Annotated in this window: 44 protein-coding genes and 1 pseudogene (1 of these 45 cut by a window edge); 19 read left to right on the top strand and 26 right to left on the bottom strand. The window is 61.8% G+C overall.

Translation table 11 applies throughout. The features are described from left to right. Positions 1–341: 341 nt before the first annotated feature. The 4 genes and pseudogenes from ACKJSM_RS02555 to ACKJSM_RS02540 form a co-directional block, all read right to left on the bottom strand. Entirely contained in the window at positions 342–1205 is an 864-nt protein-coding gene (locus tag ACKJSM_RS02555) for a methyl-accepting chemotaxis protein (RefSeq protein ID WP_373874287.1), read from the bottom strand. After that, positions 1203–1427, bottom strand: a pseudogene (locus ACKJSM_RS02550) (HAMP domain-containing protein); the annotation flags it as partial. The gene ACKJSM_RS02555 and the pseudogene ACKJSM_RS02550, both read right to left, overlap by 3 nt. Before the next feature lie 987 nt (positions 1428–2414). After that, the gene (locus ACKJSM_RS02545) at positions 2415–3815 is read right to left on the bottom strand and encodes a PLP-dependent aminotransferase family protein (protein ID WP_410236545.1); all 1401 of its coding nucleotides are present in this window, start codon (positions 3813–3815) and stop codon (positions 2415–2417) included. Positions 3816–4010: 195 nt separating this feature from the next. Further along, complete coding sequence (locus ACKJSM_RS02540) at positions 4011–4772, bottom strand: SDR family oxidoreductase (protein WP_007917441.1); 762 nt, start codon at positions 4770–4772, stop codon at positions 4011–4013. 228 nt (positions 4773–5000) lie between these two features. Between ACKJSM_RS02540 and ACKJSM_RS02535 the strand changes: the two genes are divergently transcribed. Continuing rightward, positions 5001–6005, top strand: coding sequence for an NADP-dependent oxidoreductase (locus tag ACKJSM_RS02535; RefSeq protein WP_236177930.1), 1005 nt, complete (start codon positions 5001–5003; stop codon positions 6003–6005). Between the two features lie 52 nt (positions 6006–6057). On the opposite strand, the gene pyrF is transcribed toward ACKJSM_RS02535, so the two are convergent. Beyond that, a complete protein-coding gene (gene pyrF, locus ACKJSM_RS02530) occupies positions 6058–6756 on the bottom strand; it encodes an orotidine-5'-phosphate decarboxylase (protein WP_207983661.1) in 699 nt (232 codons plus the stop codon). A gap of 295 nt (positions 6757–7051) precedes the next feature. Here pyrF and ACKJSM_RS02525 point away from each other — a divergent pair, with 295 nt between their 5' ends. The 3 genes from ACKJSM_RS02525 (at position 7052) to xopAW (ending at position 9590) form a co-directional block, all read left to right on the top strand. Further along, positions 7052–7801: a response regulator gene (locus ACKJSM_RS02525; protein ID WP_039772900.1), complete on the top strand. Its 750-nt coding sequence runs from the start codon at positions 7052–7054 to the stop codon at positions 7799–7801. Further along, complete coding sequence (locus ACKJSM_RS02520; RefSeq protein WP_410236544.1) at positions 7801–8856, top strand: sensor histidine kinase; 1056 nt, start codon at positions 7801–7803, stop codon at positions 8854–8856. Before ACKJSM_RS02525 ends, ACKJSM_RS02520 begins: the two co-directional genes overlap by 1 nt. A gap of 110 nt (positions 8857–8966) precedes the next feature. Continuing rightward, positions 8967–9590: a XopAW family type III secretion system calcium-binding effector gene (gene xopAW / locus ACKJSM_RS02515; RefSeq protein ID WP_410236543.1), complete on the top strand. Its 624-nt coding sequence runs from the start codon at positions 8967–8969 to the stop codon at positions 9588–9590. A 667-nt stretch (positions 9591–10257) separates the two neighbouring features. On the opposite strand, the gene ACKJSM_RS02510 is transcribed toward xopAW, so the two are convergent. From ACKJSM_RS02510 to ACKJSM_RS02470, 9 genes are all read right to left on the bottom strand, one after another. Then, complete coding sequence (locus ACKJSM_RS02510; protein WP_236177927.1) at positions 10258–11298, bottom strand: AI-2E family transporter; 1041 nt, start codon at positions 11296–11298, stop codon at positions 10258–10260. A gap of 70 nt (positions 11299–11368) precedes the next feature. After that, complete coding sequence (locus tag ACKJSM_RS02505; RefSeq protein ID WP_410236542.1) at positions 11369–12175, bottom strand: DUF4892 domain-containing protein; 807 nt, start codon at positions 12173–12175, stop codon at positions 11369–11371. Between the two features lie 127 nt (positions 12176–12302). Beyond that, complete coding sequence (locus ACKJSM_RS02500; RefSeq protein ID WP_410236541.1) at positions 12303–13157, bottom strand: alpha/beta hydrolase; 855 nt, start codon at positions 13155–13157, stop codon at positions 12303–12305. After that, a complete protein-coding gene (locus ACKJSM_RS02495) occupies positions 13154–13960 on the bottom strand; it encodes an alpha/beta fold hydrolase (RefSeq protein WP_410236540.1) in 807 nt (268 codons plus the stop codon). The genes ACKJSM_RS02500 and ACKJSM_RS02495 overlap by 4 nt, the downstream gene beginning before the upstream one ends. A gap of 118 nt (positions 13961–14078) precedes the next feature. Beyond that, positions 14079–14522 carry a hotdog fold thioesterase gene (locus ACKJSM_RS02490; protein WP_410236539.1) on the bottom strand — a complete coding sequence of 148 codons (444 nt, stop codon included), beginning with the start codon at positions 14520–14522 and terminating at the stop codon, positions 14079–14081. Positions 14523–14553: 31 nt separating this feature from the next. Then, entirely contained in the window at positions 14554–16209 is a 1656-nt protein-coding gene (locus ACKJSM_RS02485; RefSeq protein ID WP_410236538.1) for an AMP-binding protein, read from the bottom strand. An 81-nt stretch (positions 16210–16290) separates the two neighbouring features. Beyond that, the gene (gene sixA, locus ACKJSM_RS02480) at positions 16291–16743 is read right to left on the bottom strand and encodes a phosphohistidine phosphatase SixA (protein ID WP_236177923.1); all 453 of its coding nucleotides are present in this window, start codon (positions 16741–16743) and stop codon (positions 16291–16293) included. Then, the gene (locus ACKJSM_RS02475; RefSeq protein ID WP_236177922.1) at positions 16740–17087 is read right to left on the bottom strand and encodes a DUF4389 domain-containing protein; all 348 of its coding nucleotides are present in this window, start codon (positions 17085–17087) and stop codon (positions 16740–16742) included. The genes sixA and ACKJSM_RS02475 overlap by 4 nt, the downstream gene beginning before the upstream one ends. 18 nt (positions 17088–17105) lie before the next feature. Continuing rightward, the gene (locus tag ACKJSM_RS02470) at positions 17106–18131 is read right to left on the bottom strand and encodes an NAD(P)H-dependent glycerol-3-phosphate dehydrogenase (RefSeq protein ID WP_236177921.1); all 1026 of its coding nucleotides are present in this window, start codon (positions 18129–18131) and stop codon (positions 17106–17108) included. Positions 18132–18387: 256 nt separating this feature from the next. Between ACKJSM_RS02470 and ACKJSM_RS02465 the strand changes: the two genes are divergently transcribed. From ACKJSM_RS02465 to ACKJSM_RS02440, 6 genes are all read left to right on the top strand, one after another. Continuing rightward, positions 18388–20451, top strand: a complete 2064-nt coding sequence (locus ACKJSM_RS02465; RefSeq protein WP_373874286.1) for a TonB-dependent receptor plug domain-containing protein — start codon at positions 18388–18390, stop codon at positions 20449–20451. Next, positions 20452–21384: an ABC transporter substrate-binding protein gene (locus ACKJSM_RS02460; protein ID WP_410236537.1), complete on the top strand. Its 933-nt coding sequence runs from the start codon at positions 20452–20454 to the stop codon at positions 21382–21384. Then, positions 21381–23282, top strand: a complete 1902-nt coding sequence (locus tag ACKJSM_RS02455) for an ATP-binding protein (RefSeq protein WP_236177918.1) — start codon at positions 21381–21383, stop codon at positions 23280–23282. Before ACKJSM_RS02460 ends, ACKJSM_RS02455 begins: the two co-directional genes overlap by 4 nt. A 247-nt stretch (positions 23283–23529) precedes the next feature. Then, positions 23530–24045: a 3-hydroxyacyl-[acyl-carrier-protein] dehydratase FabA gene (gene fabA / locus ACKJSM_RS02450; RefSeq protein WP_003227150.1), complete on the top strand. Its 516-nt coding sequence runs from the start codon at positions 23530–23532 to the stop codon at positions 24043–24045. An 11-nt stretch (positions 24046–24056) separates the two neighbouring features. Next, the gene (gene fabB, locus ACKJSM_RS02445; RefSeq protein WP_007957797.1) at positions 24057–25277 is read left to right on the top strand and encodes a beta-ketoacyl-ACP synthase I; all 1221 of its coding nucleotides are present in this window, start codon (positions 24057–24059) and stop codon (positions 25275–25277) included. 278 nt (positions 25278–25555) lie between these two features. Continuing rightward, positions 25556–25744 carry a hypothetical protein gene (locus tag ACKJSM_RS02440; protein WP_039772867.1) on the top strand — a complete coding sequence of 63 codons (189 nt, stop codon included), beginning with the start codon at positions 25556–25558 and terminating at the stop codon, positions 25742–25744. A 99-nt stretch (positions 25745–25843) separates the two neighbouring features. Here ACKJSM_RS02440 and ACKJSM_RS02435 read toward each other — a convergent pair whose 3' ends face one another. The 8 genes from ACKJSM_RS02435 to ACKJSM_RS02400 all read right to left on the bottom strand — a co-directional run bounded on the left by ACKJSM_RS02435 (position 25844) and on the right by ACKJSM_RS02400 (position 35319). Beyond that, the gene (locus tag ACKJSM_RS02435) at positions 25844–26386 is read right to left on the bottom strand and encodes a DUF2058 domain-containing protein (RefSeq protein ID WP_011335479.1); all 543 of its coding nucleotides are present in this window, start codon (positions 26384–26386) and stop codon (positions 25844–25846) included. A 26-nt stretch (positions 26387–26412) separates the two neighbouring features. Beyond that, positions 26413–27255: a nucleoside triphosphate pyrophosphohydrolase gene (mazG, locus tag ACKJSM_RS02430; protein ID WP_236177917.1), complete on the bottom strand. Its 843-nt coding sequence runs from the start codon at positions 27253–27255 to the stop codon at positions 26413–26415. Beyond that, the gene (gene relA, locus ACKJSM_RS02425) at positions 27252–29495 is read right to left on the bottom strand and encodes a GTP diphosphokinase (RefSeq protein WP_410236536.1); all 2244 of its coding nucleotides are present in this window, start codon (positions 29493–29495) and stop codon (positions 27252–27254) included. The genes mazG and relA overlap by 4 nt, the downstream gene beginning before the upstream one ends. Before the next feature lie 88 nt (positions 29496–29583). After that, positions 29584–30969: a 23S rRNA (uracil(1939)-C(5))-methyltransferase RlmD gene (rlmD, locus tag ACKJSM_RS02420; protein WP_410236535.1), complete on the bottom strand. Its 1386-nt coding sequence runs from the start codon at positions 30967–30969 to the stop codon at positions 29584–29586. After that, the gene (cysM, locus tag ACKJSM_RS02415) at positions 30969–31871 is read right to left on the bottom strand and encodes a cysteine synthase CysM (RefSeq protein WP_339487414.1); all 903 of its coding nucleotides are present in this window, start codon (positions 31869–31871) and stop codon (positions 30969–30971) included. Before cysM ends, rlmD begins: the two co-directional genes overlap by 1 nt. A 109-nt stretch (positions 31872–31980) precedes the next feature. After that, on the bottom strand, positions 31981–33003 hold the full coding sequence (locus ACKJSM_RS02410) for a YhcG family protein (RefSeq protein ID WP_410236534.1): 1023 nt from the start codon (positions 33001–33003) through the stop codon (positions 31981–31983). Positions 33004–33185: 182 nt separating this feature from the next. After that, entirely contained in the window at positions 33186–34610 is a 1425-nt protein-coding gene (locus tag ACKJSM_RS02405) for a histidine kinase sensor domain-containing protein (RefSeq protein WP_410236533.1), read from the bottom strand. Beyond that, the gene (locus ACKJSM_RS02400) at positions 34597–35319 is read right to left on the bottom strand and encodes a response regulator transcription factor (RefSeq protein ID WP_339487418.1); all 723 of its coding nucleotides are present in this window, start codon (positions 35317–35319) and stop codon (positions 34597–34599) included. Before ACKJSM_RS02400 ends, ACKJSM_RS02405 begins: the two co-directional genes overlap by 14 nt. A 216-nt stretch (positions 35320–35535) precedes the next feature. Between ACKJSM_RS02400 and ACKJSM_RS02395 the strand changes: the two genes are divergently transcribed. After that, a complete protein-coding gene (locus tag ACKJSM_RS02395) occupies positions 35536–38289 on the top strand; it encodes a response regulator (protein WP_410236532.1) in 2754 nt (917 codons plus the stop codon). 83 nt (positions 38290–38372) lie between these two features. Next, on the top strand, positions 38373–39362 hold the full coding sequence (locus ACKJSM_RS02390) for a 2-hydroxyacid dehydrogenase (protein ID WP_410236531.1): 990 nt from the start codon (positions 38373–38375) through the stop codon (positions 39360–39362). Positions 39363–39372: 10 nt separating this feature from the next. Here ACKJSM_RS02390 and ACKJSM_RS02385 read toward each other — a convergent pair whose 3' ends face one another. Further along, entirely contained in the window at positions 39373–39813 is a 441-nt protein-coding gene (locus tag ACKJSM_RS02385) for a hypothetical protein (RefSeq protein WP_236177911.1), read from the bottom strand. Positions 39814–39946: 133 nt separating this feature from the next. Between ACKJSM_RS02385 and ACKJSM_RS02380 the strand changes: the two genes are divergently transcribed. Continuing rightward, entirely contained in the window at positions 39947–40381 is a 435-nt protein-coding gene (locus tag ACKJSM_RS02380; protein ID WP_236177910.1) for a hypothetical protein, read from the top strand. After that, positions 40381–40785 (top strand): META domain-containing protein, encoded by a 405-nt coding sequence (locus ACKJSM_RS02375; protein WP_236177909.1) that lies wholly within the window; start codon positions 40381–40383, stop codon positions 40783–40785. Before ACKJSM_RS02380 ends, ACKJSM_RS02375 begins: the two co-directional genes overlap by 1 nt. 59 nt (positions 40786–40844) lie before the next feature. On the opposite strand, the gene ACKJSM_RS02370 is transcribed toward ACKJSM_RS02375, so the two are convergent. Next, positions 40845–41312: a TlpA disulfide reductase family protein gene (locus tag ACKJSM_RS02370; RefSeq protein ID WP_236177908.1), complete on the bottom strand. Its 468-nt coding sequence runs from the start codon at positions 41310–41312 to the stop codon at positions 40845–40847. A 114-nt stretch (positions 41313–41426) separates the two neighbouring features. Here ACKJSM_RS02370 and arsC point away from each other — a divergent pair, with 114 nt between their 5' ends. From arsC to ACKJSM_RS02355, 3 genes are read left to right on the top strand one after another with little or no spacing between them, the layout of a single operon-like run. Continuing rightward, positions 41427–41780 (top strand): arsenate reductase (glutaredoxin), encoded by a 354-nt coding sequence (gene arsC, locus ACKJSM_RS02365; RefSeq protein WP_339487425.1) that lies wholly within the window; start codon positions 41427–41429, stop codon positions 41778–41780. Next, on the top strand, positions 41777–42373 hold the full coding sequence (wrbA, locus tag ACKJSM_RS02360; protein ID WP_236177906.1) for an NAD(P)H:quinone oxidoreductase: 597 nt from the start codon (positions 41777–41779) through the stop codon (positions 42371–42373). The genes arsC and wrbA overlap by 4 nt, the downstream gene beginning before the upstream one ends. Position 42374: 1 nt before the next feature. Then, positions 42375–42800, top strand: a complete 426-nt coding sequence (locus ACKJSM_RS02355) for a DUF2069 domain-containing protein (protein WP_236177905.1) — start codon at positions 42375–42377, stop codon at positions 42798–42800. A gap of 62 nt (positions 42801–42862) precedes the next feature. Here the strand turns inward: ACKJSM_RS02355 and ACKJSM_RS02350 are convergent, their stop codons facing one another. Both ACKJSM_RS02350 and ttcA read right to left on the bottom strand, forming a co-directional pair. Beyond that, entirely contained in the window at positions 42863–43537 is a 675-nt protein-coding gene (locus tag ACKJSM_RS02350; protein ID WP_085683575.1) for a DNA-3-methyladenine glycosylase I, read from the bottom strand. A 68-nt stretch (positions 43538–43605) separates the two neighbouring features. Next, the gene (ttcA, locus tag ACKJSM_RS02345) at positions 43606–44430 is read right to left on the bottom strand and encodes a tRNA 2-thiocytidine(32) synthetase TtcA (RefSeq protein WP_011335493.1); all 825 of its coding nucleotides are present in this window, start codon (positions 44428–44430) and stop codon (positions 43606–43608) included. Positions 44431–44719: 289 nt separating this feature from the next. Here ttcA and ACKJSM_RS02340 point away from each other — a divergent pair, with 289 nt between their 5' ends. After that, positions 44720–45322 (top strand): Yip1 family protein, encoded by a 603-nt coding sequence (locus ACKJSM_RS02340; RefSeq protein WP_007957761.1) that lies wholly within the window; start codon positions 44720–44722, stop codon positions 45320–45322. 158 nt (positions 45323–45480) lie between these two features. Next, positions 45481–45706, top strand: partial view of a SprT family zinc-dependent metalloprotease gene (locus ACKJSM_RS02335; protein ID WP_339487429.1) — the 5' portion only. It continues 269 nt past the right edge of the window; only the first 226 of its 495 coding nucleotides appear in the window; it begins with the start codon at positions 45481–45483; its stop codon lies off the right edge, out of view.

Raw genomic sequence — 45706 nt, 5'->3', positions numbered from 1 at the left:
GTTAGCTCGAGTAACGCTTTTGACGTGCCGGCCCCATCGGAAGGCTGAGTGGAGGGATTCATCCGGGGGTAGGCGCGCAGCGCCGTTCGACGAAGTCGAACACATCGAGAGGAGGTGCAGCGAAGCAAACCGGAGGCGATGCCCCCGGATGAATCCCGGAACGAAGGAACCCCGAGCCCCAGCGAGGGGCCGAACGCCGGGGCCCAGCGTTTTGCTTACTTTTGGGCGTCTGCAAAAGTGAGCCGCTGTAAGAGCGGAACCGCCAGCCGCAGCACCCGCAGAAACGGATATGAACGCAATAAAACGGGAACCTGGTCGGCCCAAAGGCCGCCAAGTCCAAATCAAAGCCGAAAATGCCCAACCATGCCCCTGAGCTCACTCCCCAACTGCGCCAGCTCAACACTCGAAGCCGCATTCCCACGCATGGCAATAGAAGACTGATCCGCACTCGCCCGAATACTCGTCACACTGCGATTAATCTCCTCGGCCACCGAACTCTGCTCCTCGGCCGCCGCCGCAATCTGCTGGTTCATCTGCTGAATCAACGAAACCGCCGCCGCAATACTCCCCAGCGCACTTTCGGTCTGCAACGCATCACTCACCGCCAGCTTCACCAGTTCGCCACTGCTCTGAATCTGCTGCACCGACGAATGCGCCGCCGAGCGCAAGGCGCTGACCAGCCGCTCGATTTCTTCGGTTGACTGCTGCGTGCGCCGGGCCAGCGCCCGCACTTCATCGGCGACCACCGCAAAGCCCCTGCCCTGCTCGCCCGCCCGCGCCGCTTCAATCGCCGCGTTGAGCGCCAGCAGGTTGGTCTGCTCGGCGACACTCTTGATCACCTCCAGCACCGTGCCGATGTTCTGGATTTGCGCACTGAGGCTTTCGATGCTCGAACTGGCCGAGGTCGCCGAATCGGCCAGTTGCTCGATCCGCGCCATGCTCTGACGCACCACCTGCTGACCGCTTTCGACCTTGCCATCAGCGGTCTGCGCTGCGAGCGCCGCTTCCTCGGCGTTACGCGCCACATCGTGAACGGTGGCGGTCATCTGGTTCATCGCCGTGGCGACCTGTTCGGTTTCCTCTTTCTGGCTGCTGACCTCAAGGTTGGTCTGCTCGGTCACCGCCGACAGCGATTGCGCCGAACTGGCCAACTGTTCGATACCCGCCTGCAACCCGCTGACAATCGAGCTCAGCCCCGCGCCCATCTGCCGCATGGCCAGCATCAATTGGCCGATTTCGTCACGGCGGGAGACCTCGATCGTTGCACTCAGATCACCGGCCGCAATCTGTTGCGCCACGTGAATCACGCTGCGCAACGGTGCAACGATCAGCCGGGTAATCACCCACGCCGCAATCAGCCCGACCAGCAACGCCAGCGCCGATGAGCCAATGATCAACACCGAATTCTTTTTCAGTTCGCCCTGCATGGCGCCGTCTTGCGCGACATACGCCTGATCGACCCGCGCCACGACTTCGTCGGCCCGCTGGTGCAACTGTTGATAGACAGTCTTTTCCTGGGCCAACAATCCGGTGTACTCGGCCAGCTTGTCGCTGAACCCGGCAATGTGCCCGGACACTTCATTGAGCACCGTCAGGTAACCCTCGTCCTTGACTGTGGATTTGAGCTGTTCGGCCTGAACCTGAGCCTGAGCGGCCTGCTCGATATTGCCCTGGCCTGCGCTGTCATCACCCTTGCGGCTTTGATCCAGGCGTACCCGCGCTTCATTCATCGCCTGCAACATCAAGCGTGAGACCTGGTTGACCTGACCGGCCTGCTCGATGAATTGCGCCCCGTCCTTGCCCTCGCTGTCTTTCAGGGTGTAAGCGCCGTCGTCAGCCAGACCGGCCTGCAATACATCGAGATTGTTGGCAACACTGGACACCGACCAACTGGCCATTTCCAGCGCCAGGTCCTTGGCCTGGGACAACGAGACAAATTCATCGAACGCCTTGCGATAGGCAATCAGTGACTGCTCGACGTCGCTCATCACCGATACATTCGCCGACGATTGCGCCTTGAGCCCATTGGCCATGACGATCAGGCCGTCGACACCTTCATGCAAGGCATCGACGGTTTTCGGGTTGCCGTGCAAGGCGTAGTCCTGCTCCAGCAGACGCACCTTGAGCAAACCGCTGTTGAGCGATGACATCTGCTTGAGGCCGTCGAAGCGCTGACTGATGGTTTGCAGGGACCAGACGCCGATGGCCGCCACCAGTGCGGTCAGCAACAACACCAGCACAAACCCGATACCCAGTTTTTTTGCCATACCGAGGTTGGCAAAACGTCCTTGCACGGCCGAAATCATTGCGCGTAGTCCCCTGCCATAGTCTGTTGCTGAAGATTCGCAACGGCCTTGAAGCAGCACAAGTCTCTGGCGTCGGAATAATGGCAAAAAGCTACGCACGCGTCGTTTTCAGAACGCTGGAGGTCGATCCACGGCCGTGCTGCGAAAAAACTGTCTTGCCCGAGGGTCACAGGCGTAAGCCACGTTGATGCGTTGCCAGTCGCAGGCCTCACCACTGGGGCTGAACGACGTTGCGCAAGACAACTGCACTCCGCAGCGCAAGGCATGCCTGCGCAAATGTGCCTCATCGGCCCAAGGCGCGCGCGTCCAGATGAACAGCCCCCCCGTGGGTTTGCCGAACACTTCCCAGTCTGCATCCTCCAGGACCTGCAAGACTGCCGCACGATCGGTGCTGAGGCGCTGACGCTGACGCTGCACCAGTTTGCGATAGGCACCACTGGCCAGCAGACCGGCCAGCACCGCCTCAGAAAACCTTGAGGTACCCACGCAACTGACCATCTTGACCCGCGCCATCCGCTCGATCAGCGCTCCATCGGCCATCACGAAACCCACCCGCAGCGAGCTGCTCAGGGTCTTGGAAAAACTGCCGACGTAAATCACCCGCCCCTCATCATCCAGTGCTGCCAGTCGAGTGCCGCTGCCGTTGTGCAGATCCGCGTAGACATCGTCTTCGATCAGCCGCAGATCATAGAGCCTGCTCAACTGCAGAATGCGTCGGGCAACTGCCGGCAGCAGGCAACTTCCCGTGGGATTGTGGTGGTGACTGTTGATGAATAACGCGCTGGGCCGAAACTGCTGCAGCAACGACTCAAGCGCCTCGACATCCGGCCCGACCGCCGTGCGGCGAACCTCCAGCATACGCACGCCATGCAAGCGCAGCAGATCGAACAGCGGCGCATAACCCGGGGTTTCTACCACAACCCAATCACCGGCCTTGAACAAGGTCCGCACGATCAGGTCCAGTGCGTGGCTGGCGCCGGCGGTGGTCATCACCTGTTCTTCAGCGGCCTTGATATTCAGCAACCCCAGGCGCCTGACGATCTGTTCGCGCAACGCCTGCAGGCCCAGAGGGGTGCTGTAGTTGAACAGGCTGGCCATGTCGGCGCGTGTCACCTCGCGGATCGCATAGCCGAGATCATCGGGTTCGCGCCAACTCTCCGGCAGGACGCCGCTTCCCAACGTCAAACCGCCGCGCCATCGGGAGACAGGGTCGCCCCCGCTGCGCTCCCCATCGCACCCGGAGCCATCGATCGGCTTGCAGCACGCCGGCAACGAAGCCGCCACGATGAAACCCGAGCCCTGGCGCGAAGCCAGAACCCCTTGCGCCACCAGCCGTTCGCAGGCTTCCATGACGCAGGACTGGCTGAGCAGATTGCACCGTGCGATCTGGCGTACGGAGGGCAGGCGCGTCGTTGGCGGCACCTGGCCTTGCATGATCCACTCGGTCAACCCGTCAACAATCTGCTGTACGACCGGCACCATTGCCTGTCGGTCAATTCTCAATTCCATGAGCACGCAAACTCCTGTCCGTTTTGCTGGCGGCAGTAAATCACAGCCATGCCCTCGAAGCTGTGCGACAAAACCGCCAAAAACCTCCGTTCTCACCATTTGAAACACATTGTTTAGCGGATTCACGGAACCGCCCCCAAGGCGAAAAAAAACCCGCCAGCGGGCGGGCTCCTTCATGCGTCGAGCAATTCCGTTTCAGAAGGCGGTCACGCCACCATCCACGGCCAGCGAATGGCCGGTGGTAAACGCCGCACCATCACTGCACAGATACAGCACGGCGCTGGCAATTTCCTCGACCTTGCCGATGCGGCCGACCGGGTGCATGGCGTTGGCGAATTCGCCTTTTTTCGGGTCTGCCTCATAGGCGCGACGGAACATGTCGGTGTCAATCACCGCCGGGCATACGGCGTTGACGCGGATTTTCTTCTTGGCGTATTCGATCGCAGCCGACTTGGTCAGGCCGATCACCGCATGCTTGGAAGCTGCGTAGATACTCATCTTCGGCGCAGCGCCCAATCCAGCCACCGATGCGGTGTTGACGATCGCCCCGCCGCCCTGAGCCAGCAGCAACGGCAACTGGTATTTCATGCACAGCCAGACGCCCTTGACGTTGACGCCCATGATCGCATCGAACTCGTCCATCGAGCCTTCGGCCAGTTTGCCCTTCTCGATCTCGATCCCGGCGTTGTTGAAGGCATAGTCAAGACGACCGTAGGTATTGATCACCTCGTCCATCAGATTTTTCACTTCGCTTTCGACGGTCACGTTGCAGCGCACGAAGGTCGCTTCGCCACCGGCTGTACGAATCAGCGCCACGGTGCCCTCGCCCCCGGCCGCATCCAGATCGGCCACCACCACTTTCAGACCTTCGGCAGCGAATGCCTGGGCCGTCGCACGGCCAATGCCGTTGGCCGCGCCGGTGACGACGGCTACCTGACCGGAAAACGTCATGCTCATTGTTATGTCCTCGAATGCGGGGGAATGGATGGAGGCAGCATAGCCACAGGGGCCTGAGTGACGTCAGCACTATCAAAAGGCCGGTTAGGCTTTCATGAATCGCAGTGATGAAACCCAGGCCGGCACTATCACCGTACTGGATCAGCCTGCATTCGCCCGGTGAGCCAACCTTGCGACATCGCTCCTGAAGGTCTATCAACAAGGCTTCATTCAATTCGAGTGCCTGTCATGACCAACCAGACCAATCGCCAGTTCCTGCTCGCCAAACGCCCGGTGGGCGCCGCCACCCGCGAGACCTTCACCTATCAGGAAGTCCCGGTCGGCGAACCGGCGGCGGGGCAGATTCTGGTCAAGAACGAATACCTGTCCCTCGACCCGGCCATGCGCGGCTGGATGAACGAAGGCAAATCCTACATCCCGCCGGTGGGTCTGGGCGAAGTCATGCGCGCATTGGGCGTCGGCAAAGTCATCGCGTCGAACAACCCGGAGTTTGCGGTCGGGGACTACGTCAACGGTGCCCTGGGCGTGCAGGATTATTTCCTCGGAGAGCCAAGAGGTTTCTACAAGGTCGATCCGAAACTGGCACCGCTGCCGGTTTACCTGTCCGCACTGGGCATGACCGGCATGACCGCCTACTTCGCGCTGCTCGATGTCGGCGCGCCGAAGGCCGGTGACACCGTGGTGCTGTCCGGCGCAGCAGGTGCGGTAGGCAGCATCGCCGGGCAGATTGCCAAGATCAAAGGCTGTCGGGTGGTCGGCATCGCCGGCGGCGCTGACAAATGCAAGTTCCTGATCGATGAACTGGGCTTTGACGGCGCCATCGACTACAAGAGCGAGGACGTGCTGGCCGGTCTCAAGCGCGAATGCCCGAAAGGCGTGGACGTATATTTCGACAACGTCGGCGGTGACATCCTCGACGCCGTACTCAGCCGTATCAACCTGAAAGCACGCGTGGTGATCTGCGGCGCGATCAGCCAGTACAACAACAAGGAAGCGGTCAAAGGCCCGGCCAATTACCTGTCCCTGCTGGTCAACCGCGCACGGATGGAAGGTTTCGTGGTGATGGATTACGCCGCGCAGTACGCCAGCGCCGCCCAGGAAATGGCTGGCTGGATGGCCAAGGGTCAGCTCAAGAGCAAGGAAGACATCGTCGAAGGCCTGGAAACGTTCCCGGAAACCCTGGGCAAACTGTTCAGCGGCGAGAACTTCGGCAAGCTGGTGTTGAAGGTCTGAAAACAACGAAGGGAGCCATCGGGCTCCCTTCGTTGCATCTTCAGCTGATCGCTCAGGCCAGTTCGGCAACCACCGAGGCCAGTGCCTGGGCCGGATCCGCCGCCTGACTGATCGGACGGCCGATCACCAGATAGTCGGAACCGGCATCCAGCGCCTGACGCGGGGTCAGGATGCGACGCTGGTCGTCCTGGGCGCTGCCCGCCGGACGAATCCCCGGGGTCACCAGTTGCAACGACGGGTGCGCGGTTTTCAGCGCAGTGGCTTCCAGCGCCGAGCACACCAGACCGTCCATCCCGGCCTTTTCGGCCAGCGCCGCCAGACGCAGCACCTGCTCCTGCGGCTCGATGTCCAGGCCGATACCCGCCAGATCCTCACGCTCCATGCTGGTCAGCACGGTCACACCGATCAGCAACGGCTGCGGGCCGCTGCGCTTGTCCAGCTCTTCACGGCAGGCCGCCATCATGCGCAGGCCGCCGGAGCAATGAACGTTGACCATCCACACGCCCATCTCGGCCGCGGCCTTGACCGCCATCGCCGTGGTGTTGGGAATGTCGTGGAATTTAAGGTCCAGGAATACTTCAAAACCCTTGTCACGCAGGGTGCCGACGATTTCCGCGGCGCAACTGGTGAACAGTTCCTTGCCCACTTTGACCCGGCACAGCTTCGGGTCCAACTGGTCGGCCAGCTTCAGTGCGGCGTCACGGGTGGGGAAATCCAGGGCGACGATGATAGGAGTCTGGCAGGCGGACATGGATGGGCTCTCAGGCAAGTCGAAATCGGCGCGCATTGTAGCGGAACCGGCGGCGGCGCGGCACCCGATGATCGGTAAATCGTCGCGCCAACCGTGATCAGCATAGCCTTGCAGGGTATTGTGTCGAACCCGATACACAACCGACACGCCGGCAACATGCGCCCGCGCTAGCCTCGCCAGCCGCAACAAGTCCTTACAGCAGCCCTTCCCGCCTCACGGCCGGACGCCTATGCTGAAACCACAACCTCGCAGCCTATCTTTGTGGTTGGCGGCCTACTGGCAGATGAACAGCCTCATGCACAACTCCCAAGCCTCCGTGAACGATGAGCAGAAAGACGACAAGCGCTGGAGCATCCGCGCCCTGATCGTCGACGATGACGTGCCGATCCGCGAACTGATGATCGACTACCTGGCCCGTTTCAACATTCACGCCAGCGGTGTGACCGACGGCGCGGCGATGCGCCAGGCGATGCAGGCCGAACATTTCGACGTGGTGGTGCTCGACCTGATGCTGCCCGGCGAAGACGGTCTGTCGCTGTGCCGCTGGCTGCGCGCTGAATCGGACATCCCGATCCTGATGCTCACCGCCCGCTGCGAACCCACCGACCGGATCATCGGCCTGGAACTGGGCGCCGATGACTACATGGCCAAACCGTTCGAACCTCGGGAACTGGTGGCGCGGATCCAGACGATTCTGCGTCGGGTGCGCGACGACCGCAGCGAACAGCGTGCGAATATTCGCTTCGACAACTGGCGCCTGAACAGCGTCCTGCGCCAGTTGATCGCCGACGATGGCCTGGTGGTGCCGCTGTCCAACGCCGAATTCCGCCTGCTCTGGGTGTTCATCGAACGCCCGCGCCGGGTACTCAGCCGCGAACAGTTGCTGGACGCCGCCCGAGGTCGCTCGATCGAAGCCTTCGACCGCAGCATCGACCTGCTGGTCTCGCGCCTGCGGCAAAAACTCGGCGACGACCCGAAGGCCCCGCAACTGATCAAGACCGTACGTGGTGAAGGCTACCTGTTCGATGCGCGAGACATCGGCTGATGCGGGCGCGCTTCGACACGCTGTTCGGCCGTCTGTTCGGCGTGCTGTTGGTGGCGATCGTCCTGGCGCATCTGCTGGCCTTTGCCTGGTTCCGCCTCTACGGCCCGCCGCCACCGCCACCGCCACCGCCACCGGAGTTCTCGCAAAACCTCGACGGTAAACAGCCGCCGCAGGATCCGCGCTACCCTCCGCGTCCGCCGCGCCCCTGGTTCGGCGGGCCGATCGTGCCGCTGACCTTCCAGTTCATCTCGCTGATCATCGCTGCCTGGTACGGCGCCAAACTGCTGACCCGGCCGATCCAGCGTCTGAGCGACGCAGCCGCGCGCCTGAGCGAAGACCTCGACAGCCCACCGCTGGACGAAAGCGGTCCGCGGGAAGCACGGCAGGCTGCGCACACCTTCAACCTGATGCAGCAGCGCATCCGCGAACAGGTGCAGCAACGGGCGCGCATGCTCGGCGCCGTCTCCCACGACCTGCGCACTCCGCTGTCGCGGCTGAAACTGCGCCTGGAAAATATCAACGACGACAAATTGCAGGGCCAGATGCGCCAGGACCTGGACGACATGATCGGCATGCTCGACGCCACCCTGACCTACCTGCACGAACAGCGCACCAGCGAAGCCTTGCAGTTGATGGACGTGCAGGCGCTGGTCGAATCACTGTGCGAAAACGCCCAGGATCAAGGCGCCGACGTTCAGGTCAGCGGCCACTGCGCCCCGTTGCAGGTACAGCCGATGGCCCTGCGCTCGTGCATCAACAACCTGATGGACAACGCCCTGCGCTACGCCGGGCAAGCGCACATCGAACTGCAAGACCAGCGCGAACAACTGTTGATCCGCGTCATCGACCACGGCCCGGGCATCGCGGCGGACAAGCGTGAAGCGGTATTCGAGCCGTTCTTCCGCCTCGAAGGCTCACGTAACCGCAACTCCGGCGGTGTCGGCCTGGGCATGACCATCGCCCGGGAAGCGGCACAGCGCCAGGGCGGACAACTGACCCTGGCAGAAACACCCGGCGGCGGCCTGACCGCCGTGATCCAACTGCCTCGCCACTGAGCCCGACTGTGTACCGGCCGGTACAAACCTCACATACCCACGACACCTTGCACCTTGAGGCTGCATAAGCCGGTACACCCACCGGTTTTCCAGTCCAAGGAGTGAGCCCGATGATCGGTAGCGTCAGCAACTACACGAGCTATACCAGCACCAGCAGCACCTCCACCCAAAACGCCCGCAGCCAGCAACTGCAGAAGGAACTGTTCGCCAGGCTCGACAGCAACGGCGACGGCGCGGTGGACCAGGACGAACTCGGCAACGGCCTGACCAGCGCCGGCAGTAGTGCCGACAGCAGCAAAATCTTCTCGGCCCTGGACAAAAACGAAGACGGCGTCGTCAGCCAGGACGAACTCGCCGCCAGCCTCACCCCACCGCCACCCCCACAAGCCTCCAGTGACGAACTCTTCAGCCAACTCGATGCAGACGGAGACGGCACTGTTACCGCCACCGAACTGAACAGCGCGTTGCAGGTCAGCGACAGCACCTCATCGAACAACACCGACACCGCCGCCGCCCTGCTCAAGGTTCTGGACAGCGACAGCAGCGGAGGCGTCAGCAGCGACGAACTGAAAGCTGCATTACAAGCAGGTCGCGAACGTCCAAGCGACGAAGAAACCGCCAGCACCACCCAGACCACCACTGAAGCGTTGAACCGGATGATTGCCAATCTGAGCAAGCAATACTCGCTCGAAAGCACGGCATCGGTGGGCAAGTATTTGAATGTCGCGACTTGAGATGAGGTGAAGAGGATCACTCTCGAGTCAAGACTTGAGGGTCGATTACTCTCGCTGGGTGAGTGGTTTGCTTTGGATCTGCGGTCTGTCATCAAAGCGGCCCTCACCCTAGCCCTCCCGAAACGTCGGACCGCCCAGAGGGAGAGGGACTGACCGAGGTGTTTGGGAGAGATACCCCGACGTGAGATACCGAAGTGAACTCGGTTCTGAAACACATAAGTTCACTACTGCCCCTGCATCGACATTGGCACCAGCACCAGCACCAGCATCTGCTTTCGCTTTGGCTTTGGCTTTGGCTTCCCACCACTCAACACAATGAGCGTTAGCTCGAGTACCGCTTTTGACGTACCGGCCCCGTTGGGAGGCTGAGTGGAGGGATTTATCCGGGGGTGGGAGCGCAGCGACCGTGCGGCGCAGCCGCATGCATCGAGAGGAGGTGCAGCGAAGCAAACCGTAGGCGATGCCCCCGGATGAATCCCGGAACGAAGGAACGCCGAGCCTCAGCGAGGGGCCGAACATTGGGGCAAGCCCTTTTGGTTCCTTTTGGGGCGTTTGCCAAAAGGGACTCGCTGTAAAAGCGAAACCGCCAACGGCAACACCCGAAGAAACGGATATTCACCCAATCCCAAAGAGCCTGGTCGGCCCAAAGGCCGCCAAGTCCAAAGCCTCAAACCCGAGCCTGACTCTTACTCCAATCCGTCAACAAACTATAAGCCACCGCCAAAAGCGTAGGCCCGATAAACAACCCGATAAACCCAAACGCAATCAACCCGCCAAACACCCCGAGCAACACAATCACCAACGGCAGATTCCCGCCCCGGCTGATCAGATACGGCTTGAGCACGTTATCCACGCCACTGATGATGAACGTCCCCCAGATCCCGAGAAACACCGCCATCCCGTACTCGCCCTTCCAGGCCAGCCATGCCGTGGCCGGAATCCACACCAGCGGTGGCCCCATCGGAATCAGACTGAGCAGGAACGTCACGATCCCCAGCACCAGCGCCCCCGGCACCCCGGCGATCAGAAAACCGATCAGCGCCAGCACCGCTTGCGCCGCCGCCGTACCGATCACCCCGTTGACCACCCGTTGCACGGTACCGGCCACCAGATCGATGTAGTACCCGGCCCGGTCACCGATCAGGCGCACCAGCAAACTGTGCACGAATGCCGCCAGCCGCGGCCCGTCGCGGTAGAAAAAGAACACGAAGACAATGCTCAGGGTCAGCTCGAGAATCCCGCTGCCGATCTGCGCACTGCGCGCCAATAACCAGTTGCCGACCTGCCCCAGATAAGGCTTGACCGTCACCATCAGCGCCGCGCCCTGCTGATCGATGCTGTTCCAGATCGCTACCAGCCGTTCGCCCACCAATGGCACGCCACCCAGCCAGCTCGGTGCCTCGGGCAGCCCGTCGACCTGCACATCCTTGATGAAGGCCGTGGCATCACGCACGTGATCGGCCAGGTTAAAGCCGAGCCACACCAGCGGCCCCGCCACCAGCAACATCCAGCCCATGGTCAGCACCAGCGCCGCCAGGGATTCCCGCCCATTGAGCCAGCGGGTCAGCAAACGCATCAGCGGCCAACTGGCGAACGCCAGCACCGCGCCCCAGAACAGCGCCGACCAGAATGGCGCCATTACCCAGAAACTGGCACCAAACAGCACCAGCAACAGGATCTGCACCAGCAGACGATCATTATTGGGCATGTGAAATCTCAAAAAAAATCAGTCAGGCCAAGAGTAGGCGAACACGTCGAGCGTGTCCGCCAAAGACACCTTATCGCAACAGATCGATGCGCAGACTCTCGCCGTCGACACTGCCGGTTTCCATTCGCGCGGCGCGCACGCCCTGCCCAATCAGCGCCTGACGCCAGGCCTCGGCTTTCGGCCCGGACACCGCCACCCGCAAGGTGGTGTCGAGGTTCAGGCCACGGGACAGCAAGCGCAACCAGGTCGCATCCGGATCGCCGGTCAGCTCTGGAAAATCCAGCTCGCCAGTGCTTTTCAGTTCCCGCAGCAGCGTGGCCGAGGTCGGCAGCAACTCACCGAGCGGTGCCAGCGCCTCGAACTGTTCGACATGCAGATAGGCTTTGCGATTGCCACGGGTGATGCTGTACAGCGCCACCAGCGTGTTGTCGCGCGGGGCCGCGAGCCTCAACAGCAGATAGGCCTGCTGCTCGTCGGCACCGTACAGCGTGGCGTTGCCGAACACCTCGTTGGCCCACAGGCTGCTCTCGCCGCAGTCCCGGGCCTGGCACCAGAACAACAACTGGGCATCCTGTTTTTGCAGGGCTTCGCGAGCGAGCGTGAAGGCTTCGGTGGCGGAATGTTCCGGCGGCAACTCATAGGTCACCGAGGTGGTTTGCCCCCGGGCGCTGACCTGACCGTCGAAACGCAACCGCCCGCTGATCTTGCGGATCGAGCCGAGCGGATAGATCCGCTCCAGCTCCACGGCGGGGCGATAGTCGACGATCTGCGCATCGGCCAGACGCGGCACGATAGGCAGATCCTGACTGCCCGGCAGGTCGGCAGCCAATAGAAAGGGGCTGAAACAGCACAGCGCCAGCAGACTGATAGATCGCATGGACAGGCTCATCGCAGGGGCATGGCCTGGGTGCCTTGAGGGCAGTTCGAAGTCGCAGCGGTGTAGAAATCCATCTTGGTTGTCTCCCATTTCAACCTGACCAGCCTCGACAGTTGCCGGGAGCAAGTCAAGGAATGGCGAAGAACCGATTGAAACAGTCTGCGACAAGGTCGGCCCCGGCCTCATCGTTCAGGTGCAGATGGTGCCCGCCCGGCAGCTGTTTCCGGTCAAAGGGTAGACGCTCCAGCAGCTCCGGATGTTTGGCGAGCATGCCGTCGGCGGCGACCACCAATTGCGCGGGACAGGCAATGCGCTGCACGAACGCCATCGCCTGTTCCTGGGTCAGACGCAGCGGCGATGGCAAGGTCAGGCGGTTGTCGGTGCGCCAGGTGTACCCACCGGGCACCGGCATCAGTCCGCGTTGCGCCAGCAGTTCGGCGGCTTCGCGACTGACCGCCACCAGCCCTTTCATGCGCGCCTCGATGGCCCGGTCGAGGGTGTTGTAGACCGGTTTGCGCTTTTCCCGAAGATCGAGCTGCGCCTGTAAGGCCATGCCCATGCGCTCGGCGGCGTTTTCGCCTTTGTCGGTAGGAGGAATCACCCCGTCGATCAACGCCAGATGAGTGATGCGTTCGGGGAGCGAACCGGCCAGCACCAGCGAAACAATGGCGCCCATGGAATGCCCGAGCAGGCCGAAACGTTTCCAGCCCAGTTGCTCGGCGACCTGCAGCACGTCATGGGCGTAATCCCACAGTGCGTAACCGGCGCCGTTTGGCCGGTGCCCGGAATGCCCGTGACCGGCCATGTCCAGCGCCACGACGCGCAAACCTTTGAGCTTCGGCGCCAGTCGGGCGAAGCTGTTGGCGTTGTCCAGCCAGCCGTGCAGGGCCATCACCGGCAAGCCGTCTTCCGGGCCGAACAGGTGCGCCGCCAGTTCGATATGGGGCAGGCTCAGGCGCACTTCTTCGACAGCGGTGTTCATGCGCAATCCTTGTCTTGCCGGCGCTCCCAGCGATTGAACAGGTTTTTCAGTAACTGTGCGGTGTCCTGCGGGCGCTCAAGTGGAAACATATGACCGCCAGGCACAGTCAGCGACTCGCCCTGAGGCAGGCGTCCGACGAAGCGGGTGTGGTGGTTCATAACTACGCGGCTCTTGTGCCCGCGCACCACCGCCAGCGGCACTTTCAATTGCCGGGTATGCGCAGGACTGGTGTGCGGCACGCCGCGATAGATGCTGATCTCGGTCGCAGGATCGAAGCGCAGGCGCAATTTGTCGCCGACCTTGTGCAAACCGTGTTGCAGATAGGCATCGAAACATTCCGGATCAAAGCTGCGGAACAATGTCTTGCCGGCAAAATAGCCACGGGCGCTGTCCAGGTCGGCAAACTCTTCGCGCCGTCCCAGCGTGCGGCCGGCCGGGGTCAGTTTGTCGATGAAACCAAAGCGCTTGGCGGCGCGGATCACCCATCGATCGGTGCGGGTCAGCACCGGCGAATCGAGCATCACCACACCCCGATACAGTTCAGGGCAACGCAGTGCGGCGTGCAAATGCAGCATGCCGCCGAAGGAATGGCCAACGCCCCACACCGGTTCATCTTGCTGTTGAAGATGATGGATGAGTTCATCGACCAAGTGGTACCAGTTGTCGCCCGCCGGAAAACGCGGGTCATGGGCGTGTTGTTCCAGATGCGCAACCCGGTACTCGGGCGCCAGCGCCGCGAACAGTTTGCCGTAGGTGCCCGAAGGGAAACCGTTGGCGTGGGCGAAGAAGATCGGTTGCGACATACCGGCAAATCCATGAGCGGAAAACAGGCGTTGATTGTCCGTAAGACGGCGTCTCACAGCAATGACCGTAACTGCCAGGAATGATGACAGTCCGGTCAGGGCTATGACGGTTCGGCCATCAACGCGCCGGCGGTTGCTCTCCCAGCGGCACCACTGCCATGGTCAGGCGCGACACACAGCTGGCCTTGCCTTCATCACTGGTCAGACGGATATCCCAGACGTGGGTGGTACGGCCAATGTGGATCGGTTTGGCCACCGCCGTCACCCGCCCGCTGCGCAGGCCACGCAAGTGGTTGGCGTTGATTTCCAGGCCCACGCAATAGAACTGGCTGGCGTCGATGCACAGGTAACTGGCCATTGAGCCGACGGTCTCGGCCAGCACCACCGAGGCGCCGCCATGCAGCAGGCCGTAAGGCTGATGGGTGCGATGGTCGATGACCATGCTGGCCGTCAGCGATTCCTCGTCGAAAGCTTCGAAGCGGATGTCCAGCACTTCGCCGATGGTGTTTTTCTGGATTGCGTTCAACTGCTCGATGTTCGGAGTGGTGCGCCACAAGGTCATCGCAGGCTTCCTTTGTTGTTTTGATCGACGCTCAATCCTGCCACAGCACCGCCTCGCTGCGCTCGCTCCATTCTTCGAAACGCGCCCCGTAGGTGTCTTCGATAATGTTGCGTTTGATTTTCAGGGTCGGCGTGAGGAACCCGTTCTCCACCGCCCAGCTGTCCTTGACCACCACCAGCCGACGCAGGCGCTCGTGCTTGTCGAGCACGGCGTTGACCTCCTCCAGCAGTTTTTCCAGGCTCGAATGCAGCGGCGCGCGGGGCTCTTCCCGGCCCACGGCGGAAAGTACGCACAACCCCAGCGGCGCACTCAGGCCATCGCCGACCACGCAGACCTGCTCGATCCGCGAATGCACCGCCAGCCGGTTTTCGATCGGTGCCGGGGCGACGTACTTGCCCTTGCTGGTCTTGAAGATTTCCTTGAGCCGCCCGGTCAGGCGCAAACGCCCTTCGGCGTCCTGCTCACCCTTGTCGCCGGTGCGCAGGAAGCCGTCTTCGGTGAGGGTCTCAGCGGTTTTCTGCGGCTCCTTGAAATAGCCGAGCATGTTCGCCTGGCTGCGCACCTGCACTTCGCCGGACTCATCGATCCGCACTTCCACGTCAGGACATGGCCGACCGATCCAACCCTCCATGTATTGCCCCGGCAGGCAGATGTGCGAATAACCGCAGCTTTCGGTCATGCCGTAGACCTCCAGCACGTCGAGTCCCAGCTTCTGGTACCAACGCAACAAGGTCAGCGGCACCGGTGCCGCACCGGACAACGCCACACGCAGGGCATCCAGCCCCAACCCCGCCAACACCTTGTGGCCGATCCGTTTGCCAATGAAAGGCAGACCGAGCAGCAAATCCAGGCGTTTCGCCGGGATCTTGCTGTAGACACCCATCTGGAACTTGGTCCAGATCCGCGGCACCCCGAACATCGCCGTCGGCCGCGCCCGCTTGAGATCGTCGAGAAAGGTGTCGAGGCTTTCAGCGAAAAATACCGTCTGACCGGTATAGATCGACGCCAGTTCGACGAACATCCGCTCGGCGACATGACACAGCGGCAAGTACGACAGCAGCCGGTCGCTCTCATTGAGCCCGAACAGTTGCGTGCCGCGCGTCGTCGCGAAACCGAGATTGGCGAAACTGTGCATCACGCCCTTGGGCAGGCCGGTGGTGCCGGAGGTGTAAATGATGGTCGCCAGTTGCTCGGTGGCGGGACGCGGGTCGTCCTGGATCGGCGAGCTGCGTTGCAGGTCATCCCAGTTGAAATCGAACGTGCCCGGCGGATGCAGCGGCAGGCTGACGGTGGTCAGGCCGGCCGGTACGCCCGCTGACATGCCCGGCCAGTCATCGAGCTTGCCGATGAACGCCAGCACGCTTTCCGAGTGGGTGAGCACCTGATTCACGGATTCGGCGGTGAGGTTCGGATAGAGCGGCACCGAGACATGCCCGGCCATCCAGATCGCCAGGTCAGCGATGATCCAGTGCGCGCAGTTTTTCGAGATCAGGGCGATGTGGCTGCCTGGCGGCAACTCCCGGGAGCGCAACCAATGCGCGGCACAGCGGGCCTGATGGCCGACGTCGGCCCAGGTCAGTGTCTCGACTTGCCCGCCGCCGATCGGCTGCACCAGAAAACGCTGACGCGGGTGCCGGGCCTCGCGTTCGTAAAACACGTCCAGCGGCAAACGGAAGGCGGAAGACATTCGACTCGCTCCTGTTTTTTGGTCTGGAGCAAGCGTAGTCAACCAAGCAAGTGCTTGGTTGAGTATTTCATACAAAAAATTTCAGGGATGTTTAAGGCTGTTGAGCGTCATCGAGCCGATCAGCAACTCGCTGTGTTCGAGCTCGGCCAGCCCGGCGGTGCTGACCTTTTCCGGCGGATAGCCCGCACCGTGTTGCAGGTAGCTGAGCAGATTACCTATCAGAGGATTGTGGCTGACCAGCAGCACGTTGCTCACCGACACCAGTTGCTCGGCGACCTTGTCCGGATCGGTTTCCGGGGTCAGCCACTCCACCGTGCGGATCTCCGGCTCGAATCCCAGCGCTTCGCGCACCAGTTGCGCCGTCTGCTGTGCCCGCAGGTACGGGCTGGCATAGATCGCCGTCAGCGGCTGGCCCATCAAACGGGCCGCGCTGCTCAACACTTCCTGGCGACCGTGGTCGGTCAGTTCCCGCTCGGAATCGGGGCGCGAGCCGTAGGGCTCGGCCTCACCGTGACGCAATACCCAGAGTTTCATAGCTTGGGTTCCTCATCCCGGGCCGGATGTGGTGCCGGCGCGACAACGTGTGGCGCTTCACCTTCCGGGGTACGTGGCGCCGGCCAGTCGGCGAACGGCCAGGGTTTCTGGTCGCTGTGGAAACTGCCGAAACGGCCGATCTGCGCCAGAAACTGGCTCAGGCTGTCGCCGAAATTCATCAGGCTGGCGCTCGGGGCGCCATAGATCAAACGATAGATCAACTGCACCAGCACCAGCGCGCCGAGGATGAACTGCGCCACCTGCCAGACCAGGATGTAAACAATCATCCACAACACCCGCAGGAGAATGGATTCATATTTGGCTTCGGTTTTCGGATCGTTCATGGCCTGCTCCCTGCTGAATCAGTTGAAACCACTGGTGGAAATAAAGTCGACATCGGTTTTCGGCTCGGCACGCATCAGCAGACCGATGACCTGCTCAAGCGTGCGCCCTTCGAACAGGATTGCATGCAGGCCAGCGACCAGCGGCATGTACACGCCGACCTCCTGGGCCTTGGCCTTGAGCACTTTCAGGGTGTTGACGCCTTCGGCCACTTCACCCAGGCGCGACACCGCTTCGTCAAGGCTCAAACCCTGGCCAAGGGCGAAACCGACCTGGTAGTTGCGACTTTTCGGCGATGAGCAGGTGACGATCAGGTCGCCGACCCCGGCCAGACCGAGGAAGGTCATCGGGTTGGCGCCCTGATTCACCGCAAACCGGGTCATCTCGGCCAGGGCGCGGGTGATCAGCATGCTCTTGGTGTTCTCGCCCATTTCCAGCGCCACCGCCATGCCGGCGATGATCGCGTAGACGTTTTTCAGTGCCCCGCCCAGCTCCACGCCGAAACGGTCGGCGCTGGCGTAGACGCGGAACGTCCGGCCATGCAGCGCAGCCTGCACGGCCTTGCACAGTTCTTCGTCTTCGCTGGCGACCACGGTGGCGGTCAGTGCGTGTTCGGCGATCTCCCGCGCCAGGTTCGGCCCGGACAGCACGCCGATGCGCGCCTGCGGGGCGATCTCTTCGAGAATCTGGCTCATCAGTTTGAACGTGTGAGCTTCGATGCCCTTGGTCAGACTGACCAACATCTTGCCGCTCAAACGATTGGCGTGCGCCGCCAACACCGTGCGCAGCGCGCTGGACGGCAGCGCGACGAAACACAAATCGCAGGCGTCGAGAGTTTCCTGCAGGTCGGTGACCGCGGTCACGCCGGGCAGAATCTTGATGCCTTTGAGGTAACGCGGGTTCTCTCGATTGACCCGGATGGCCTCGGCCTGCTCGGGGTCACGCATCCACTGCCGGACTTGATGGCCGTTCTCGGCCAACAGATTGGCCACGGCGGTACCGAAACTTCCGCCTCCCAGGACCGCAATCGGGCGCTGTTCAGTCATATGTAATCCGTTAATCCATACCAGTGGCGATGCCGGCATTATACGGAGCGTCCCCTTCTCGGACAGCCCCGGCGTCAATTACCCGCACTTGTAGGAAGAAGACCAATAAAACCGAGGAAAATGCCTGCAACGTGACTGGAAAAGTCGTCGACCTCGGTTAACATGCGCGCCAATTCTTTGCTATCAAGGCTGCGTCGTGTTTTCTGGCCCCCCTTCCCCGCGTTCGTCCCTGCTGCTGGCGCTGCTGTTCAGCCCGATGCTGCTGGCGGACGACCTGTTCGTCGACAGTGAGGCCTTGCCGCAGATCCTGACCGCCACCCGCCTGAAACAGTCACCGGCGGAAGTCCCGGGCAGCATGACCGTGCTCGACAGCGAACTGATTGCCGCCAGCGGTGCCCGGGACATCAGTGAACTGCTGCGCCTGGTGCCGGGGATGATGGTCGGCAACATCAGCGGCAATCAGGCGGCGGTGAACTACCACGGGACCAACGCCAGCGAAGCCCGGCGCATGCAGGTATTGATCGACGGCCGCTCGGTGTACCGCGCCGGTCTGGCGACCGTGGACTGGAGCGACATCCCGGTGGCCATGGAAGACATCGAGCGCATCGAAGTCTTTCGCGGGCCGAACACCGTCAGCTACGGCGCCAACGCGCTGATGGCAGTGGTCAACATCATCACCCGCAACCCGGCGGACAGCCACGGCACACGACTGAAGCTGACGCGCGGCCAGCGCGGCATCAACGACTTCTATGCCAGCCAGAGCACCGGCTGGAATGGCGGCGACCTGCGTCTGTCGCTGTCTGGCCAGGAAGACGACGGCTTCGACAGTGACCGTACCGGCGCCGATTACCGCGACAACCGCCGCTTGAACCGCTTCAGCCTCGCGGTCAGCCAGACCCTGAGCGACAACCAGAGTCTGGACTGGCAGGTCAACGCCAAGGACGGGACCAATCAACGGCCTTACACCTACCGACCGGTGTTCTCCGGGATTACCGCTGCCGGGAACAATTCCGACGTGGTTGCCAAGGACTACGCCGGTTCGGTGCGCTGGAATCTGGACCTCAATCCCGATCACAGCCTTTACGTGCAAGGCTCGGCGCAACACTGGGATCGCCAGCAGACCTGGCGCGCCTGCGACGCCGAAGTGTCGTTCAGCCCGCAATTGACCGAGCTGTGGCAACTCAACCCGAACTACACCGAACGCCTGGCCCGCAACATGACTTTGTTCACCGGCCCCGGCGCCCCCGCCGGTACGCCGCAGGAAATGACCCTGGCCAATCAGGTGCTGGATCAGTGGCGCAACGGCGCGCGCCAGACACTGTGCGGCGACATCGACCAGAGTGCCCGGGAATCGCGCTACGACCTGGAATTGCAGGACACCCTCAGCCTGTCCGATAGCCTGCGTCTGGTCAGCGGCCTGAACTATCGTTACGACCGGGCCGATTCCGAGACCTATTTCAACGGCACGCTGGACGACACCACCTGGCGCGCCTTCGGCCAGCTGGAATGGCGCGCCAGCGAACACTGGCTGTTGCAGGGCGGCGCCATGTTCGAAGACACGCAATTGATCGGCAGCTCGCTGACGCCGCGGTTTGCGGTCAATTACCTGTTCAACCCGCGCCACAGCCTGCGCGCGGTGTATTCGGAAGCCATCCGTTCGCCGGACATGTTCGAGAACAACGTCAACTGGAGTTATCAGGTGACCAACCTGCGGCCCGCCGCCTATGGCCAGTCTTCGGCCCGCTACTTCGTCAAGACCCGGGGCCCCGGCGATCTCGACCAGGAACACATGCGCTCGCGGGAACTGGGCTACAACGGCTACTTCCCGGAGTGGGGCCTGGCGCTGGACGTGAAACTGTTCTACGACGAAATCACCGGGATGATCAGCGAGCCGCTGCGCAACAATCAGTACATCGCCAGCAACGCCAACGATTCGCGCTTTCGCGGTACCGAAACCCAGTTGGATTGGCGCCTGAGTACAGCCGATCGGCTGCGCCTGACCTATGCCTTCGTCGACGCCGAGGCGAGCAATCCGCTGGATCAGCAATTCACCGCGCGCAACAGCGGCTCGGCAGGCTGGCTGCGCGATTGGGGCCACGGCTGGAACAGCGCCCTCTTCTATTACGGTGACAACGCGCTCAACGGTTACCGCTTCGAGCGGGTCGACACGCGGATCGCTAAACGCATCGCCCTGGGCAAGGCCCAACTGCAACTGGCCGGCGTGCTGCAACAACGCCTCGACCATGAGCCGACCACCTTCGTCGACAACAATTACGACGAACGCCGCGTGGTGTATTTCAGCGCCGAGCTGGAGTTCTAGATGCGTTACGCCATGTCACGGAAGATGCCAACGCTCGGCCAATCGCTGGCCGGGCTCTGTCTGTTCCTGACAGCGTGGCTGCATGGCATGGCGGTGCAGGCGGCCGACATTCTTCTGACTGGCGCCGAAGAAAGCCCCGGGGTGCAATCGTTCGTCCAGGCCCTGAGCGAGCTGCGCCCCACCGACCGCGTGCATTTCCAGCCGCTGGCCAGCCTGCCGGCGCCGGGCAAGTTGCCGTCGAGTCTGCGCCTGATCCTGCTGGATCTGCCGAGCCTTGACTGGCGCATGCACGAATCCCAGGGCCCGGCGACGTTGGTCCTGCGCATCAGCCGCTTGCAGGCCCGACAACGCTTCGGCGACGCGCAACCGTCCCACTTGAGCCTGCTGTGGGCCGATCCGCCGCTGAGTCGTCAGTTGCAATTGATCCGGCGGATTCTGCCCCAGGCCCGGAGAGTCGGCGTGCTGTTCGATCAGCACAGTGAGTTCCTGCTCAAGGAGCTGCAATCGGCCGCCCAGCCGCTGAATCTGCAAATCGTCCCGCAACGCTGGGACAACACCCACGACAGCCGCCCCTTGCAGACTGTACTCAAAGCCAGCGACGTGCTGCTGGGCCTCGACGACCCCGATCTGTACAACCCGAAAACCGCGAAGAACCTGTTGCTCAGCAGTTACTCTCGGCAACTGGCGCTGGTCGGGCCGAATGTCGCGTTCGTCCGTGCCGGTAGTCTGGCCAGTGCCTACAGCGATCAGAACGATTGGCTGGCTGTGCTCGACGAACTGCTGGACCGGCCACCGGCCACCTGGCCGCGCACGCTCTACCCCGGGCGTTTCAAAGTCTCAAGTAATGCGCAGGTGGCTCGTTCCTTAGGGATAGAACCGATCAATGAAGCGTCTGTTGCCGCAGAGCTGGCCGAAGGAGAGCGCCGCCCATGATTTTCCGCCGTTGGGACATCAACACCCGCACCCAGTTGATCAGCCTGGGCCCTGCGCTGTTGCTGACCTTGCTGCTGATCAGCTTTTTCACCTTCGTACGCATTCAGGATTTGCGTCAGGAACTGAACCACACCGGCCAGTTGATCGCCAACCAGCTTGCACCGGCCACCGAATACGGGGTGATTTCCGGCAACAACGAAGTCCTGGAAAGTCTGCTCAAGGCCACGCTGGCCACGCCGAACGTGCGGTTTCTGGAAGTGCAGGACAGCGCCAACCGGATTCTCGCTTACGTCGAACAACCGGCGGATGCGCACAATCGTCCGCATCAGGTCGAAGTGTTCCAGGCGCCGGTGCGGCTGCAACGCATCGCCTTGCACAACGATTTCTTTCAGGACGGCAAGAGCAGCCCCGGCGTGTCCAGCGAAGATTATCTGGGGCGGGTGATCGTCGGCCTGTCCAACGATGCCTTCAGTCAGCGGCAACAGGAGATTTTGCTCAAGGCCGGGATTCTCGCGTTGTTCGCCCTGCTCTTCACGTTTGTGCTGGCGCGGCGACTGGCTGGCAGTCTGTCACAGCCGATTCGCGACATCGGCAATGCCGTCAAGGCGATTCAGGAGGGCGACTACAAGACCCCGTTGCCGATTGTCGATGACACCGAGCTGGGCGCCCTGTCCCAGCACATCAATAACCTGGCCCAGGCGCTGGAACAGGCCAGCCGCGAGCAGCATCAGGCGATGGCGCAACTGATCCAGACCCGCGAAGAGGCGGAAAAGGCCAACAATGCCAAATCGGATTTCCTGGCGATGATGAGCCATGAGCTGCGCACTCCGATGAACGGCGTGCTGGGCATGCTGCAGTTGCTGGAAACCACCGACATGACCGAGGAGCAGGTCGAGTACGCGGCGCTGGCTTCCGAGTCCACCGAGCACTTGCTCAAGGTGATCAACGACATTCTGGACTTCTCGCGCATCGAGCGTTCGGAACTCGAGCTGGAGCACATTCCGTTCAACCTCGCCGACCTGATCGGCGCCTGCGCCCAGTCGTTCCAGCACAGCGCCGCGCAACGCGGACTGGCCCTGCAACTGCGGATTCCCGAAGACATGCGCGACTTGCAGGTACAGGGCGATCCGACACGGATCCGGCAGATTCTGGTCAACCTGGTCGGCAATGCGCTGAAGTTCACCGAACAGGGGAGCGTCAGTATCGAGGCGCAGTGGCAATCGCTGGATCATGAGTTGCTGTGGTTCACCTGCGCGGTGCGTGACAGCGGCATCGGCATTTCGTCAGAGAGCCTGGAGCTGATGTTCAACGCGTTCCAGCAGGCCGACAGCTCGATTTCCCGTCGCTATGGCGGCACCGGTCTGGGCCTGCCGATTGCCCGCACCCTCGCCGAGCGGATGGGCGGCACCTTGCGCGCCCAGAGTGAAGAAGGTCGCGGCTCGGTGTTCACCCTGGAAATACCCCTGGCTCTATATAAGCAGGCACTGCCTGCGCTGGCGGCACCGCGCACACTGAACGGCGCCAGTCACGGCGAAGGACGCAACGTGTTGCTGGTCGAGGACAACCCGGTCAACCAGACCGTGATCGAAGCCATGCTGCGCAGCCTCGGCTTTACCGTCAGTGTCGCCACCGATGGCGTGCAGGCGGTGCGCAGTGCCGGGGACAGCCGTTTCGAAGCGATCCTGATGGATTGTCGCCTGCCGCTCATCGACGGTTACGAGGCGACCCGACAGATCCGCCGCCTGCCCGGCTGCGGCCAGGTGCCGATCATTGCCCTGACCGCCAATGCGTTGCAGGGCGACCGGGAAAACTGTCTGTCGGCGGGCATGAACGATTACCTGGCCAAGCCCTTCAAACGCAATGACCTGCAGCAGATTCTGCAGCGCTGGGTGCAGTAGAGAGGCCCTTTCGAGCATCTGCGACTGGCGTGAAAAGCGAAAGTGCGGCAGTCTTAGGCACCCGAACGGGCCTCAAAAGAGGCTTGATTAAAAATTTCAGTGCACAAGTGTACATTCATGTCCTTGGTGCTGTGACTTTCACCACAACGCAATAGTCTATGAGTAGGCTGCCGGTTCGAGGCATGAACGCGTCGATCGGCCGGGAAGATTTGCCCCACCTGCCGCATGGGATTATTGAGGAGCTCGCATGACCAAACAAAACGCCTTTACTCGGGAAGACCTGCTGCGCTGCAGTCGCGGTGAGCTGTTCGGCCCAGGTAACGCGCAACTGCCCGCCCCGAACATGCTGATGGTGGATCGCATCACCCTGATCAGCGAAGAAGGCGGCAAGTACGGCAAAGGTGAATTGGTCGCCGAGCTGGATATCAACCCTGACCTGTGGTTCTTCGCGTGCCACTTCGAAGGCGATCCGGTGATGCCGGGCTGCCTGGGTCTGGACGCCATGTGGCAACTGGTCGGCTTTTTCCTGGGCTGGCAAGGCCTGCCAGGCCGCGGCCGTGCGCTGGGTTCGGGCGAAGTGAAATTCTTCGGCCAGGTCCTGCCGACCGCCAAGAAAGTCACCTACAACATTCATATCAAGCGCGTCCTCAAGGGCAAGCTGAACCTGGCCATCGCCGACGGTTCGGTGACTGTCGACGGTCGCGAAATCTACACCGCCGAAGGCCTCCGCGTCGGCGTGTTCACCTCCACTGACAACTTCTAAGGGTTATTCGCATGCGCCGCGTCGTTATCACTGGTCTGGGCATCGTTTCGTGCCTGGGCAATGACAAAGAGACCGTCTCCGCTAACCTGCGTGCAAGCCGCCCTGGCATCCGGTTCAACCCGGAATATGCTGAAATGGGTCTGCGTAGCCAGGTTTCCGGCTCCATCGACCTCAACCTTGAAGAGCTGATCGATCGCAAGATCTATCGCTTCGTCGGCCACGCAGCGGCTTACGCCTACCTGGCCATGAAAGACGCCATCGCCGACTCTGGCCTGACCGAAGAGCAGGTGTCCAACCCGCGTACCGGCCTGATCGCAGGTTCCGGCGGCGCGTCGACCCTGAACCAGATGGAAGCGCTGGACATCCTGCGCGAGAAAGGCGTCAAGCGCGTCGGCCCATACCGTGTAACGCGGACCATGAGCAGCACCGTTTCGGCTTGCCTGGCCACCCCGTTCAAGATCAAGGGCCTGAACTACTCCATCGCTTCTGCCTGCGCCACCAGTGCTCACTGCATCGGTACCGCCATGGAACAGATTCAGATGGGCAAGCAGGACATCGTGTTCGCCGGCGGCGGTGAAGAAGAACACTGGAGCCAGTCGTTCCTGTTCGACGCCATGGGCGCCCTGTCCAGCAAGCGCAACGACACCCCGGAACAAGCCTCCCGCGCCTACGACGCCGACCGTGACGGTTTCGTCATCGCCGGTGGTGGCGGCATGGTCGTGGTCGAGGAGCTGGAACACGCTCTGGCCCGTGGTGCGAAGATCTACGCGGAAATCGTTGGCTACGGCGCGACGTCCGACGGCTACGACATGGTGGCTCCAAGCGGCGAAGGCGCCATCCGCTGCATGCAGCAGGCGCTGTCCACCGTCGACACCCCGATCGACTACCTGAACACCCACGGCACTTCGACTCCGGTCGGCGACGTCGCGGAAATGAAAGGTGTGCGTGAAGTGTTCGGCGACAAGGCCCCGGCCATCAGCTCCACCAAGAGCCTGTCGGGTCACTCCCTGGGCGCCGCCGGCGTTCACGAAGCGATCTACTGCATGCTGATGATGGAAGGCAACTTCATCGCCGGTTCGGCCAACATCGACGAACTGGACCCTGAAGTGGCCGATCTGCCGGTACTGACCAAGACCCGCGAGAACGCCACCATCAACACCGTGATGAGCAACAGCTTCGGCTTCGGTGGCACCAATGCCACCCTCGTGCTGAAGCGTTGGGAAGGCAAGTAATTCCCTTCCGCCAAGCCGCACATGAAAACGCCCCGACTGGTTCGGGGCGTTTTTTTTCGCCTGGAGAAAAGCATTTTCAGCAGCGCCAAGATGAAACGTTTGTCATGCAACTTACCGCCCTGCGACTGAATGTCGCGGTTTCTGCGGGCTCCAGCGCTGTTGCAGATTTCGCAAGAATACATTGCACAAATCGGGCGTTTACTTAGCAGACTAACAAATTCTATAACGGAGTCCTGCACACGCCTTGCTGCAGATAACTTGAGATTTGGAGCTAGCAGATGACTGTAAAAGTAACTGAACGCGACGATTCACACATGTCCCATGAAGGCGTAGCCGCCGGCGTACGGATCTGGGATGTGCATCAACAAGACTTGCTGGTCGGCATGTTCCACAACGAGATCGACGCCCACAACTACAAGGCCGAACTGGAACTGCAGGAACAGCAGCGGGACCGGAAATCCGCCTGAAGCCAAACCACAGCATTGAAAACGACAAACCCCGCCATGAGTGCGGGGTTTGTCGTTATCGGGCATTTCAGGGCCGCTTCACAGCCCGGCAAAACCCGCTTACCACATCAGATCATCAGGGATCACATAGGCCGCGTACGGATCGTCCTCGGCATTGACCTCCTCGACCTTCTCGTTGAGCTGCACGATGCGCTGTGGATCGCGCTCCTGGATCTTCAGGGCCGCCTCACGAGGAATCACTTCGTAGCCGCCGGCATGGTGCACGATCGCCAGCGAGCCGCTGCTGAGCTTGTTGCGCATCAGCGTGTTGACCGAGATGCGCTTGACCTTCTTGTCGTCGACGAAGTTGTAGTAATCCTCGGTCGTCAGCTTCGGCAGCCGCGAGACCTCGATCAACTGCTTGACCTGCGCAGCGCGGGCCTTGGCTTCCGCCTTTTCCTGCTGCTGACGGTTCAGCTCCTGGTCGCGCTTGACCTTCTCGGCCATGGCCTCCTGGGCGGCGCGTTGCTGAGAGTCATCCAGTTCGATCTGGCCTTTGTGGGCCAGGCGCTGTTGTTTCTGTTTGTCTTTGCTGACCTGCTTGGCCTGCTTTTGGTTGACCAGTCCTGCCTTGAGCAACTGGTCGCGAAGGGAAAGGCTCATTGATGCTTACTCACTTGGGCAACGGCTCAGCCACAGCTGGGCGAATTCTTTTCCTGGCGTTTGGCTTCGCCCCACAGGGCGTCCAACTCTTCGAGGGTGCAATCTTCCATGGGTCGGTGGGTGTCGCGCAATGCCTGTTCGATAAAACGGAAACGTCGTTCGAACTTGGCGTTGGCGCCACGCAATGCGGTTTCCGGATCGACCTTCAAATGCCGGGCCAGGTTGACCACGGAAAACAGCAGGTCGCCGATTTCGTCGGCCACCGCTTGCGGGTCATTCTCGGACATGGCTTCGAGCACTTCATCGAGCTCTTCACGGACCTTGTCCAGCACCGGCAAGGCATCCGGCCAGTCGAAACCGACCTGCCCTGCGCGCTTCTGCAACTTGGCCGAGCGGGACAAAGCCGGCAACGCAGCAGGCACATCGTCGAGCAGCGACAGTTGCTGCGGCTCGGCGGATTTCTCGGCGCGTTCTTCGGCCTTGATCTCCTCCCAGCGCTGCTTGACCTGCTCTTCGCTCAGACGCGGCACGTCCAGCGGCGCATACAGATCGCCCGTGGGGAACACGTGCGGATGACGACGGATCAACTTGCGAGTGATGCTGTCGACCACCCCGGCGAATTCGAACCGCCCCTCCTCCCGCGCCAGCTGGCTGTAATACACCACCTGAAACAGCAGATCGCCCAGTTCGCCCTGCAAGTGGTCGAAATCGCCGCGCTCGATGGCGTCGGCGACTTCGTAGGCCTCTTCAAGGGTGTGCGGGACGATGGTCGCGTAAGTCTGCTTGATGTCCCACGGGCAACCGTACTGCGGGTCGCGCAGACGGTTCATCAGGTGCAGCAGGTCTTCAAGGCTGTAGGTCGGTTTCATGGAGTCCGGTTACGCCGCGTTTCGATGATGTTCGGCAACTGGGAAATCCGCCCCAGCAATCGCCCCAGCGCGTCCAGCCCCGGAATCTCGATGGTCAGGGACATCAGCGCAGTGTTGTCCTCCTTGTTCGAGCGCGTGTTGACCGCCAGCACGTTGATCCGCTCGTTGAGCAGCACCTGCGAGACGTCACGCAGCAGACCGGAACGGTCGTAGGCGCGGATGACGATGTCCACCGGATAGGTGAGCACCGGCACCGGGCCCCAGCTGACCTGGATGATCCGCTCCGGCTCGCGTCCGGCCAGTTGCAGCACCGAGGCGCAGTCCTGGCGGTGAATGCTCACGCCACGGCCCTGGGTGATGTAACCGACGATCGCATCGCCCGGCAACGGCTGGCAGCAGCCGGCCATCTGGGTCATCAGGTTGCCGACGCCCTGGATCTGAATGTCGCCGCGCTTGCCCGGCTTGTAGCCGGTGGCCTTGCGCGGAATCAGTTCCAGCTGCTCGTTGCCGCGTTCCGGCTCGACCAGTTGTTGGGCCAGGTTGACCAGTTGCGCCAGACGCAGATCGCCAGCCCCGAGGGCGGCGAACATGTCTTCGGCGGTTTTCATGTTGGCTTTGTCGGCCAGCTTGTCGAAATCCACCGCCGGCAGGCCGAGGCGATTGAGTTCGCGCTCGAGCAGGGTCTTGCCCGCCGCGACGTTCTGGTCGCGCGCCTGCAACTTGAACCAGTGCACGATCTTCGCCCGCGCCCGGGACGTGGTGACATAGCCCAGATTCGGGTTCAACCAGTCACGGCTCGGAGTGCCGTGCTTGCTGGTGATGATCTCGACCTGTTCACCGGTCTGCAGGCTGTAGTTGAGCGGGACGATGCGCCCGTTGATCTTCGCGCCACGGCAGTTGTGACCGATTTCGGTGTGCACGCGGTAGGCGAAGTCCAGCGGCGTCGCGCCTTTCGGCAAGTCGATGGCGTGACCGTCAGGCGTGAAGATGTAGACCCGGTCCGGCTCGATATCGACCCGCAGCTGGTCGGCCAGGCCACCGATATCGCCCAGTTCTTCGTGCCACTCGAGGACCTGACGCAGCCAGGAGATTTTCTCTTCGTAGTGGTTCGAGCCGGACTTGACGTCAGTGCCCTTGTAGCGCCAGTGCGCGCAGACGCCGAGTTCGGCCTCTTCGTGCATCGAATGGGTGCGGATCTGGACTTCCAGCACCTTGCCTTCCGGACCGATCACCGCCGTGTGCAGCGAGCGGTAGCCGTTCTCTTTCGGGTTGGCGATGTAGTCGTCGAACTCTTTCGGGATGTGCCGCCACAGGGTGTGGACGATGCCGAGCGCGGTGTAGCAATCGCGCATTTCCGGTACCAGCACGCGCACGGCACGCACGTCATAGATCTGGCTGAATTCCAGACCCTTGCGCTGCATTTTGCGCCAGATCGAATAGATGTGTTTGGCCCGGCCGCTGATGTCGGCTTCGACGCCGGTGGCCTGCAATTCGTCCTTGAGCTGGGTCATCACGTCGGCGATGAAGCGCTCGCGGTCGAGCCGCCGCTCGTGCAGCAGCTTGGCGATCTGTTTGTATTGATCGGGTTCCAGATAACGGAAGGACAAGTCCTCCAGTTCCCATTTGATATGACCGATGCCGAGTCGATGCGCGAGCGGCGCATAGATGTCGAACACTTCCCTTGCGACCCGGTTACGCTTTTCGTCGTCGGCGGTTTTCACCGCACGGATCGCGCAGGTGCGTTCGGCGAGCTTGATCAATGCGACACGCACGTCGTCGACCATCGCCACCAGCATCTTGCGCAGGTTTTCCACCTGGCCCTGAGTGCCGAGCACCATCGACTGGCGAGGGCTGAGGCTGGCACTGATCGCCGCCATGCGCAGCACGCCGTCGATCAGCTTGGCGACCACCGGGCCGAAGCGCTGGCTGACCGCTGCGAGTTCAATCTGGCCTTCGCGTACGCCACGGTAAAGCACCGCAGCCACTAGCGAATCCTGATCGAGCTTGAGGTCGGCAAGGATCTCGGCGATCTCGAGGCCGGTGCTGAAACTGCCGCTGCCTTCGGACCAGAGATTCTTCGCCGCATTGGACTGTTGCTCGGCCTGGCGAGCGTACTCGCAGGCCTCTTTCAAGGCTTCGCGATCCAGTGCCAGATCGACACTGACCGCATGATCGAGCCAAGCCTCGAGATTGATACTGCCGTCAGTGTTGATCGGCTGGTGTGCTCTCACCTGTACCATCTTGCTTTACCTTCCCTACGACGCAGATTCAATGCGTCAAATCACTGACCGTCAATGCCCGTTCGCGCTCGCGGGGCCAAGGCGAGCGCTACGGACGACCAGTCGGATCAGACGAGCCATCCTGGCTCGCTTCAAATAACGCCATGGCCTCGACATGTGCCGTCTGAGGAAACATATCGAGAATCCCGGCACGTTTTAACCGGTAGCCCTGCTTGATCAATTCGACCGTATCGCGCGCCAGAGTTGCAGGGTTGCACGACACGTACACCAGCCGTTTGGCGCCCAGGGTCGCCAGTTTGCGCACCACCTCGAAAGCACCGTCGCGCGGTGGGTCCAAGAGTACCGCAGAAAAGCCGTTTCCGATCCACTCGGCATCGGTCAAAGGCTGGGATAAATCGGCCTGAAAAAACTTTGTGTTATGCAAATTGTTGCTAGCAGCATTGGCCGCCGCGCGATCGACCATGGTCTGCACGCCTTCGACCGCCACCACTTCACGCGCGGCTTTCGCCAGCGGCAGGGCGAAGTTGCCCAGGCCGCAGAACAGGTCGAGCACGCGCTCATCGCTCGTCGGTTTCAACCAGTCCAGCGCCTGGGCGACCATGGCCTCATTGACCCCGGCGTTGACCTGGATGAAATCCCCCGGCCGGTAAGCCAGTTGCAGATTCCATTGTTCCAGGCGGTAACCGAGCGACTGTGCATCATCCACCGGCTGCGGTTCGCCTTCGCCATGCAGCCAGAGTTGCGCTTCATGGAACGCGCAGAAATCCTTGAGGATCGTCAGGTCGGCCTCGGACAGCGGCGCCATGTGACGCAGCAGGACGGCAAGTGACGAGCCACTGAACAATTCGACATGCCCCAGCGCCTGAGGCTTGCTCAAGCGCCGAAGCATCTCCGGCAAACGGGCCATGATCGGTTGCAAGGGCTGTACCAGCACCGGGCATTCGCTGATCGCGACGATGTCCTGGCTGCCGGCGGCGCGGAAACCGACTTCGAGCGTCTTGGCCTTGCTGTCCCAGCGCACGGCGATCCGGGCGCGGCGACGGTAGCCGAATTCGGGACCGGTCAACGGCGCCGCCCACTCCTGGGGCTCGGCACCGGCGACTCGCGACAACTGCTCGGCGAGCATGCGCTGTTTCAGGGCAAGCTGTTCGTTGTGGGGCAGATGCTGAACGCTGCAACCGCCGCAACGTCCGGCGTGCTGGCAAGGTGCGGGACGGCGCAATTGACTGGCGGTGAACACGCGCTCGGTGCGCGCCTCGACCACTTTGCCGTGGGCACCGAGCACCCGCGCTTCGACCTCTTCACCCGCCAGGGCGCCGAGGACGAACCAGGTTTTGCCTTCAAAAAACGCGATGCCGCGACCGTCATTGGCCAGGCGCTCGATGCTCAGGCGCTGCTTTTTGCCGGTCGGGATTTGCGCGGCCTTGCTGCCGCCGGTGGGCTGGAAGCGCAGGCCTCTCTCATGCTTGGCCATCAGTGGGGCGCGTCGAAAATGCCGGTCGACAGGTAACGGTCGCCACGGTCGCAGATGATCGCGACGATCACCGCGTTTTCAACTTCTCTGGACAGGCGCAGCATCGCTGCCACCGCACCGCCCGAGGACACGCCACAGAAGATGCCTTCTTCGCGGGCCAGGCGCCGGGTGACATCCTCGGCTTCGCTTTGCGCCATGTCGACGATGCGGTCGACGCGGTCGGCCTGATAGATCTTCGGCAGGTATTCCTGCGGCCAGCGGCGGATGCCGGGAATGGCCGAGCCTTCCATCGGTTGCAGGCCGACGATCTGCACGTTGTCGTTCTGCTCCTTGAGGTAGCGCGACACGCCCATGATGGTGCCGGTGGTGCCCATGGAACTGACGAAATGGGTGATGGAGCCCTGGGTCTGACGCCAGATTTCCGGGCCGGTGGTGGTGTAGTGCGCTTCAGGATTGTCGCCGTTGGCGAACTGATCCAGCACCTTGCCACGGCCTTCGGCTTCCATCCGCTGGGCGAGATCGCGAGCGCCTTCCATGCCCTCTTCCTGGCTGACCAGAATCAGCTCTGCGCCGTAAGCGGTCATCGCCGCCTTACGTTCTGCGCTGGAGTTGTCCGGCATGATCAGGATCATCTTGTAACCCTTGATCGCGGCGGCCATCGCCAGGGCGATCCCGGTGTTGCCCGAGGTTGCTTCGATCAGCGTATCGCCTTCGTGGATCTGCCCGCGCAACTCGGCGCGGGTGATCATCGACAGCGCCGGACGATCCTTGACCGAACCCGCCGGGTTGTTCCCTTCGAGCTTGAGCAAAAGGGTGTTGCTGGTGACACCGGGCAGGCGCTGCAAACGCACCAGCGGCGTGTTGCCGACGCAATCGGCGATGGTTGGGTACTGCAAGGTCATGGCGTTTTTCGCAATCCGGACTGCGGGGGCGCCTATCATACCGGCAAACCTGCGCAGGCCATATCACGCAAAGTGTGGTGCTTATGGCTTATCGGAATAAGGCGTCAGTTTAAGCCTCCTCTGACTGCGCAACATTCAAAGCATAGAACTCATGAAGTTTGGCCTGGAGAAGCTGCTTGTCCGGCAGTTGCACCTTATATTCGGCAATCAGTGCGGGTGAAAGGCTGCGATTGAGCGCGTACTCCACCACTTCATCTTCCTTGCTGGCACAGAGCAACACGCCGATAGCGGGATTTTCGTGGGGTTTTCGCGCATTTCGATCCAGCGCTTCCAGATAGAAGTCGAGCTTGCCCAGATACTCCGGCTCGAAGCGCCCGACCTTGAGCTCGATCGCCACCAGACAGTTGAGACCGCGGTGGAAGAACAGCAAGTCCAGGGCGAAATCCCGCCCACCCACCTGTAAAGGATATTCGGAACCAACAAAACAGAAGTCACGGCCCAACTCGATCAGGAACTCCTTGAGGCGCGACAGCAACCCTTGATGAAGATCCGTTTCGGCGTGAGCGCCCGGCAAGTCGAGGAATTCGACCATGTAGGAATCGCGGAAAATCTCGAGTGCAGATGGATGAGTCTGCTTCAGGACTGCGGAGACGTTTGCCGGTTCTGTGACGCTTCGCTCAAACAGGGCCGCCTTGAATTGGCGCTCAAGCTCACGCTTCGACCACTTTTCCTGGACGGCCATCCGCAAGTAGAACTCTCGTTCTTCCGGACGTTTGCTTTGGCTGAAAATGATCACGTTATGCGACCAGGACAATTGTCGCGCCAGTGGCGCGACTTTTTCTTCGCAGCGGTAAAACTCATAGAACTGGCGCATGCGAAACAAGTTAGAACGGGTAAAACCGCGCAACCCCGGCTGCGTCCGGGCCAGATGTTCAGCCAATTGACCGACGACCGAATCGCCCCATTCAGCCAGTTCAATCTTGCGACTGATATGGGCGCCGACCTGCCAATACAACTCGATCAGCCGGGTATTGACCGCCTGAATAGCCTGGTGCTTGGCACTGTTTATCAGCGCGAGCACTTCATTGAAACGGTCGCAGGATGAGTTGTCGGAAACGCCGGGGGCAGTCATGCAAGACACCTTGAGGATCATTTGAAGCCTGAGCTTAAACGTTCAAGGAAGCGTGAAATTACCGCCCATTACCCTTAGGAAACATCGTACAAAAACTCAAGATTGCTCCGACAAAAGAGCCAAAAGGCAACCATGAAGACTTCATCGCGTGCAGGTTCGCTCCTACAAAAGAACGGAGCTTTTCACACGGGTTGCGGGCGGCTCATGCCAACTGTGGGAGCTGGCTTGCCAGCGATGGCGTCGGGAGCGACAACACTGTCATCCGCCACCAACCGCAGATTCAGCCGCAATCCCGATGGCCCATTCTCGGCCCACAAGATTCCGCCCTGGCGTTGCACCGCGTTCCTCGCGATGCTCAGCCCCAGACCAAACCCACCATCCCCCGGCCGCGAGCCGTCGAGTCGAATGAAGGGCGAGAAGATCCGCTCAAGATCGGCTTCGGCCACGCCGCCACCTTCGTCCTCCAGCCACAGGTGCCAGTAGTCGCCATCCCGCCGACCGTCGAGCCGCACGATGCCGCCCGGTGGCGAATGTCGAATCGCATTGCGCAGAATGTTTTCCAGGGCCTGGGCCAGGGTGTTGAGATTGCCGCGCACCCAGCAGGAAGCGTCGACGCCACACTGCAACTGCCCCACCGGATAGCAGCTTTCGTAGCAGGCGTTTTCCGTGAGCATTTCCCACAGCGCCTGAATCTGGATCGCTTCGTCCGGCAATGGGGCGCGTTCGGTGTCGAGCCAGGCCAGTTGCAGGGTGTCTTCCACCAGCCGCTGCATCACGTCGATTTCGCGACCGATACGTTCGCGCAGCGGTTGCAACTGCTGCTCGCTTTCGCTGGCAACCCGCAACCGGCTCAGGGGCGTGCGCAATTCGTGGGACAGGTCGCGCAACAGCTGTTGTTGCAGGGCCACGGTGGATTGCAGGCGTTCGGACATCGAGTCGAAGGCACGGGCCAGTTCGCCAAGCTCATCGGGGCGCTGGGTGATGCCGCTGGACAACCGCACATTCAATTGATCGGCACGCCACGCATTGGCCTGCTCGCGCAGATTGTTCAGCGGCACCACCAGCAGGCGATACAGGCCGACGCACAGCAGCAAGGTGAACAGACCGGGAATCACACCATTGGTGATGACTCGCCAGAACACCCGATATTTCCCCGGCAGGAATCGCTCGGGCAACTCGATGACCAGGCTGCCCGCGGTCGGATCAACGGGGAACGGTACCCGCAGCCACGGCCGGCCCTTTTTGTGAATCGGCCAGTCAAGGCCTCGCAGGAAGGTCAGGCGCTGAAGCTCCTGAGCGTTCAATGGCTGACTGCCCAGCGACTGCAGATTGCCGCCGATCACGCCGACCCAGCCAGCTTCGCGCAGCTCCATGCTCTGCAACCAGCTATCGATACCATCGCGCTCGCCTTGCTGCCAGGCGCGCTCCGCCTCAGCGGCATAACGACTCAGGGTGCGACGGGCGTCATCGGAGAGGAACTGATTGCGCTGTTCCATATACCAGCCCCAGGACCAGCTCAGCCAGATCATCAACAGACAGAACGCCACCAGCAGGCAGGCGAGTTTCCAGAACAGCGAGTGCCGGCCCGGCAGGTCAGACACTTTCATCGACGGCACTCAGGACGTAACCCTTGCCCCACACCGTGCGCACTTCGCGCTCGGTGTAACCGACCGACTTGAGTTTGCGGCGGATCTGGCTGATGTGCATATCAAGGCTGCGATCATGGGCCGCGTATCCGCGCTGCAGAACGTGCTGATAAAGGAAGGCCTTGCTCAGCACTTCCTCGTCGTTGCGATTGAGGGTTTCCAGCAGGCGGTATTCGCTGCGGGTCAGGCCGGCGGGCTGATCGCGGTAGAACACCTCGCACTGCTCGTCGTCGAAACGCAGCCCGCCGACCGGCACCACCGGGACCACGGCCGCCGGGCGACGGTCAAGGGCGACCCGGCGCAGGATCGCCTCGATCCGCACATGTAGCTCGGCCATGCTGAAGGGTTTGGGCAGATAGTCGTCTGCGCCGAGACGGAATCCGCTGATGCGGTCGGCTTCGGCACCCAGCGCCGACATCAGCAGCACCGGGGTGGAATGACTCTGACGCAGTTGGGTCAGGACATTCAGACCGTCGAGCCCCGGCAACAGAATGTCCATCAACACCACATCGAACGGCTGGCGCCGGGCAATGCTCAGGCCTTCGCTGCCGTTCTGGCACCAGGTCACCTGAAAACCGCTGCGGCCCAATTGTTCATGGACATAGGCACCGAGGACAGGATCGTCTTCGATGGAAAGAATGCGGGGTTGGCCAATAGAGACAAGAGTCATGACTATCTGCAAATAATTCTCAGTTGGGCGATTATTCAAGATTGCCCGGCGCCCGGCAACCCAAGCTTGACCTGTCGGACAGATGACAGGTGCCCAAGTGAAGAACAACGACATCATTTTTCCCGACAATGTCCCTGAGCAAATCGCTACACTGCGCCGATACCGCGTGCCGGACGCACGTGTGAGTCAACGATCAGCGGGATGCAGGAGAAAGGCGTGCTCAAGAAACTGGGAATCAAAGGTCGCGTATTGTTGCTGACCCTGTTGCCGACCAGCCTGATGGCACTGGTGCTGGGCGGGTATTTCACCTGGACGCAGCAGTCCGACCTGCAAACCCAACTGATGCAGCGCGGCGAAATGATTGCCGAGCAACTGGCCCCGCTGGTGGCACCGGCCATGGGCCACGGCGATGCCGAACTGCTCGAGCGCATCGCCACCCAGTCCCTCGAACAACCGGACGTGCGCGCCGTGACCTTCCTCGGGCCCGACCGCTCTCCCCTCGCCCACGCCGGCCCGACCATGCTCAATCAGGCGCCGAGCGGCGACAGCGCGCACTTGCTGCGACGCAGCGGCAACGACGCCACCCGCTATCTGCTGCCGGTCTTCGGCAAACACCGCAACCTCGCCGGCGAGCTGATCCCGCAAGAGTCCGACCGCCTGCTCGGCTGGGTCGAACTGGAGCTGTCGCACAACGGCATGTTGCTGCGCGGCTATCGGAGCCTGTTCGCCAGTCTGTTGCTGATTGGCGCGGGACTGGCCGGCGCCGCATTGCTGGCCTTGCGCATGGGCCGCACGATCAACCGCCCGCTGAGCCAGATCAAACAGGCCGTCGCGCAGCTCAAGGACGGTCACCTGGAAACCCGTCTGCCGCCGTTGGGCAGTCAGGAACTGGATGAACTGGCGTCCGGTATCAACCGCATGGCCGGCACCCTGCAAAACGCCCGGGAAGAATTGCAGCACAGCGTCGATCAGGCCACCGAAGACGTGCGCCAGAACCTGGAAACCATCGAGATCCAGAACATCGAACTGGACCTGGCGCGCAAGGAAGCGCTGGAAGCGAGCCGGATCAAGTCCGAATTCCTCGCCAACATGAGCCACGAGATCCGCACGCCGCTCAACGGCATTCTGGGGTTCACCCACCTGTTGCAGAAAAGCGAACTGACCCCGCGCCAGCTCGACTACCTGGGCACCATCGAAAAGTCCGCCGACAGCCTGCTGGGGATCATCAACGAGATCCTCGATTTCTCGAAGATCGAGGCCGGCAAACTGGTGCTCGACCATATTCCGTTCAACCTGCGCGACCTGCTGCAGGACACCCTGACCATCCTCGCCCCCGCCGCCCACGCCAAGCAGCTGGAACTGGTGAGTCTGGTGTACCGCGACACACCGTTGTCGCTGGTCGGCGATCCGCTGCGCCTCAAGCAGATCCTGACCAACCTGGTGAGCAACGCGATCAAGTTCACCCGCGAAGGCACGATCGTCGCCCGCGCCATGCTCGAAGAAGAAAACGACGACAGCGTGCAGTTGCGCATCAGCATTCAAGACACCGGCATCGGCCTGTCGAACCAGGACGTGCGCGCATTGTTCCAGGCCTTCAGCCAGGCCGACAATTCGCTGTCGCGCCAACCCGGCGGCACCGGTCTGGGGCTGGTGATTTCCAAGCGCCTGATCGAACAGATGGGCGGCGAAATCGGTGTCGACAGCACGCCGGGCGAAGGTTCGGAATTCTGGATCAGTCTGAACCTGCCCAAGACCCGCGACGACGCCGAAGACCTGCCCGCCGCACCGTTGCTCGGGCGCCGGGTGGCGGTGCTGGAAAACCACGAACTGGCGCGTCAGGCCCTGCAGCATCAACTGGAAGACTGCGGCCTCGACGTCACGCCGTTCAATACCCTGGAAAGCCTGACCAATGGGGTCACCGGCGCCCATCAGACCGATCAGGCCATCGATCTGGCCGTGCTCGGCATCACCAGCAACGACATGCCGCCAGAACGCCTCAACCAGCACATCTGGGACCTTGAGCACCTCGGTTGCCGAGTGCTGGTGTTGTGCCCGACCACCGAACTGACGCTGTATCACTTGTCCGTGCCCAACCCCCACAGCCAGCTGCAATCGAAACCGGCCTGCACCCGCAAACTGCGCCGGGCGTTGTCGGACATGGTCAATCCACGCCAGCCGCGCAGCGAACCGGGTGAACCGTTGTCGAGCCGTGCGCCGAAAGTGCTGTGCGTGGACGACAACCCGGCCAACCTGTTGCTGGTGCAGACGCTGCTCGAAGACATGGGCGCCAAGGTGCTGGCCGTGGAAAGCGGTTACGCCGCGGTCAAGGCGGTGCAGAGCGAAAGCTTCGATCTGGTGCTGATGGATGTGCAGATGCCCGGCATGGACGGACGCCAGAGCACCGAAACGATTCGCCAGTGGGAAAGCGAGCGGCATTGCACGCCGCTGCCGATCGTCGCCCTCACCGCTCACGCCATGGCCAATGAAAAACGCGCGCTGCTGCAAAGCGGCATGGACGACTACCTGACCAAGCCGATCAGCGAACGGCAACTGGCGCAGGTCGTGCTGAAGTGGACTGGCCTGGCGCTGCGCAATCAGGCGCCAGACCGTGGCAGTGAAAGCCTGCTGGGCCATCAGGAACTGCCGATTCTCGATCACGAAGAAGGTTTGCGCCTGGCTGCCGGCAAGGCGGATCTGGCGGCGGACATGCTGGCGATGCTGCTGGCTTCACTTGAGGCCGACCGCGAAGCCATCCGCACCGCCCGCGACCATCAGGATCAGAACGCTCTGCTCGAACGGGTGCACCGCCTGCATGGCGCCACTCGCTACTGCGGTGTGCCGCAATTGCGCGCCGCCTGCCAGCGCAGCGAAACCCTGCTCAAGCAGCAGGACCCCAAGGCCTCGACCGCGCTGGACGAATTGGAACGGGCGATCAATCGTCTGGCGGCCCAGGCGAAGATCAGCGCCTGATCCACGGCAATGCCGATCAACGCCGACGCGGCTACAGTTGTCGCGGGTGATTTGCGCCCGCGTCGATGCTCCAGGAGGATTTCATGCGCACGATCGTTTTCAGCAGCCAGACCTACGACCGCGACAGTTTCCTCGCCGCCGACTGCCCGACCGGGATCGAACTGTACTTTCAGCCAGCCCGGCTCAGCCTCGACACGGCAGCGTTGGCCGAACACCACGAGGTGGTCTGCGCATTCATCAACGATGACCTCAGCGCCCCTGTGCTCGAACGTCTGGCCGCCGGCGGTACACGCCTGATCGCCTTGCGTTCGGCCGGCTACAACCATGTGGACCTGGCCGTTGCCAAACGCCTCGGGCTGGCCGTCGTGCGTGTACCGGCCTACTCGCCCCACGCGGTGGCGGAGCATGCGGTGGCGTTGATCCTCGCCCTCAACCGCCGTCTGCACCGGGCCTACAACCGCACCCGCGAAGGCGATTTCAGCCTGCATGGTCTTACCGGTTTTGACCTGGTAGGCAAAACGGTCGGCATCGTCGGCACCGGGCAGATCGGCGCGACGTTCGCGAAGATCATGCACGGCTTCGGCTGCGAACTGCTGGCCTACGACCCTCATCCGAATCCCGCCGTCGAAGCCTTGGGCGCGCGCTACCTGAGCCTGCCGGATCTGCTGGCGCAAGCGCGGATCATCAGCCTGCACTGCCCGCTCAACGAGCAGAGCAGACACCTGATCAACCGCGACTCGCTGGCGCACATGCAACCGGGGGCAATGCTGATCAACACCGGGCGGGGCGGTCTGGTGGACACGCCGGCGCTGATCGACGCCCTGAAGGACGGCCAACTCGGTTATCTGGGACTGGATGTGTATGAAGAGGAAGCGCAGCTGTTTTTCGAGGACCGTTCCGACCTGCCGCTACAGGACGACGTGCTGGCGCGGCTGCTGACGTTCCCGAATGTGATCGTCACCGCGCATCAGGCGTTTCTGACCCACGAGGCGCTGGACGCGATTGCCGCAACCACCCTGCACAACATCGCGACCTGGGCGGCGGGTACGCCGCAGAACCAGGTCGAGGGCTGAACGATCGGACTCAGACCGGAGGCGGTGTCGGGGTAATCGCCACGCACAGGATCAACAGCGCCAGCCAGCCGAACCCCAGTAAACGTTGCTTGAGGGAGTGCCCGCTGCGCAGCAGGAACCAGACAAACACCAGCGGCATCAGAAACGCCATGATCTTCAGCCAGCCTTCCACCGGGCGCGAGCCGTCCGGGTTCAACACCGGCTCGACCGGCTGCGAACGACGGCGTCGCCCCGCCGCGGCCGGCATGATCTTCGGCCGCTCGGGTGCCGGCGGCGGAACATAAGCCTCGGGCACAGCCTTGTTGCGCGGCAGGCTGCCAAAGGAAATTGTCGACGTGCCCGTCTGGGCGTGCGAAGCAGGCGCCTCTGCCAGCGGGGCCCCGCAATGAATGCATGCCGTCGCTTCGGAGCTGATGCTCCGCTTGCATTCATAACATTCGATCAGCGCCATGTTCCGTTCCTTGAAAATGAAGGCGGCAGTTTGCCACGACTGCGGTGTCGATTTGAACCGGATCGAAGGTCGCACGCGCGCATCATTCTGCAATCAAGCCCGTGCTAGCATGTCGCGCATATTTGGAGGACCCATGGTCGAACACGATTTCCGCTACACCCTGATGAACCCGCAACACACCCTCACCGAATGCCGCGCCCTGGTTCCGGGCCGTTATCAGGTCACCGGCAACGGTGGCTCGATCCGCATCGGCGACGTGCTGGTCGTGACCCTCAAAGGCAGCAAGGACTTGTCCATGCGCCTGACCGTCGACACCGTCCGCCACCTGATCAACCCGCCGGGCCAATGGACGGCCATGACCACCGGCCCGGTATTCGGTGAACTGGCGATCCACACCTGGCAGGTCAACTGCGACAGCTGCGCCAAGGCGCTGAGCTTCGAATTCGCCGTGGACGCCAAGTTGGGCAAGCCTGCGGAAAAACCGGCCGCCACCGCCCGCATCGCCGAGCTGGGCTGGAAAGCCGTCGGCGACAAGCACCTGTGCCCGAAATGCCAGGAGCCGGCGTGATGAAACACCTGGCCCTGACCGCTGTTGTCGGCGCCGGCCTGATGGGTTGCGCCGCCGAGCCTGTGCAACTGCAACAGAACCGCAGCTACATTCTGGAATGGATCGGCGAGCGTCCGCTGATGGACTACAGCCACCTGACCGTGACCCTGGGCGATGATGGACGGGCGTATGGCAATGGCGGCTGCAACCACTGGTTCGCGCCGTACACCCTGGATGGCGACAAGCTGAGCTTCGGCAAGATCGGCAAGACCCGCAAACTCTGTGCCCCGGCGCTGATGGAGCAGGAGCAACGCTTCCTCCAGGCCCTGGAGCATGTGGAGCGCTGGGACATCTCGCCGATCGAACAGATGCGCTTCTGGCCGGCCGAAGGCAAGCCGTTGCGCTGGTGGCTGGAAGAAGGCTGATCCTGCTGCACCGAATGATCGTTCCCACGCTCTGCGTGGTAACGATCAGCCAAAACGAATCAGTTGGTCGCCTGCAACGCCTCAAGCTTCGCCATCACCCCCGCCGCTGTCTGCTCGCCCAGCAACTGTTCCCGCACCTTGCCCTTGTTGTCGATGATGTAGGTCACCGGCAAGGCTTCGCTGCGCGGCAGTTCGAACAGGTCCGCCGGATCCTGCGCCAGCACCGTGAACCTGATGCCCAGTTTTTCGCTGGCGCTCTTCAGTTCTTCACCCTGCACGTTGTCGAAGTTGACCCCGAACACGCCGATCTTCTTGCCCTTGAGCTCTTCGGCCAGGTGATTGAGTTCCGGGATTTCCGTGCGGCACGGGCCGCACCATTCAGCCCAGTAGTTGAGCACGACCCATTGCTTGTCGAGGCGCTCGGACGCCACTTTCTGCCCGTTCTGGTCGATACCGTAGTCGTTGCCGCAGCCCCCCAGCATCAACGCCCCGATGATCGTCAATGCCGCTGCCAGTGCCCGTGTCATGTCGTGTTCCTTGTGAAAAATTGAATGCGCCTGCGACCCTTCGCCTCTCAAGGTTCTGGATTACGCGCTGCACAGTTAGAATAGCCGCCACTCTACGCAAGAAGCGACCCGCCCATGACCGATCTGACGCTTTATCACAACCCGCGCTGCTCGAAATCCCGCGGTGCGCTCGAACTGCTCGAAGCCCGTGGCCTGACGCCGAACGTGGTGCGCTACCTCGAAACACCGCTGGACGCCGCGCAGATCAAGGCCTTGCTCGGCAAGCTGGGAATCAGCGCACGGCAACTGCTGCGCACCGGCGAAGACGAGTACAAGACCCTGAACCTGGCCGATGCCAGTCTCACCGAGCAACAATTGATCGACGCCATCGCGGCGCACCCGAAGTTGATGGAGCGTCCGATTCTCGAAGCCGGCGACAAAGCCATTATCGGCCGTCCACCGGAGCAGATCCTGGAGCTGCTGCCGTGAGTGCGCCGTACATTCTGGTTCTGTATTACAGCCGCAGCGGTTCGACCAACGAGATGGCCCGGCAGATTGCCCGTGGCGTCGAACAGGCCGGACTCGAAGCGCGCCTGCGCACCGTGCCGGCGATCTCCACCGAGTGCGAAGCGGTTGCGCCGGACATTCCGGATGAAGGCGCGCTGTACGCCACTTTGGATGATCTGAAGAACTGCGCCGGCCTCGCCCTCGGCAGCCCGACCCGTTTCGGCAACATGGCCGCGCCGCTCAAGTACTTCCTCGATGGCACCAGCAACCTGTGGCTGACCGGTGCACTGGTCGGCAAGCCGGCCGGGGTGTTCACCTCTACCGCCAGCCTGCACGGCGGTCAGGAAACCACGCTGCTGTCGATGATGCTGCCGCTGCTGCACCACGGCATGCTGATCACCGGCCTGCCCTACAGCGAGTCGGCGCTGCTGGAAACCCAGGGCGGCGGCACGCCGTACGGCGCCAGCCATCACGCCGGGGCCGACGGCAAGAGCGGCCTCGATCAGCACGAAGTGGCGCTGTGCCGCGCCCTCGGTGCGCGCCTGGCCAAGACGGCCCGGAAACTGGGGAGCTGAGATGGCCAGAAAGCCGAAAGTCCTGCCCGCGGTCGAGTGGCTGGAGCCACGGGTGCGGGCGATGCGAGTGATCAGTCTGCTGTGCTTTTTCGGCCTGGCCGGATTGCTCGCCGCGTATTACCTGGTGTTCGCCGACCTGCATGGCGCGCGGCCGTGGGTGATTCTGCTGATCGAACTGATTCCTTGGCTGGTCATGGCACCGGGGATGATCATGGGCAGCGCACGCGGGCATTCGTGGATGTGCTTTGTGGTGAACCTGTATTTCATCAAGGGCGCACTGGCGGCGTACGACCCGAGCCGGCAGCTGTTTGGCGTACTGGAGATGATCGCCAGTCTGGCAGTGTTCTGCTCGGCGTTGCTGTATGTGCGCTGGCGGTATCAGCTGAACCGCAAACTGGCCGGCGAAGGCGAGATTTCCGTCACCTGACAGCGCTCCAACGCCAAGATCGTTCCCACGCAGAGCGTGGGAACGATCAAGTGCAGTACTTCTCAATGGTTGACGGTGTACGCCAGCATCATCGAGATCTGGCTCATCGGCCGCCCACCGCTCTCTTCATGCCACTGGTTGAACGCGTTCTGCACCGTCGCCAGATCCCGAAGACTGCTCGGCACCTTGTCGACGATCTTCTGCGCATTCAGTGCCGCGACCACGTCGTAGCTCGGCACAAAGGTGTCCTTGCCGACCATCCGCAGGAACCTTGGCGCCGACAGCCCACCCAATTGGTGGCCGTGCTTTTTCAGGTAGGTCCACAGGCCGACAATATCCGTCACCGGCCAGTCAGCGAGCAACGCGCCGAAACTGCCCTTCTCCTTCTCGACGTCCAGAATGAACTGCGCATTGCGCGGCACGCTTTTGAGTTTGCCCAGGTGGCGGATGATCCGCGCATCCTGCATCAGCCGCTCAAGGTGTTCGGCGCTCATCAGTACGACTTTTTCCGGGTCGAACTTGAAAAACACTTCCTCGAAAGCCGGCCACTTGGCGTCCACCAGACTGTGCTTGAGTCCGGCACGAAACACCCGCAGAGCCATGGTCGAGAGGTAACGGTCATCGCTGATCTTGCGCAGTTGCGCCGGGGTCTTGGGAACGGGCAGATGGGCTTCCAGTTCAGCCGCCGAACCGAAGCGGTTCAGACAGTATTCGTGCAGCCACTTGTAGTCGCGCATGCCCTCTCCTAAAAAATGAATTGAAAACGGCGCCCTCGAGCGCCGTTTCTTTCGAGCGATCGGATCGCTTACAGGTTCACCACATTGACGAATCGCGAAGCCGCCGTCTCGTCGATCTTCAGGCTAGTGAAGTCAAACAGATTGCGGTCGGCCAGTTGCGAAGGAATCACGTTCTGCAGGCTGCGGAAAATGCTTTCGGTACGCCCCGGGGTCTTGCGCTCCCAGTCCTGGAGCATTTCCTTGACCACCTGACGCTGCAGGTTTTCCTGGGAACCGCAGAGGTTGCACGGGATGATCGGGAACTGCTTGAAGTCCGAGTAAGCCTGGATGTCTTTCTCGTTGCAGTAGGCCAGCGGACGGATCACCACGTTACGCCCGTCGTCGGCGCGCAGCTTCGGCGGCATGGCCTTGAGGCTGCCGTTGAAGAACATGTTGAGGAAGAACGTCTCGACGATGTCGTCGCGATGATGACCGAGGGCCATTTTGGTCGCGCCGATTTCGTCGGCGAAGGTGTACAGCGTGCCGCGACGCAGGCGCGAGCACAGCGAGCAGGTGGTCTTGCCTTCCGGGATCAGCTCCTTGACCACCGAGTAGGTGTCCTTCTCGACGATGTGGTACTCGATGCCCAACTCTTTCAGGTAGGCCGGCAGCACGTGCTCGGGGAAACCCGGTTGCTTCTGGTCCATGTTCACGGCGACGATCTCGAACTTGATCGGTGCAACCTTCTGCAGGTGCATCAGCACGTCGAGCATGGTGTAGCTGTCCTTGCCCCCGGACAGGCAGACCATGACCTTGTCGCCGTCTTCGATCATGTTGAAGTCGGTGACGGCTTCGCCGGCCAGGCGGCGCAGGCGCTTTTGCAGTTTGTTCTGGTTGACCGTAAGAGTGCCCATGACGCGAAATCCGTGAGGTGTGACGAAAGGCGGGCATTTTACGCAAAAACACTTCGCTTGTGGCCACAGGTTGTCGCCGCCTGCAGCACCCGTACGCACAGACCCCGACGCGATTACCCCGGCGTTTTACAGCGCGATTTGCTCTAAGCCCCTATCACCTGTGCGGTTAAGACCTTTCTATACTGCGACATAAGGTCGCACACAATCTGAAGACCTGTATTTGCTCGGCCGCATTGGCCCGTAGGCGCTCCGCTGGGGGGCGACGGCAATAACGAGAGGAGTGACTGGCATGATCCATCACGTAGTGGGACTTTTTACCCACCCCGATCAGGAATGGAAGGAAATCCGTGGCGACCAGGAAGAAAGCATCAGCCACATGTACCTGACGCACACGCTGATTCTGGCGGCAATTCCCGCTGTTTCGGCATTTATAGGCACGACTCAGGTCGGCTGGGTGATCGGCAACCGCGCACCGGTGATGCTCACCGTCGAAAGCGCGTTGTGGATGACGATCATGTCCTACCTGGCAATGCTCGGCGGGGTCGCGGTCATGGGTGCCTTCGTGCACTGGATGGCCCGCACCTACGACGCCAACCCGAGCCTGGCCCGTTGCGTGGCATTTGCCACCTACACCGCGACACCGCTGTTCGTCGGCGGGCTGGCGGCGCTGTACCCGCACATGTGGCTGGGGATGATCGTCGGCACGGCGGCCATCTGCTACACGGTTTACCTGCTGTATGTGGGGCTGCCGACCTTCATGAACATTCCGTCTGACGAGGGCTTCCTGTTTTCCAGCTCGGTACTGGCGGTGGGTCTGGTGGTGCTGGTGGCCATCATGGCGTTCACCGTGATTGTCTGGGGACTGGGCGTGGGGCCCGTCTACACCAATTAGCCTGCGGTTCCTCCCGAGAAGAACAAGATCCGCCAACACAGGCCGCCGCAAGGCGGCCTTCTCATGCCTGAAACAGACGTCGCGACCATTCGGCAGTCGGGTGATACGCAAGACTGGAAGGTTGCGGCATACTCCAAACCTCTGGAGATCCATCAAGCATGCCCGAGCAACTCAATACCCGCGTCGAAGACTGTTTCCAACTCGCTGAATCCTTTTTCAAACGTTCTTTCAAACGCCCCGTGGTGAGCCTCAAGCTGCGCGGGCAAAAAGCCGGGGTCGCGCATCTGCACGAGAACCTGCTGCGCTTCAATCCGCAGCTGTACCGGGAAAACACCGAACACTTCCTCAAGCAGACCGTGGCCCACGAAGTCGCGCACCTGATCG

Source organism: Pseudomonas sp. PHC1, assembly GCF_046487845.1.
GTDB classification, from domain to species: Bacteria; Pseudomonadota; Gammaproteobacteria; order Pseudomonadales; family Pseudomonadaceae; genus Aquipseudomonas; species Aquipseudomonas sputi.
This window is presented reverse-complemented; position numbering and strand designations above follow the sequence as displayed.

What these genes read in the sequence shown, in the direction of transcription:
- ACKJSM_RS02555 (WP_373874287.1), bottom strand. Translation starts at nt 1,205, where the DNA reads ATGGGCGCGGGGCTGAGCTCGATTGTCAGCGGGTTGCAGGCGGGTATC.
- ACKJSM_RS02545 (WP_410236545.1), bottom strand. Translation starts at nt 3,815, where the DNA reads ATGGAATTGAGAATTGACCGACAGGCAATGGTGCCGGTCGTACAGCAG.
- ACKJSM_RS02540 (WP_007917441.1), bottom strand. Translation starts at nt 4,772, where the DNA reads ATGAGCATGACGTTTTCCGGTCAGGTAGCCGTCGTCACCGGCGCGGCC.
- ACKJSM_RS02535 (WP_236177930.1), top strand. Translation starts at nt 5,001, where the DNA reads ATGACCAACCAGACCAATCGCCAGTTCCTGCTCGCCAAACGCCCGGTG.
- pyrF (WP_207983661.1), bottom strand. Translation starts at nt 6,756, where the DNA reads ATGTCCGCCTGCCAGACTCCTATCATCGTCGCCCTGGATTTCCCCACC.
- ACKJSM_RS02525 (WP_039772900.1), top strand. Translation starts at nt 7,052, where the DNA reads ATGCACAACTCCCAAGCCTCCGTGAACGATGAGCAGAAAGACGACAAG.
- ACKJSM_RS02520 (WP_410236544.1), top strand. Translation starts at nt 7,801, where the DNA reads ATGCGGGCGCGCTTCGACACGCTGTTCGGCCGTCTGTTCGGCGTGCTG.
- xopAW (WP_410236543.1), top strand. Translation starts at nt 8,967, where the DNA reads ATGATCGGTAGCGTCAGCAACTACACGAGCTATACCAGCACCAGCAGC.
- ACKJSM_RS02510 (WP_236177927.1), bottom strand. Translation starts at nt 11,298, where the DNA reads ATGCCCAATAATGATCGTCTGCTGGTGCAGATCCTGTTGCTGGTGCTG.
- ACKJSM_RS02505 (WP_410236542.1), bottom strand. Translation starts at nt 12,175, where the DNA reads ATGCGATCTATCAGTCTGCTGGCGCTGTGCTGTTTCAGCCCCTTTCTA.
- ACKJSM_RS02500 (WP_410236541.1), bottom strand. Translation starts at nt 13,157, where the DNA reads ATGAACACCGCTGTCGAAGAAGTGCGCCTGAGCCTGCCCCATATCGAA.
- ACKJSM_RS02495 (WP_410236540.1), bottom strand. Translation starts at nt 13,960, where the DNA reads ATGTCGCAACCGATCTTCTTCGCCCACGCCAACGGTTTCCCTTCGGGC.
- ACKJSM_RS02490 (WP_410236539.1), bottom strand. Translation starts at nt 14,522, where the DNA reads ATGACCTTGTGGCGCACCACTCCGAACATCGAGCAGTTGAACGCAATC.
- ACKJSM_RS02485 (WP_410236538.1), bottom strand. Translation starts at nt 16,209, where the DNA reads ATGTCTTCCGCCTTCCGTTTGCCGCTGGACGTGTTTTACGAACGCGAG.
- sixA (WP_236177923.1), bottom strand. Translation starts at nt 16,743, where the DNA reads ATGAAACTCTGGGTATTGCGTCACGGTGAGGCCGAGCCCTACGGCTCG.
- ACKJSM_RS02475 (WP_236177922.1), bottom strand. Translation starts at nt 17,087, where the DNA reads ATGAACGATCCGAAAACCGAAGCCAAATATGAATCCATTCTCCTGCGG.
- ACKJSM_RS02470 (WP_236177921.1), bottom strand. Translation starts at nt 18,131, where the DNA reads ATGACTGAACAGCGCCCGATTGCGGTCCTGGGAGGCGGAAGTTTCGGT.
- ACKJSM_RS02465 (WP_373874286.1), top strand. Translation starts at nt 18,388, where the DNA reads ATGCTGCTGGCGGACGACCTGTTCGTCGACAGTGAGGCCTTGCCGCAG.
- ACKJSM_RS02460 (WP_410236537.1), top strand. Translation starts at nt 20,452, where the DNA reads ATGCGTTACGCCATGTCACGGAAGATGCCAACGCTCGGCCAATCGCTG.
- ACKJSM_RS02455 (WP_236177918.1), top strand. Translation starts at nt 21,381, where the DNA reads ATGATTTTCCGCCGTTGGGACATCAACACCCGCACCCAGTTGATCAGC.
- fabA (WP_003227150.1), top strand. Translation starts at nt 23,530, where the DNA reads ATGACCAAACAAAACGCCTTTACTCGGGAAGACCTGCTGCGCTGCAGT.
- fabB (WP_007957797.1), top strand. Translation starts at nt 24,057, where the DNA reads ATGCGCCGCGTCGTTATCACTGGTCTGGGCATCGTTTCGTGCCTGGGC.
- ACKJSM_RS02440 (WP_039772867.1), top strand. Translation starts at nt 25,556, where the DNA reads ATGACTGTAAAAGTAACTGAACGCGACGATTCACACATGTCCCATGAA.
- ACKJSM_RS02435 (WP_011335479.1), bottom strand. Translation starts at nt 26,386, where the DNA reads ATGAGCCTTTCCCTTCGCGACCAGTTGCTCAAGGCAGGACTGGTCAAC.
- mazG (WP_236177917.1), bottom strand. Translation starts at nt 27,255, where the DNA reads ATGAAACCGACCTACAGCCTTGAAGACCTGCTGCACCTGATGAACCGT.
- relA (WP_410236536.1), bottom strand. Translation starts at nt 29,495, where the DNA reads ATGGTACAGGTGAGAGCACACCAGCCGATCAACACTGACGGCAGTATC.
- rlmD (WP_410236535.1), bottom strand. Translation starts at nt 30,969, where the DNA reads ATGGCCAAGCATGAGAGAGGCCTGCGCTTCCAGCCCACCGGCGGCAGC.
- cysM (WP_339487414.1), bottom strand. Translation starts at nt 31,871, where the DNA reads ATGACCTTGCAGTACCCAACCATCGCCGATTGCGTCGGCAACACGCCG.
- ACKJSM_RS02410 (WP_410236534.1), bottom strand. Translation starts at nt 33,003, where the DNA reads ATGACTGCCCCCGGCGTTTCCGACAACTCATCCTGCGACCGTTTCAAT.
- ACKJSM_RS02405 (WP_410236533.1), bottom strand. Translation starts at nt 34,610, where the DNA reads ATGAAAGTGTCTGACCTGCCGGGCCGGCACTCGCTGTTCTGGAAACTC.
- ACKJSM_RS02400 (WP_339487418.1), bottom strand. Translation starts at nt 35,319, where the DNA reads ATGACTCTTGTCTCTATTGGCCAACCCCGCATTCTTTCCATCGAAGAC.
- ACKJSM_RS02390 (WP_410236531.1), top strand. Translation starts at nt 38,373, where the DNA reads ATGCGCACGATCGTTTTCAGCAGCCAGACCTACGACCGCGACAGTTTC.
- ACKJSM_RS02385 (WP_236177911.1), bottom strand. Translation starts at nt 39,813, where the DNA reads ATGGCGCTGATCGAATGTTATGAATGCAAGCGGAGCATCAGCTCCGAA.
- ACKJSM_RS02380 (WP_236177910.1), top strand. Translation starts at nt 39,947, where the DNA reads ATGGTCGAACACGATTTCCGCTACACCCTGATGAACCCGCAACACACC.
- ACKJSM_RS02375 (WP_236177909.1), top strand. Translation starts at nt 40,381, where the DNA reads ATGAAACACCTGGCCCTGACCGCTGTTGTCGGCGCCGGCCTGATGGGT.
- ACKJSM_RS02370 (WP_236177908.1), bottom strand. Translation starts at nt 41,312, where the DNA reads ATGACACGGGCACTGGCAGCGGCATTGACGATCATCGGGGCGTTGATG.
- arsC (WP_339487425.1), top strand. Translation starts at nt 41,427, where the DNA reads ATGACCGATCTGACGCTTTATCACAACCCGCGCTGCTCGAAATCCCGC.
- ACKJSM_RS02355 (WP_236177905.1), top strand. Translation starts at nt 42,375, where the DNA reads ATGGCCAGAAAGCCGAAAGTCCTGCCCGCGGTCGAGTGGCTGGAGCCA.
- ACKJSM_RS02350 (WP_085683575.1), bottom strand. Translation starts at nt 43,537, where the DNA reads ATGCGCGACTACAAGTGGCTGCACGAATACTGTCTGAACCGCTTCGGT.
- ttcA (WP_011335493.1), bottom strand. Translation starts at nt 44,430, where the DNA reads ATGGGCACTCTTACGGTCAACCAGAACAAACTGCAAAAGCGCCTGCGC.
- ACKJSM_RS02340 (WP_007957761.1), top strand. Translation starts at nt 44,720, where the DNA reads ATGATCCATCACGTAGTGGGACTTTTTACCCACCCCGATCAGGAATGG.